The following is a 57,671-nucleotide window of genomic DNA, read 5'->3' as shown; positions in this document are numbered from 1 at the left end:
GCAGTCGCTGGGCCTGCAGTTTGGCGTCTCGCTGACCGCCGATCAGATTGCCGCGCTCGACCACAGCCTGCTGTGGTGGGAGAAAGCCACCGTCAACGGCGAAACGGTGATGGTGCCGAAACTCTACCTGTCGCCGAAGGACGTCACCGTCAACAACGGCAGCGTGATCGCGGGCAACAACGTCACCCTGAAGGGCGGCAGCATCACCAACGGCGGCAGCTCGCTGCTGGCGAAAAACAGCCTGACGCTCGACAGCCAGAACAGCATCAGCAACCTCAGCAACGGCCTGATGAAAGCGGGCGGCGACCTGAACCTGAGCGCCATCGGCGATATCAATAACATCAGCTCCACCATCAGCGGAAAAACGGTCGCGCTGGAGAGCCTGGACGGCAGCATCAACAACCTGACGCAGGTTGAGCAGATTGATATCAACGCCGGAGGGAAGTACGGCAACATCGGCCTGAAGGACACCCTGCTGGGGAACACGGCGTCCATTACCGCGCAGGATGGCCTGTCGCTTGAGGCGGGTAAAAACATCACCGTCACCGGGGCGAACCTGTCCTCCGGCGGCGATATGCTGCTGAACGCGTGGGGCGATATTGCCGTCAACGCGAATCAGATCAACGACGCATTCAGCTCCAGCCGGGAGAAAACCAGCCGTTCCTCCGTCACGTATCAGGGAAGTAACGTCAGTGCGGGCGGCAACCTGCTGGTGAATGCCGGGCACAACCTTGACGTGACCGCCAGCGACCTGAAGGCGGGCGGCAGCGCGGGGCTGAGCGCGGGCAACGACCTGAACCTGAACGCGGAGCAAACAAGCGAAAGCAGCCGGAAAGGGAAAAGCGAATCCCACAGCACCGGGCTCGACCGCACCACGATTTCCGCAGGCGATAACCTGGTCCTGAAGGCCGGGCAGGATATCAACGCCCGGGCCGCCGCGCTGGCGGCGGAGAAAAGCGTCGGGCTGCAGGCGGGTCGCGACGTGAATCTGGCTGCGGAAGAGACCATACAGGGCGACAGTTATAAATCAGGCCGTAAAAAAGTGATTAACGAGTCGGTTCGCCAGTCGGGAACCGACATCACTGCGGGCGGGAATGTGACTGTTATCGCCGGACGGGATGTAACGGCACAGGCTGCAGATGTCTATGCCGCAGGCAATACAGCCGTGGCCGCCGGGCGGGATATCACCCTTTCCACTGCGACGGAAAGTGACTATACGTACCGGGAGGAGAAAAAGACGTCCGGTGGGTTCCTCAGCAAGAAAACCACTCACACCATCCACGAAGAGACGCATACGCGTGAGAAAGGTACGCAGCTTTCCGGTGACAACGTTGCTCTCCGGGCTGGTAACAACCTGACGGTGCAGGGCTCATCAGTTGCCGCTGAGCGCGATGTGGCCCTGAAGGCTGGAAATGATCTGACCGTGGAGGCAGCAACCAACACCGACACGTACTACGACATGAAAAAGACGAAGAAATCCGGCGTTTTCTCCAGCGGGTCGGGATTGGGTATCACCATCGGGTCGCAGTCTTCAAAAAGCACCCGACAGGGGGCAAATACAACGCAGAGCGATGCCCGCAGCACGGTGGGCACTGCTGGCGGTAATGTCATCATCAGCGCCGGAAATGACGTCCAGTTGAGCGCGGCAGATGTGGTTGCCGGAAGAGCGAAGGATGATTCCTCCCGCAAAACCGGCCATATCGATATCACTGGCGACAGCATTGCCATCCTTCCTGGACGGGATACGACCACTGAGTCCATGAAGCAGGAGTCCAAATCGTCTGGCGTCACGGTCAGTGTGAAAGCGCCATTTGAAGACACTGTGCGTAACGTGCGCGATATCGTTCGTGGTAAGGGCAACAGTGGCAACAGCACCGTCGATAAAGTGAAGGGGCTGGGGGCGGAAGGCGGTGCGCTCGCGCTTGACGGACCAGGCCAGATGATGGCCATTTCCGCAGGAAGCACCCGGTCTTCCTCTGAGTCGCACTACGAGGGCGAGTTTAACAGCGGCAGCCATCTTGCCGCCGCAGGCAATATCCAGATGACTGCCACCGGTAAACAGGGAGGCAGCAATAGCGGCAATATCCTGATTGCCGGAAGCCAGGCTAAGGCCGGTGAAACGGTGATCCTCGATGCGAAACGCGACGTTGATATCACCACCTCCACAGACAGCGAGAAATACGGCAACAGCACTAAAAATAGCGGCTGGAATCTCTCGAGCGCCCTGAGCGCCGGAAGTGCTGTTCGCGCCATTTCGGGTGGGGGTTCCCACGGCAATCAGCTCCTGCCGGGCGGGATGAGCAAGGCGGAGAGCAACAGTAGCGGCACCCGGACCACACAAAACGCGTCGGTCATTCAGGGCTCAGATATTTACGTTAACAGTCGTGACGGCAGCGTGAATATCAGCGGCAGCCTGATGACCGCCACGGACGATCTTCTGCTGTCAGCCACAAATGGAGATATCTCCGTTTCTGCCGGACGCGATACATCGCGCAGTGAGAGCAGCGGCAGCAGCAAATTGCTGGGGACTCTGGGAGGCGATGGTTACAGCGCCACGGCAGGCTACCGCCATGAAAAAAACAGCAGTCGGGAAGATAGCAGCCTCGAAAACGGATTGCGCAGCCAGCTAAGCAGCAAAAACGGTAACGTTGTCGCGCAGGCCGGTAACGATCTCTCCCTGTCAGGTACGGATATCCGTGCTGGTAAATCGGTCTCACTCAGTGGCGAAAATGTCCTCATGGGGGTGAGCCGGGATACCCGTGACGGTGAAAACCACAGCAGCAGCGCCCAGTATGGTGTGACGGCATCTGCTGGCGGCTGGGCTGTTGAGGCTGCTAAAGCCGCAGAGACGGCTGCCCGCAGCGCAGAAAACGGCGATGATCCACGGCTGACCGCCATCAGAACAGGCCAGTCGGCGGCAACCGCGGCGCAGGGCGCTATGTCGGACTCGTCGCTCATCAAGGCTAAAGTGTCTTTAACGGCGGGGACGTCATCTCAGGACAGTCGTTACCACAGTACCGACACGCAGGGCACTACCATTAATGCCGGCGAGAATGTCTCTGTTCGTGCCGGAAATGACATTGCCGGTATGGGGGTACAGATCGCGGGTAAACACGTGGCGCTGGATGCGGGGCGGGATATTCTGCTGTCTGCCTCCCAGAACACAACCCACTCTGAGAGTAAAAACAGCGGCAGCCAGTTCAGCGTCGGTGTCGGTGTGAGCCTGATTGGTGCGCAAAACGGCATCTCGGTGGAACTGGGAGCGTCACAGCATAAGGGCAAGGAAAACAGCCAGTCGCAGCGCAATACGAACAGCGTTGTCCATGCTGATGAACAGCTTACGGTGAACAGCGGACGCGACACCACCCTGAAAGGTGCGGAGCTGGAAGGTAACCGTGTGGTGGTCAACACCGGGCGCGATCTCACCATCAGCAGCGTGCAGGATACGGCCAGTTATGACAGCAAGCAGTCTTCGTCAGGCGCGTCCCTCAGCCTGTGCATACCGCCGCTGTGTTATGGTGCGTCTTCCGGTAGCGTCAGTGCATCGGGTGAGAATATCACCCAGAATGGTAAGAGCGTCGCTGAACAGAGCGGGATATTCGCAGGCAAGGGCGGCTTTGCTGTCACCACCGGAAATCATACCCAGCTTGACGGCGCGGTGATTGTATCCACGGCGTCTGCAGATAAAAATAGCCTCGACACGGGTACGCTGGGTTTCAGTAATCTCCACAACGAGAGCCAGACCAGCGGCAACGGCTATACGGTGGCGCTTTCCGGCAGCGCGGGCGGCAGCGGAAACGGTGAAAACCGCAACCTGGCACCGGCCATCGGTACGGGCCAGGCAGAAGAGAGCCACACCGGCACGACCTCATCAGCGGTGAGTGGCGGTAGCATTGTCATTCGCAACCCGGCGGGACAGAAACAGGATATTGCTGACCTGAGCCGTGATACGGCTGACGCCCACCACGGCGTGGACGTGAACGGTGATGTGCAGAAGGTCAGGGATAACCTGGCGGTCCAGAGCGAAGGCGCGGCCCTGGCTACCTCTGCGCTGGATGCTTACGGCAAGTATGCGGAGCAGAAAGCGCGGGAATCCAATGCGGCGCTGGGCGCGAAGCTGGCGTCAGAAGGAAAACTGCAGGGCGATACGCCGCAGGAGCAGGAAGCGTTCCTGAAGACGCAGCCCGGATATCAGAATACCGAATACGGTCCGGGGAGTGCCTTCTGGACGAAGGGCAGCGCAGCGGCAGGATTACTGGCAGGTGCGCTTGGCGGTAACCTGAAGGCAGGCGCGGCAGCGGGGGCGGCCCCTCTGCTGGCGACCCTGGTCAAGGAGCAGAAAGACCCGACAGCCCGTGCCGCGCTGCACGGTATTGTGGCTGCGGCGCTGACGCAGCTGAGTGGCGGGAGCACTGCGGATGGCCTGAAGGCCGGTGCTATAGGGGCCATTACGGCCTCGGCGATGACCGACCATCTGGTCAGTGCGCTGTATGGAGATAAAAAATCCAGTGACCTGACGCCAGAGGAGAAACGGCTGGTCAGTAGTCTCGTGAGTATCGCGGGTGGTCTGGCGGGCGCTGCGGTGACGGATGGTAGCGTCTCCATGGCGGCGATGGCGTCGGAAACGGCGAAGGTGGAGGTTGAGAATAACTCGCTGAGTGTCGTTATACAGGGCGGTAAACTGGCTGCACAGGGATGTCTGAAAATTTCTGCTTGCCGTGATCGCCTGGTTGCCAGTGGTCTGGGTGCTTTACTGGGGATTGGTGCATCCACATCAGCAATGGATACATTGTCACAAGATGAGCAGTTGCATCTGATCTATGTGGCCTCGCTCAATGATCCTTCCCAGCTCAGTCAGTTAAATGATGCTCAGAAAGCGGCCTATGAGTCCCTGACAGGTAAGACGATCACCAGTACTGGTGGTACGCAGGTCATCAACCCGGGACCATCAAACACTGGTGGAGACCAGACTGTAACCGGAAATACGCCCTCCAACACAGGGAATGATAGTGTAGCAACCGGAGGGATAAATCATACTGGTAATACCAACGGTGATGGAGCGTCAAACAATAATGGCTGGACGACAACTACGCCGGTTCCGGATTCTCCTTCAATGGATGATCTTTTCTATCAGAACGAGAAGATCCCCGGCCTTGAAAATGTTCGCCCTGAAAATCCCGGTTATCCAGCCAATCAGAGTGTTATTGAAAAAATGAACGAACCTAAGTTTATTGCCTGGATAGGCAATACAGATTGTACGGATTGCTCAGATATCGCACCTAAGCTTCTCGATGCAGCTGGCGGGCACGGGAAAATTATTGAAGCAAGGCCGACGACTCCGTACAATTTAAATGTGTATGAAAATGGAAAAATTGTACATGAACAAGCTTTCCATCAGGTTTATACCGATGGTCAGTATGTTTACGATCCAAGAGTGTCCTTAAAACCGATTCCTAAAGGAGATTGGGAAAAACATATCAAATCTATAAATCAGGGAAGTGTTACGATCTCTGATAAATTACAGGGGTTAAAATAATGTTTCCGATAGGTAAGAAAGAAACTATCTTGTTGGACTTCATTGGTTCTCTTGGAAAACTGGAGTGGTTACATTATCAGAGCCGTATCGAAGATGAATGGATAAATGACCATTTTGAAAAAATTGATCGCTCTAAGTACCCTCCTTATACCAGTTTTCGATTTGAAAAAGAGGTTCCAGAAGTTATTACCTTACTGGAAGATGCGATTCAATCATATAAAGGTAAAGTTGAGTGGTGTATGACCCATCATCCGAAAGAGTATGGTACTGGTGTTAATCATCGTATTTTGCCTACATTTGTTAAGAATCTCAGAGTCAGTGAAGGTATGGAAGATGTTAACGAGTATATTGAAAACCATTATCCTGATTTTGGCCCAATCGCCTATGAAGATCTTGTTGGACTGACGGAGCATGTTCAATCAGTTTTCAAAAATGCTGGATATGATGCATAAATTTTCTTTATATGCTCTGTAATAACATTTTGATATGGAGCCTTAACCCGTTATGCGTACGGACGGAAAGAAGTGTCAGGTGACTATTTTAATGAGAATGCCTTAACAATAATGGCTAGCGCCACCAATCCTGGCATCTGTCATTTCTCTATCCCGTCGACCCGGTAAGCGAAGCGCCACCGGGCCATGGCAGATTAATATTGACTCATCACCCTTTCGGGAACACCCAAACATGCTTCTCAGGCAACGAAAGATGGCAGTGCTGCGGATCCCGAACCTCATGCCCATACGCGCGGATCACAAAATCATCCCCCACCGTGCGGAAAAGGTACTCCCAGCGGTCGCCGAGATACATGCTGGTGAGCAGCGGCAGCTCAAGCTGATTTTCCCCTGGCCCCTCGACCACCGCCACGCGCTCGACGCGGATCACCGCCGTCGCTTCTTCACCGCTCTGCACCCCTTCACCGGCCTGGCCCCACAGCACCCAACCTTTTCCTTCGATACGCGCTTTGCCGTCGCGCACTTCGGTGACTTTGCCGTGCAGGCGGTTGTTGCTGCCCATAAACTCGGCGGTAAAAAGCGTTTTCGGCGAGCCGTACATCTCCTGCGGCGTGCCCTGTTGCTCAATTTTGCCGTTGTTAAGCAGCAGGATACGGTCGGAAATGGACATCGCTTCGTTCTGGTCGTGCGTCACCATCAGTGCCGATAGCCCGAGCTTGATAATCAGCTCGCGCAGGAACACGCGGGCCTCTTCGCGCAGCTTAGCGTCGAGGTTAGAGAGCGGTTCATCCAGCAAAATCACCGGCGGGTTGTACACCAGCGCCCGGCCAATCGCCACGCGCTGCTGCTGCCCGCCGGAGAGCTGGTGCGGGTGACGTTTGCCAAGATGGCCCAGACCAAGCTGGTCCAGCACGTCCTGCACGCGCTGCTGGATCTCTTTGGCCGGGACTTTGCGCAGCTTGAGCGGATAGGCCACGTTCTCAAACACGGTCTTGTGCGGCCACAGGGCATAGGACTGGAACACCAGCCCAAGGTTACGCTCTTCCGCCGGGACCTCGCTGCGCGGCGTGCCGTCGTAAACTTTATTATTGCCAATGACAATGGACCCCTGCGTCGGTTTTTCCAGACCCGCAACGGCGCGCAGGAGGGTGGTTTTACCGCTGCCGGAGGGGCCTAACAGTGAGACCACTTCGCCGCGCTTCAGGTTCATGGAGACACCTTTTAAAACAGGATTGTCGCCGTAGGTTAAGTGCAGATCGTCAACCGCTAATTCAATCATGTATTTTCACTCCGAAACGAAGGGCAATGCCCAGACCTACCACGACCAGCAGGATGTTAATGAAAGAGAGCGCCGCCACGATATCGATGGCACCCGCGGCCCAGAGGGAAACCAGCATCGAGCCGATGGTCTCCGTGCCGGGTGAAAGCAGGTACACACCCGTTGAATATTCGCGCTCAAAGATCAGGAACATCAGCAGCCACGAACCGATAAGACCGTAGCGGGAGAGCGGGATGGTGACGTGGCGGGTGATCTGCCCGCGCGTCGCCCCGGTGCTGCGCGCCGCTTCCTCAAGCTCCGGCCCAACCTGCAGCAGCGTGGAAGAGATCAGCCTCAGCCCGTAAGCCATCCACACCACGGTATAGGCCAGCCAGACGCTGAAAATGGTGCTGCGCAGCGAACGCAGCCAGACGATGACGTTTTCACGCATCCAGTCGGTCCAGGCGAACCCGGAAAGCCAGCCGGATTTCAGCGAGTTATCCAGCCACATCGGCAGGAACAGGAACACCCACAGGAACGCCAGACCCGCCAGCAGGCCAGGCACGGCGCGCGGCACCAGCACGCTGTAGTCCAGAAAACGCGTGGTGTTGTCCGGTTTACGGTGCATGGCAATGCCGACAAACAGGTAGCACACCACGGCCAGCGCGCCGCCAATCACGCCAATCGCCATGGAGTTGACGATGGCGCGCAGCAGGTTGGGCTGCGCCCAGATGGTGCGGAAGGTGTTCAGAGAAAGCTCGTCCCACAGCGAAACGCCCACGCCCCAGTTGGAGATAAACGCGCGCAATACCACGCCGAGCAGCGGAACGCCGATGGTGACGGTGAGCCAGAAGGCAATCACTCCGCCAGCCACCCAGCGCCATTTACCCAGCGGCAGCGCGCGGGCCTGCGAAGCCTTGCCCTTCATGGTGACGAAGCGGTTGGCGGTGCGCATCAGGCGACGCTGGAGCATCACCAGCGGGATGGTGATGCAGATCAGCACCACGGCAACCGCCGCCATCAGGTTATAGGATGGGGTGCCCATCTTGTTCGTCAGCTTATAGAGATAGGTCGCCAGCACCATGTTGCCTTCCGGGTCGCCGAGGACCAGCATCAGGCCGAACACTTCCAGCCCGAGGAAGAACAGCAGCACGGTGGCGTACAGAATGGACGGACGCACCATCGGCAGGCTGACGGAGGTCATCACCTGCCAGGGCGACGCGCCCGCGGTGCGCGCGGCTTCTTCCACATCGGAGCCCACGCTGCGCAGCGCAGACGATATATACAGATAGGCGTGCGGGACGTGCGTCAGGCCGGCGATGACCACAATGCTCGACATGTCGTAGATATTCCACGGCACAAAGCCAATCAGCGCCTGAGCCCACTGGGAGAGAAAGCCCACCGGACCGGCGGCCACCACGTAGCCAAAGCCCAGCACCATCGGTGAAACGAAGATCGGGACCAGGATCAGCGGCTCAATCAGCCGGCGGCCGGGCAGGTCGGTACGCACCATCAGAAACGCCAGCACGCCGCCCAGCGGAATGGAGATAAAGACCAGCCCGAAAGCAAGAATAAAGCCGCTTTTCAGGGCTTTATAAAAATCAGGGTCGGTGAAAATAAATTCAAATGATTCAAAGCTCCACTCTTTTGACGGCGAAAAGAACGGGGCGGACAGGAAGCTCTGTATCACGATAAACGACAGCGGCGTATAGATAACCAGGGCGGTTATCAGCACGACGATGCCTCGCGGCAGGCTTTGCCACTTTCTGCGTAATGTATTCATGGGGTATCCCTGGTGTTGCGGCCCAGAAAAACGAACTCAGTCGATAAGGGAGCGCGGCGGCCTGCGCCGCGCTCAGACGCTTATTTACCGGCGGCGGTACGCCACTCTTTGATGTACTCCAGGCGTTTTTTCGGCTGCAGGTATTCCAGCAGCGTTTCATCAACCGGAATTGGCTTCAGCGCGTTACCGAGGATTTTGGTCAGGCCGTCGATATCATTTTTCCCTTCGATATCGTTACGAATGGAGGGAATATCCGACTGATTGGCCAGAATGTTTTGCCCTTGTTCAGACAGCACATAGTCCAGCCACAGCTTAGCGGCGTTGCTGTTTTGCGATTGCTGGCTGATGAACGACACGCGCGACAGCACCAGGGTGTAATCTTTTGGATAGGAAATGCCGAGCGAAGGATCGTTCTTCGCGCGCGCTTCCGCGTAGGAACCGAGGATGTTGAAGCCGATCAGGTTTTCACCGGAGGAGACGCGCTCCATCATGGTGCCGGTAGACGACTGCACTGATAAGCCACCTTTGGCGACGTCGGCCAGGGTTTTGAAGTAATTAGGATCGGCGTTGTGATCCTGAACCGAGAGCATAAAGCCCAGACCCGATTTTTCGATGTCGTAGGTGGTGACTTTGCCCTTGAATTTGTCCGTCTGGCTGGCAATCAGTTTCGCCAGCGCGGCGTGAGAATCCGGCACGTCGCCAGCCGGGATCAGGCGCTTGTTGTAGATAAAGACCACCGGCTCATAGGTAGTGCCATAAGCCTTATCCTTCCAGACCGCCCATTTCGGCAGCTGGCTTTGCTCCGGCGATTTATACTCCATGGCGTAGTCGGTGGCGAGCTTCAGGCCGGTGTCCATAGAGGAGCTCCAGACCACGTCGCCGCTCACGCCACCGGAGGCCTGTTCGCTGATGAAGCGGTTGTACAGCTCGGTGCTGTTCATGTCGTTGTATTCGACTTTAATGCCCGGGTAGGTTTTTTCGAAGCCCTGGATCAGCGGTCCGGCGGCCTTGATGTCGGTGGTGGAGTAAATAACAACCTTGCCCTCTTTCGTTGCGGCATCAACAACTTTTTGATATTCAGCAGGATAGCCCTGCGGCAGGGCAGAGAGTGCAGAAGCAGAGAACAGTACAGTAGCGGTAAGCAGAGAAATTCGGAACGTGTTCGACATTATAGTTAACCTTTTAGTTACATTTGAGGAACTAATTGTCAACATAGCGTATCGGGCTCCACCCACAAGAGGGTGAAGCGGGCAATGATTCCGAAGTGTGATTGTCGCCGTCGTTTCAGCAATTAACACCATAAAATCCGCGAACGTTAGCCTGTGAACGATTCTGGATTACGGTTTATCGGGCGCTTTGCGGTATAACCTTCGCGGATGACCTATATTGCCATACAGCATTTCAACGCTGATTAACCCGCTCTCCACGCAGTATTCAAGGTAGCGACGCCCCGTGGTTTTGCTGATCCCCACGTTTTCCACCACCTCTTCAACCGACATCGCGGTATCGGGATGCTCGGCGAACAGGTTTTTAATCCGTTCCAGCGTTTGGGGTTCAATGCCCTTCGTCGACGGCGTAATGGAGGCTTCCGCGGCGGGAAGATTAAACAGGCGATCCAGCGCATGCTGGTCGACCACCTTCACCTGCTGCACGGTGTGGATGAAACGCATAAACCGCTCCAGCGAGGCGTGCAGGCGCTGGAAAAAGACGGGCTTAATCAGGTAGTCAAACGCGCCGCTGCGCATGGCGTGGCTGCAGGTCTGCATATCGCTTGCGGCGGTGATGAAAATCACCGAGCATTCGTAGCTTTTCAGTAGCGGATTATCAATTAACTCCACGCCTTTACCGTCCGGGAGATAGTTGTCCAGCAGGATAAGTCGCGGCTGGTGCTGACGAATCAGGCTGCATGCCTGCTCAATCGACGCGGCGATGCCCACCACGCGCAGATGGAAATTCTGCTCGATATACTCGCGATGCAGCTCCGCCAGGTGCGGCTCATCTTCAACTATCACAACGTCAAGTGGTCGGGTCATGCTGTTGCCCATTCGGAATAAACACAGAAAAAATAGTGCCCTGCGGCGTGTTGTCGGCAATCTCAATGCTGCCGCCGGCCTTGTCGATATATCCTGCCACCAGGAACAGGCCAATACCGTGCTCGGTACCCACAATGTCGTTTTCGCTGTCCGGCTTGCTGCTGAATCCCTGGCGGAAAATGTGCGGCTTCAACGCATCGTCCACCCCGCAGCCCCGGTCAGCCACCTCGATCAGCAGCTCCTGGTTACGGTCAGAAATGTAGAGTTCTACCGGCGCGTGGACCGGCGCGTTGAGTGTCGCCTCCACGGCGTTGTCCAGCAGGTTACCAATAATGGACATCAGCTCCGTTTCACTCAGCGCGGCAGGCATCCGGGTGAGCTGGCAGGCGGGGTCAAACAGCAGCTCGATGCCTTTTTCGCGCGCGCTGACGTATTTTCCGAGCAGCAGCCCGCACAGCGCCGGGGAGACAAAATGGGCTGAGACAAAGTCCAGCACACGCTGCGCGCCTTCTGACTGCACCTGAATGTAACGGATCGCCTCGTCATAGTGTTTCATCTGCAGTAACCCGACTAGCGTGGCGGTCCAGTTCAGCTGTTCGTGGCGCATAATGCGCAGGTTATCCGCATAGCGTTTGATCTGACTGAGCTGGCTGCTGAGCGTGTTGATGTCATTTTTGTCGCGAAAGCTGTACACCCAGCCGCTTTCAACGCCCGGTTCGACCTCAATGGCTACCCGGTTGACGATCACCTCGCGCTGGTTCAGCACCGCAATCTGGTCGTGGCTGCCAGCGCTCACTGAGGAGTAGCGCTGGGATAAAAACCCCGGCGCCGTCTGCAGAATGTCCTCCAGCGGTTTCCCGATAAGTTCATTCTCACTTTGCCGAATATCCAGCATTTCGCGTGCCGCGCGGTTAATTAAAATCAGCTGCTTCTCGCCATTAACGGCAAATACCCCTTCGTACATGGCTTCTAATAGCGCGCGCTGCTGCAAAACCAGCTGAGCGATATCTTTCGGCTCCAGCCGGAACATCTGTTTTTTTAAATTGCGGGTAAACAGCCAGGAGAAAATAAAAAGCAGCAGCAGAAGCGCTGCGCCGTATAGTCCGGACTGCCAGAGAATGCGGGCGTTAATATTGGCAATATACGAGGTCAGATAGCCGACCGAGACAATACCAATCACCTGATGCTGCGCGTTGAAGATGGGTGCTTTGCTGCGTAGCGACACGCCAATTCCGCCCTGACGCACGGAAATAATGGTTTTGCCCTTTAACACCTCCGCATTATCGCCGCCGATCATCGGTAAATTAATACGCTCCGGCGATTCCGAATGATAAAGGTGCTGCTCCTCGGTATCGCCAATCACAATGTAGCTGGCATCGCTTTCGGCGCGCAGCGGCTGAATTAACCGGGCTATTCCCGGAATATCTCTGGCCGCTACCATTGTCGCCAGACCCGGCATCAGCGCGATCTGGCTGGCCTGAACCCGGGCGCGCTGGCCGAGATCGTGATGGAGCTGTCGGTCAATAAAATGGAACAGGATTGTTCCCAGCAGAACTAACAGCAGGCAGGAGAAGCACACCAGCGCTAAAAACAGCTTTACCTGAAAAGAGAGTCTGCGTTTCATTCAACCTGCGGAAGTTATGTAAAAGTGACATTTGCCGAGCCTGACATGGGCCAATAGCGGACGCAATCTGGCGAGAAAAGAGTTGTGACCTGGCTTTTCGTTTTCGGCGTTATAGCCATCATGATCCCGTAAGGCTATGCTTCATTCAGCACGATAATAATTACAGAGGCAATGTCATGGATAAAGAACTACTGGATGCGGGTTACCGGGCCTATACCGGCGAGAAAATTGACGTTTACTTCAATACCGGGATCTGCAAACACTCAGGTAACTGCGTGCGTGGGAGCGCAAAGCTGTTTAATCTGAAACGTAAGCCGTGGATCATTCCCGATGAAGTGGACGTTGAAACGGTTGTACGCGTGATTGATACCTGCCCGAGCGGTGCGCTGAAGTATCGCCAAAAATAAGCGAGGAACCATGGATATTCTGGAAGGCCATAACAAGTTTTACGTCAATGATGCGAACGGCAACCAGGTCGCGGAGATTGTCTTTGTACCGACCGGCGAGCACCTGAGCATTATCGAGCACACCGACGTGGATGAGAGCCTGAAAGGGCAGGGCGTCGGTAAACAGCTGGTGGCGAGAGTGGTGGAGAAGATGCGCGGTGAGAACCGTAAAATTATCCCGCTGTGCCCGTTCGCGAAGCATGAGTTTGATAAAATGCGGGAATATGACGATATTCGGGCGTAAATAACACCGGCGATGGCCGGTGTTTTTTTATCTTACCTGCTCAAACAGCAATACCATCGCGATCAGCACCATTATCCCTCCTGACGCCATGCTCACCCTACGCGCCGCCTGTGGCCGGGTCGCCAGTACCGCTTTCGAACCATACCCCACCAGCAGATAGACCAGCGTACAGGTAATAAGGTGCATCACGCCAAGCGCGGACATCTGCATCGCTATCGACCAGCTTCCGGTCGGGTCGGTAAACTGCGGAAGCAGCGCCAGGAAAAGTAAAAACACTTTCGGGTTAAGGCCGCTAATGCAGAGTCCTTTCACCGCCCACTGTCTCCAGTTTCCCGCATGGTGGGTGGCCTTTTCCGGTGCGGCCGGGTGACGCAACAGTCCGATGCCAAGCCAGAGGAGATACACGGCCCCCGCAACGGTCAGCCCGGTTAACGCCATCGGGTGTTGAGCAATCACTACGCCCACGCCAGCCACCACAATCAGCGTAGCTAACAGATGCCCGGACATTAACCCCATCACCGCCGGTACCACGCGTCGCCCGTTAATCCCGGCGCTAATGGCGTAGGCCCAGTCGGCGCCCGGCGTCATGATGAGCAGAAAAGAAACCACCCAAAAGCCGGCCACAATACTCATTTCCATCGTCGTGAAAACTCCCGCAGTGCGTCAAACGTTGAGAAAAAGAATATCGCTAACCCTGCGAAATAGGCTTTCAATGTTATGCTCATAACACCGTGAAAATGAGAAAATCTTCCACATGGATAGCATCGATCGAAAAATTCTTGCTGAGCTACAGTCTGATGGCCGTTTATCCCTGACCGAGCTGGCAGAAAGAGTGAATCTGAGCCTCTCGCCGTGCCATCGTCGCGTGCGGGCGCTGGAGCAAAGCGGGGCCATAACGGGATACCGTGCCAGCCTCGACCCCGCCAAAATGGGATTCAACTTTCTGGCGATAGTGTTTGCGACGCTGAAGGAGGGTGACAGAAAGGCGGTTAGCGCGTTTGAAGCGGCGGTGGAGGAAATCCCGCAGATCGTGCTGGCACAGCGTCTGTTTGGCGATCCCGATTATCTGATGCACGTCGTGACCCGCGACCTGTCCGCTTTCCAGAAACTCTACGACGAGAAGCTCTCCGCCATGCCCGGCGTGCAGCACCTTCGCTCTACGCTTGTGATGAAAACGGTCGTGCAGGACAGACCTTTTCCGCTGTAAATGGCCTACCCGGCAGCGCGCCGGGCAGGAAAGGGGATTAGCCGACAAACATCACCGACACGCACAGCACGCCGACGATCAGCGTCAGCAGGTTGCCAATGGAGCGGTACTGTTTCAGTGACGGGATCAGATACGTCGACAGCGTCGGCATGATAAACAGGATCATGGCGATAAGCGGGCCGCTGATGGCGTAAATCATCGAAATGGCGTTCGGGTTAATGCAGCAGACGGCAAAGGTGATTAACGACACCCCCATAATGGAAATCGCGCGGTTAAAGGCGCGGCTCTTTTTCACGCCCACCTGATTGAGCGACGACTTCACGATCTCCGTCGCCCCTTCAATCACCCCAAAATAGGTGCCGAGGAACGATTTCGACATCGCAATAATCGCCACGATAATCCCGGAAATGCCCAGCCACGCCGGAGAAGAAGGCATCATCGACAGCGCGGACAGGATCGTTACCCCTTGCTCTTTGGCGGCCACAATGTACGACGGCGGAATTGAGAGCAGGCAGCTGAAGACAAAAAACAGCACGCTCAGGCAGATGATTAGGTACGCCACCTTCATGATTTTCTTACATTTATCCATGGCGCCGTCGGCAAACTTCTCGCGACGGTCAACGGCAAACGTTGAGATAATCGGGGTATGGCTGAAAGCAAACACCATCACCGGAATCGAAATCCATACCTGATGCAGCGTATGGCGATCGACGGCCATCTGGCTGGTCAACAGCGAGGGTTGCCAGCTTCCGGTCAGATAGAGCGAGACAAACAGGAAATAGGCAATCAGCGGAAACACCAGGAAGCCCATCACTTTTATCGTGATATGGCGTCCCATCAGGAAGATCAGATTCAGAACCAGCACCACCCCTAGGCTGACCAGCACGCGAACGGCGGTATCCACCGTCAGGTGTTTCGCCAGCTGCTCCGTGAGCGAGTTGGTGATGGCCACCGCATAAATCTGCACCACCACAAAGAAGGCGATGAAATAGAGCGTGGTGATCAGATTGCCAATCTTCCTGCCGTAATAGTGCGAGACGGCGCCGGTGATCCCTTCGTTGCCTTTTGTTTTCGACGACAGGATAAATTGCGCCAGCGCCCGGTGCGGCCAGTAGGTTAAGGGATAGGCCACGAGGGCGGTAATAAACAGGACGATAGCGCCTGCGGAGCCCAGCTGAATGGGCAAGAACAGCGTTCCTGCGCCCACGGCCGTGCCATAGAGAGCGAAACTCCATAGAGTCTCATCTTTTGACCAAATTTTCGACATTAGAGCAACGTATCAACTATCAAACCATCGGAATGGCGTGCAATTTACCATAGTTATGCCTGAAGAGCGCAGTTGCTTCGACGGAGTTTGGCCGGAACGGGCGTCCGGCCAGAGGCGGTTTAGCCTGCCAGGGCTCGCCGTTGCTGGCGACGCTTAAGAAATTTCTCGCGCAGGCAATCGTATGCCCAGTTATAGAACATGGTGTAGGGCAGGAAGAACAGGAAGAAACCTATTTCCAGCGTGAATGCCTGAAGCAGGGTAACGCCCAGCACAGCGGCGACAATCGACACGCCAATCACAATAAACCCGCATTCGAACCCCAGCGCATGCAGCGCACGCACTTTTGCGGTACGTTTGACGCGCTGAACGGGCCAGAAACGGTCGAAGCCGAAGTTATAAAGAATGTTCCACAGCATGGCGGTGGTGGCCAGGATAATGGTCAACCCCCCCATCTCCACCACGGAACGCTGCATGAGCCACGCCGCCGTAGGGGCGAGGATCGCCGTCGCAATCCCTTCGAAACAGACAGCATGAAAGATCCGCTCCGGCAGTTTACGTTGGAGTGCATCCTGATGTTGCATAGTCATAGACCTCATTAATTCGCCGGTATGGGCGTTGATGCAGCCTATTTTTATCGCTAAAGCTGATATATTAAAGATAGTATCCATCGCTAAAGTAGATAGGTTATGCGCTATTCACCCGAAGCCCTCAAGGCGTTTGTCGAGACCGTTGCGGCGGGCTCTTTCTCTGCTGCCGCACGCCGGCTGCGTAAAAGCCAGTCGACGATCAGCACGTCGATTGCCAATCTTGAAGCCGATCTCGGTTTCGAGCTGTTTGACCGCTCGGCGCGCCAGCCGGTGTTAACGGTCCAGGGAGAACAGGTGCTGGGCTACGTGCAGGCTATCCTGGCCGCCAGCACGCGGCTGGACGAACTGGCGGTGTCGCTAACGGCGCAAACGGAGGCGCGTCTGACGTTTGTCCTTTCCGATACCCTCAACCCGGACGTGCTGGAAGAGATGATGAAGCAGTTTGACGCGCATTTTCCCCATACGGAATTTGAATGTCTGATTGGCGAGGAAGAGGACGTGATCGATCTGCTGCAAAAGGAGCGAGCGCAGATTGGCCTGACGGAAGCGCGCGACAGTTACCCTACGGATATTGGCGTCACCCGCCTGCCGATGCAGACCCGCATGGCGATCTACGTCGCGACCACGCATCCGCTGGCCGGACAACATGACGTTCAGCATGACGAGCTGCACGGCTGGCGAGAGCTGCGGCTCAGCACCTATCTTGAGCGCGAGGCTGAGATCGCGCGCGGGCCCGTCTGGTCAGCACCGAATTACCTGTTACTCTTGAGTATGGCGGTACAGGGATTTGGCTGGTGCGTGCTGCCGTGCGCGCTGGTGGATGAATTTGCCGCCGCGAAATCCCTGGTACAGCTCAGTGTTCCCGGCTGGCCGCGGGCGATCGGCATCGATCTGCTGTGGAATAAACGATCCCCTCCCGGCGTTGCCGGCAGCTGGCTGCGGCAGTATCTGCAGGATGCGCGCTGATCCTTGTGATTAAACTCACTATTTTTAAACAATTAAGATAATTGCCAGTAACAATCCTCTACTATCGTCATGTCATTTAACACAGAGGTCGTGATGAAAGATGTCGTAATAGTGGGTGCGTTGCGTACAGCTATCGGCTGTTTTCAGGGAGCGCTCGCGCGTCACTCGGCGGTTGACCTGGGCAGCGTGGTGGTAAAAGCGCTGGTGGAACGCAGCGGGATCGCAGCACATGAAGTTGATGAGGTGATCCTGGGACAGGTCCTCACGGCCGGTGCCGGGCAAAACCCTGCGCGTCAGGCGGCGCTGAAAGGCGGGCTGCCCAATACCGTTTCGGCCATCACCATCAACGACGTCTGTGGTTCAGGATTAAAAGCGCTGCATCTCGCGACGCAAGCCATTCAGTGTGGTGAAGCGGACGTGATCATAGCGGGCGGGCAGGAGAATATGAGCCGCGCGCCGCACGTGTTGACCGACAGCCGGACCGGCGCACAGCTTGGCAACAGTCAGCTGCTCGACAGCCTGGTGCATGACGGGCTTTGGGATGCGTTCAATGACTATCATATGGGCGTGACGGCGGAAAACCTGGCGCGCGAGTACGGCATCAGCCGTGAGGTGCAGGATGCCTATGCGCTAAGCTCGCAGCAAAAAGCGCGTGCGGCAATTGATTCCGGTCGCTTTCGCGACGAGATTGTTCCGGTCAGCATGCAGCGTCAGAGCGGCGAGCGTATCCTCGTGGATACCGATGAACAGCCGCGCACTGACGCCAGCGCAGAAGGCCTGGCGAGGCTGAACCCCGCGTTTGAAATGCAGGGCTCGGTGACGGCGGGAAATGCTTCTTCCATTAACGATGGCGCTGCCGCCGTTATGATGATGAGCGAAAGCAAAGCCCTTGAACTCGATCTTCCGGTCCTGGCCCGCATTAAGGCGTTCGCCAGCGTAGGGGTTGATCCTGCGTTAATGGGGATCGCACCGGTCTACGCGACCCGCCGCTGCCTGGAGCGCGCGGGGTGGCAGCTTTCGGATGTGGATCTGATCGAGGTGAACGAAGCCTATGCCGCGCAGGCGATCTCCGTCGGAAAAATGCTTGAGTGGGATCCCCTGCGGGTCAACGTTAACGGCGGCGCGATCGCGCTGGGCCATCCTATCGGTGCGTCCGGCTGCCGGATCCTGGTTTCGCTGGTCCACGAAATGAAAAAGCGCAATGCCCGCAAAGGGATTGCCACACTCTGTATAGGCGGCGGGCAAGGGGTGGCGCTGGCCATCGAACGCTAACCTCTTCTCATTAAAAATGACCTCCTCCGGGAGGTTTTTTTTTCGCGTCCTTTTTCTCCCGGCGGTTGAATTGTGATCCGAACATCATTTTCGTTATAAACAAAAATAAAAATGAAACGTTGTTTTAAATACAATTGAAAAGCCCACTTTATGCCGATAGTATGTGCTCATTATGAAAAACGGAACGCTGTTTCGTTTATTTCCGCCTTCGGGCATGACCACATCTGGAGGTTACCGTGGACGTCAGAGAAAGCATCCACAGTGCGCACGCCAAAACGCTGGATACTCACGGGCTGCGCAATGCATTTTTAGTCGAGCAGGTATTCGAGGCCGACAGGTACACCATGGTTTACAGCCATATCGACCGCATCATTGTGGGCGGGATTCTGCCCGTCACGAAAAGCGTCTCCGTGGGCGGTGAGGTCGGTAAACAGCTGGGTGTGAGCTACTTCCTCGAGCGTCGCGAGCTGGGGGTGATTAACATCGGCGGGCCGGGCACCATCACCGTAGACGGAAAATGCTATGAGATTGGCCATCGCGAGGCGTTGTACGTGGGTAAAGGGGCGAAAGACGTGGTCTTTGCCAGCATCGACGGCAGCAGGCCTGCGAAGTTTTACTACAACTGCGCGCCGGCTCACTCCACCTACCCAACCAAAAAAGTGACCACCGCAGACGTCGCACCCGTGACGCTGGGCGATAACCTCACCAGCAACCGCCGCACCATCAATAAATACTTCGTGCCGGACGTGCTGGAGACCTGCCAGCTCAGCATGGGATTGACCGAGCTGGCACCGGGCAATCTGTGGAACACCATGCCGTGCCATACCCACGAGCGCCGGATGGAAGTCTACTTCTACTTCAACATGGATGAGGACGCCTGCGTATTCCACATGATGGGACAGCCGCAGGAAACGCGCCATATCGTGATGCACAACGAGCAGGCGGTGATTTCACCGAGCTGGTCCATTCACTCCGGCGTAGGGACGAAAGCCTACACCTTTATCTGGGGAATGGTGGGGGAAAACCAGGTCTTTGATGATATGGACCACGTTGCGGTCAGCGATCTGCGCTAGTCGCGGGCGGTGAAGCATAAACCTGCCTGTGAGTGACAGGCTCTGAAAGAGTAAGGAATAAACATGATTCTGGATGCATTCTCTCTGCAGGGAAAAGTGGCCGTGGTTTCCGGGTGCGACACCGGGCTGGGTCAGGGGATGGCGTTAGGCCTGGCGGAAGCGGGCTGCGATATCGTCGGAATTAATATCGTTGAACCGACTGAGACCATCGAACGCGTGACGGCCCTGGGCCGCCGTTTCCTGAGCCTGACCGCTGACCTGCGTAAAATCGATGCCATTCCTGAACTGCTGGACCGCGCAGTGGCTGAATTCGGTCATATCGACATTTTGGTGAACAACGCCGGGCTGATCCGCCGCGAAGACGCGATCAGCTTCAGCGAGCGCGACTGGGATGACGTGATGGATTTGAACATCAAGAGCGTATTTTTCATGTCCCAGGCGGCGGCGAAGCATTTTATTGCCCAGGGGAAAGGCGGCAAGATCATTAACATTGCCTCTATGCTCTCGTTCCAGGGCGGCATCCGCGTGCCGTCTTACACCGCGTCCAAAAGCGCCGTAATGGGCGTGACCCGCCTGCTGGCAAACGAATGGGCGAAACATAACATCAACGTGAATGCGATTGCGCCGGGCTACATGGCGACCAACAACACGCAGCAGCTGCGTGCTGACGAAGAGCGCAGCGCGGCGATCCTGGAGCGTATCCCTGCGGGACGCTGGGGTCTGCCGAGCGATCTGATGGGGCCGATTGTCTTCCTGGCCTCCTCCGCATCGGATTACATCAACGGTTACACCGTGGCTGTAGACGGCGGCTGGCTGGCGCGTTAATTCCACCTGTATTAAGAACCTCTGCCTGTGGGCGGAGGTTTTTTTTGCGCAATAATTGGCTTAGTCCATATCGATAAAGATGAAAAATCCATACTAAAAAATCGCAAATGACGGCAATCACACTTTTATTGCTTAAATATTAACTGATTAGTAAAAATACGTGATTATTCGCCACGAGTTGAAATTGTAATGTCCATCACAGAACCGTATGCCGTAGCGGAATAATCCATAACTTCGCGATTTCCTGCCTGACACTTTTCTTCGCTTTCTCGTAATTTCAGTTAACGAATTTTGCTGTTGAGGCAGGAAAAATATGACATCGATAAATGACTCTACCCTAATGCCCGCTGCGCTGCGCGATACTCGCCGCATGAACCAGTTTGTCTCCATTGCCGCCGCCGTGGCGGGCCTGTTATTTGGACTGGATATCGGCGTCATTGCCGGCGCACTACCGTTTATTACCGATCACTTTACCCTCAGCAGTCGCCTGCAGGAGTGGGTGGTGAGCAGCATGATGCTCGGCGCGGCCATCGGCGCGCTGTTCAACGGCTGGCTGTCGTTCCGCCTGGGGCGCAAATACAGCCTGATGGTCGGGGCGATTCTGTTCGTTGCCGGCTCCATTGGCTCGGCGTTTGCCGCTAATGTTGAAATCCTCCTGCTCTCCCGCGTGCTGCTGGGCGTGGCGGTGGGGATTGCCTCCTACACCGCGCCGCTTTATCTCTCCGAAATGGCGAGCGAAAACGTGCGCGGCAAGATGATCAGTATGTATCAGCTGATGGTCACGCTGGGTATTGTGCTGGCGTTCCTGTCTGACACCTACTTCAGCTACAGCGGCAACTGGCGCGCGATGTTGGGCGTGCTGGCCTTACCGGCGCTGGTGCTGATCGTCCTGGTGATTTTCCTGCCAAACAGCCCGCGCTGGCTGGCGCAAAAAGGGCGTCACGTGGAGGCAGAAGAGGTTCTGCGCATGCTGCGCGATACCTCGGAAAAAGCGCGCGAAGAGCTGAACGAAATCCGCGAAAGCCTGAAGCTAAAGCAGGGCGGCTGGGCGCTGTTTAAGATCAACCGCAACGTGCGCCGCGCGGTCTTCCTCGGCATGTTGCTGCAGGCAATGCAGCAGTTCACCGGCATGAACATCATCATGTATTACGCGCCGCGCATTTTCAAAATGGCCGGGTTTACCACTACGGAACAGCAGATGATCGCAACCCTGGTGGTCGGGCTGACCTTCATGTTCGCCACCTTTATTGCGGTATTCACCGTGGACAAAGCCGGGCGTAAACCGGCGCTGAAAATTGGCTTCAGCGTGATGGCGCTCGGTACGCTGATTCTGGGCTACTGCCTGATGCAGTTTGATAACGGCACGGCCTCAAGCGGGCTTTCCTGGCTTTCTGTCGGTATGACCATGATGTGTATCGCAGGTTATGCGATGAGCGCCGCGCCGGTGGTGTGGATCCTGTGCTCCGAAATTCAGCCGCTCAAATGCCGTGACTTTGGCATCACCTGTTCCACGACAACCAACTGGGTGTCGAACATGATCATCGGCGCGACGTTCCTGACGCTGCTGGACGCGATTGGCGCTGCCGGAACCTTCTGGCTCTATACGGTGCTGAACGTGGCGTTTATTGGCGTCACGTTCTGGCTGATCCCGGAAACCAAAGGCGTGACGCTGGAACATATCGAGCGTAAGCTGATGGCAGGAGAGAAACTGCGAAACATCGGCGTGTGATTGTTTTGCCTGTTCGAAGGCTTCACTCTATGCCGTAACTGGAAAAGAAAAAGGTGGCTTAGCCACAATAATAATGTGACTAAGATCACTACTAACTCTGGTAGGGAGTAGACACAGAGAGGGAACTGGCATTAGGATTTTTCTTAGATTGTTGAATTGTCGGGCCACCGCTATCAATTGAGCAAAGACGCGTTGCAGCCGGAAAAAGAAGAATCACTATGTCAGAAATGGATTTAAGAAAAAGCACGGACCTCGACTTTCCCCGTTTTGCCGCCCCGGTTGTAAGCGCAAAAGAGATAGATCTTCTGGGATTGTTTGAGGTCCTTCTGGCGGCGAAAAAACGTATCGCCGCCATTATCTTTACTTTCGCGCTGGTGGGGCTGGCCGTTTCATTTTTACTGCCGCAGAGATGGACCAGTAAAGCGGTGATCACCCCGGCAGAACAGCTGCAGTGGAACCCACTGCGCCAGATGATGGTGGCGTTACAGGTGCTTGATGTGGACGTGAAGATCACCCGTCCGCAAACTTTTGACCTGTTTATTAAAAAGTTCCAGTCACAGTCATTGCTCGAAGAGTATATGACAACCTCTCCTTACGTAACATCGAAGCTGCAAGGCACCACGGTGGATCCGCTTGAGCTGCATCGCGCGATAGTCAACATTTCAGATCGAATGAAAGCGGTGAATAACGCTCAGGGAAAAGAGGCGGATAAAACGCCTTATGTTTCCTGGACATTGAGCTTTACTGCGCCGACAGCTGACGATGCGCAAGCCGTCCTGGCGGGGTACATTGATTATATCGCGGCTATTGTAGAAAAAGAGACGGTGCAGAATATCCGCAACCTGATCGCCCTAAAAACGAACGTCGTTGAGCAGCAGCTGGAACTGGATCGAGTTCGTCTGACCAATATTCACAATACCAACCTGCAGCGACTGAATTATTCGCTGGAAGTGGCAAATGCCGCAGGCATCAAGAGGCCGGTTTACAGCAACGGGCAGGCCGTAAAAGATGACCCGGATTACTCCGTTGCGCTCGGTGCTGACGGTATCGCGCAAAAGCTGCAGATTGAAAAAAATTTGAAGGACGTGACCGAGCTGAATGCGGATTTCCAGAACAGGGAATACTACCTCGCACAGCTGAAAAAGCTCTCCTTCGCCGATGTTAAACTTGAGCCATTCAGGTACCAGCTTTCTCCCTCCATGCCGGTGAAAAAGGATGGCCCGGGCAAGGCTCTGATTGTTGTTCTGGCGGCGCTTCTGGGGGGGATGTTTGCCTGCGGTAGCGTTTTACTGCGCGAGGCGATGCTCACCCGTACTTCGCCGCCAGAGCCGATGGCGAAATAAGCTCTGCAGTTTAAAAAGGCGCTGAATACAGCGCCTTTTTTTATGTACTTCGGTTGTGTTAAAAAAGAAACAAAGAAAAGGAGGGATGATGAAAACGATCGGCCTGTTAGGTGGAATGAGCTGGGAATCGACAATCCCTTATTACCGCCTGATTAATGAAGGGGTAAAGCAGCGTCTGGGTGGTCTGCACTCCGCAAGCCTGCTGCTGCACAGCGTTGATTTCCATGAAATCGAAGCCTGCCAGTCGAGCGGGGAGTGGGATAAAGCCGGAGAGATTCTGGCCCAGGCGGCGCTGGGACTGGAGCGTGCCGGCGCCGAGGGTATCGTGCTTTGTACCAATACCATGCACAAAGTGGCGTCGCATATTGAGGACCGCTGCTCGCTGCCGTTTCTGCATATCGCGGATGCGACCGGTCGTGCGATTGCCGCATCCGGTATGCGCCGCGTAGCGCTTTTGGGCACACGCTACACTATGGAACAGGATTTCTATCGCGGGCGTTTGCACAGTGAATTTGGGATCGAGAGCCTGATCCCGGATGAAGACGATCGGGCGCGCATCAACCAGATTATCTTTGACGAGCTCTGCCTTGGCACCTTCAGCGAATCTTCCCGGGCGTATTACGTCAGCGTGATTGAAAAGCTGGCGCAGCAGGGGGCGGAAGGGGTGATCTTCGGCTGCACCGAGATTGGTCTGCTGGTGCCGGCCGAGCGAAGCCCCGTCCCGGTATTTGATACCACCGCCATTCACGCGTCAGATGCCGTGGCGTTTATGCTGTCATAACGGGTTTTGCAGGTCAGGTAAGCGAAGCGCCACCTGACGCGCGTGCTCCATTAAGTGTTCGGTGAAAGCGTCCACCAGCGCGGAAGCCGGACGGTGCAGCGGGCGGATCAGGCTCACGGTGAACGGGACGGAGACGCTAAAGCGGCGGATGACGATCCCGCTTCCGGCATAGTCCAGCGCCGTGAGCGGATTCACAACCGCGACGCCGACGCCTGCACGCACCATCGCGCAAATCGAAGCCGCACTGTGCGTTTCCACCACCATTCGCCGTTTGACCTGATGCTCGGCAAACAGCGTATCCAGCAGCTGTCTGTAACTGTCTGTCTGCGAAAGGCTAATGTAGTTTTCCCCGTGGAAATCCTCCGGCGTGAGCACTGCCTTACCGGCAAGCCGATGTCCGGCGGGCAGAACGCACACTTCATCTAACGAGATCAGCTCCGTGCGCGCCGTTCCCGCTGGCGTGGAAAGGGTTTCGGTTAGCCCTAAATCATGGCGCTGGGCCGAAAGCCACTCTTCTAGCAGAGGGGATTCCTGAGGCACGATGGTGAGGCTGACCTCCGGGTATCGGGCCAGAAAGGGCTGCAGCAGCATCGGCAAAAAGGATTGCGAAAAGACGGGCAGGCAGACGATCGACAGCTCGCCCTGGCGAAACTCGCGCAGGCTTTCCGCTGCACTCACTATTCTGTCCAGTCCGTACCAGGAGCGCTGGACTTCCTCGAACAGGCGCAACCCCTGCACCGTCGGGTGAAGCCTGCCCCGGGTACGCTCGAACAGCTTCAGCCCCAGCACTTTCTCGAAGCGCGCCAGCTCGCGGCTCACCGTCGGCTGTGAGGTATGCAGCATCTGTGCGGCTTCGGTGAGATTGCCGGTGGTCATCACGGCGTGAAAAATCTCGATGTGGCGTAAATTGACGGCGGGCATAGGGCACCTGAAAGCAGATAACTATCCATATCATTTTTGCATAGACTCGCGATAAAACGATATTTTTTATTCTCTTCGCGCTGTGGCGTAATCTTCAAAACGCATTTACCCGGAGAAGACCATGCCACGCCCGCTGAACCAGACTGAGACCGATTTGAACGCCGACAACCTGCTGCGCCTGCCTGCCGAGTTTGGCTGCCCGGTGTGGGTCTACGACGCGCAGATCGTTCGCGAGAAGATCGCCGCCCTGCATCAGTTTGACGTGGTGCGTTTTGCCCAGAAGGCGTGCTCCAATATTCATATTCTGCGCCTGATGCGTGAGCAGGGCGTGAAGGTCGACTCCGTTTCGCTTGGCGAAATCGAGCGCGCGCTGGCGGCCGGATTCGATCCGAAAGCCGACGGCGACGCGATCGTCTTCACCGCAGACGTGATCGACGATGCGACGCTTGCGCGCGTCCACGAACTGCAGATCCCGGTGAATGCCGGTTCTGTAGATATGCTGGAGCAGCTGGGTCAGGTTTCTCCCGGCCATCGCGTCTGGCTGCGCGTGAATCCAGGCTTTGGTCATGGTCACAGCCAAAAAACCAATACCGGCGGTGAAAACAGCAAGCACGGGATCTGGTATGCCGATATGCCTGCGGCGCTGGAGGTATTACAGCGCTATGGCCTGAAGCTGGTGGGAATTCATATGCACATTGGCTCTGGCGTGGATTATGGCCACCTGGAGCAGGTGTGCGGTGCGATGGTGCGCCAGGTTGTCGACTTCGGTCAGGATCTGGAGGCGATCTCAGCCGGTGGCGGCCTCTCCATTCCTTATCGCGAAGGCGAAGAGGCGATCGATACCGATCACTATTACGGTCTGTGGAGCGCCGCGCGTGACCAAATTGCCGCGCATCTTGGCCACGCGGTGAAACTGGAAATTGAGCCGGGTCGTTTCCTGGTGGCGGAAGCCGGCGTGCTGGTTTCGCAGGTGCGTAGCGTCAAAGATATGGGGTCTCGCCACTTCGTCTTGATTGATGCAGGCTTTAACGATCTGATGCGTCCGTCCATGTACGGCAGCTATCACCACATTACCGCCCTGGCCGCCGACGGCCGTGATTTAACGCAGGCGCCGCGCGTTGAGACGGTCGTTGCGGGCCCGCTGTGCGAGTCGGGTGACGTGTTTACCCAGCAGGAAGGCGGCAAAGTGGAGACTCGCGCGCTGCCAGAGGTCAAACCGGGTGATTATCTTGTGCTGCATGATACCGGTGCCTACGGGGCGTCGATGTCATCTAACTACAACAGCCGCCCGCTGCTGCCGGAAGTGCTGTTTGATAACGGCAAGGCACGGCTGATCCGTCGTCGCCAGACCATTCAGGAACTGCTGGCTTTAGAACTCATCTGATGAAAGTACGGCCCCGTTGTGACCGAATCGCGTAACACCAGCGTGCCGGTAAACGGCGGGATAGCATCGACCGGCTGGTTTTTTGCCAGCCGGATCGCCTGATCGATGGCCGTGACAATCATATTGTCGATGGGCAGATAAACCGATGAGAGCGCGGGCTCCAGCCATTTCGCGCTTGGGGCATCGTCAAAGCCGAACAGTGAAATATCCTGCGGAATTTTAAGCCCCGCCTGGTGTAACGCTTTGGATGCACCAAGGGCCATATCGTCGTTACAGGCAAACAGGGCGCTAAACGGCACTCCGTCGGCAATCAACTCCTTGCACAGCTCGTATCCCCGCGTCATTCCCGCATCGCCGTACTTTATCCGACGCTCGTCCAGACGAATGCCGTGCTTTTCCAGCGCCTTACGGTAGCCCATCAGCCGCGCTTTACCCGTGGGGGTGTGGATCGGAACGGTGATACAGGCGATCTCCCGATGGCCCTGGGCGATCAGGTAATCCACGGCCTTAAATGCGGCATCCTGCTGTTCGAAAAACACGCAGCGATCCGGCGCCTGGCTTACTTCACGGTTAATGACCACCAGCGGCGTTTTCACGGTGTTCATCAGTTTGACGATCGCTTTTTCGCTCATGTAGCGCGTGTAAAGCACGATGGCATCGCACTGGCGATCGGCCAGCATCTGCACCGCCTGTTCTTCCTGTTCCGGCGCGTCGTGACCGTCGGTGACGATCAGCTGTTTCCCGTGAGTTTCCGTCTGCCGCGACGCCTGCTGGAGAAGACGACCAAAGTAAAAGCCGTCGAAGGTCGAGACGACCAGGCCAATGCTGTTGCTGGTCTGGTTAGCCAGCGAACGCGCGAGGAAGTTCGGGCGATATCCCAGCTCTTCCATCGCAGCAAAGACCTGCTGACGCGTACTCTCTTTAACCTGACCTGTGCCGTTCAGCACGCGCGAGACGGTAGCCTTCGACACGCCCGCACGCAGTGAGACATCCAGCATTGTTGCCATTCTACATTCCTGCTTCCACGTAATGATTTGCAGTTTAACACAGACCTCACGGCGTATAAGCGATGCGGGAAGCGCAAAACTTCTGCCACGATCACGCTTTTTGGTCACGATTCGTCTGGCCTGCGTGAAGTAAAACTAAATAGTCTGACTCTGGTAAAGTAATCGCCGAACCGAGCTGGGGCGACAGGCCAGCAAATACATGAGAAAACGCAGGTGAAACGTGAAAAACATAGCCATCCTCCCGCTTTACCAGGCACCGCACTATGCGGAGCAGGTCACCGACTGGCTCTGGCAGGCCTTTGGCGAAGGGCTTTCTCGGGAATTTTTCCACAGCATTATTGAGCACAGCCAGACGCCGGGAGCATTACCGCTGACCTTTATCGCCGTAGAAGACGAACAGCTTGTTGGTACGGTAGGGCTCTGGCGCTGCGATTTGATCACCCGTCAGGATCTCTTTCCGTGGCTGGCGGCGCTCTACGTTGACGACGCGGCGCGAGGTAAGGGACTGGCAGGAAAGCTACAGCAGCACGTTATTTCCTGGGCCGCGCAGGCGGGATATGAAGAACTGCACCTCTGGTCTGCCTGCCGCGACTTCTACGAACGTTACGGCTGGCAGTATATCGGTGATGGGCTGGAATACCCCAACACGCGGGTTCACCTCTATCGCTATTCGCTCTGCGCTTCCGCAGGTGACGCAACGGAGTGACGGCGAACCAGCGTCGGGCTAAACAGATGCGTAATATCCGGCGGCTGGCGCTGTTCAGCCAGCGCTAGCGCCAGCTCGGCGGCCTGCGCTGCCATGGTGATTATCGGGTAGCGTACGGTGGTCAGACGCGGGCGCACGTAGCGAGAGACCAGCACGTCATCGAAGCCAATCAGCGAAATTTCTGCCGGTACCTCAATCCCGTTGTCATTCAGCACCCCCATTGCCCCTGCGGCCATCGAGTCGTTATAGCTGGCAACCGCCGTGAAATTTCGTCCGCGACCCAGCAGCTCGGTCATGGCCTGTTCACCGCCGCTCTCATCCGGTTCACCGTAGGCCACCAGACGGTCATTACACGGCAGGCCGTTTTCGCGCAGGGCGTCGTAGTAGCCCTGCAGGCGGTCTTCCGCATCAGAAATCGGGTGATTGGAACAGAGATAGCCAATCCGGGTATGGCCCTGTTGAATCAGATGACGGGTCGCAAGCCAGGCGCCGTAGCGGTCGTCGAGGGCCACACAGCGTTTTTCAAACCCGGGAATAATGCGGTTGATGATCACCATTCCGGGCATCTGCTTCATCAGGTGAATCAGTTCGGCATCCGGGATCATTTTGGCGTGAACTACCAGCGCGGCGCAGCGGTGGCGGATCAGCTGCTCGATGGCCTGGCGTTCTTTTTGCTCATTATGATAGCCGTTGCCGATCAGCAAAAAATTGCCTGTCTGATAAGAGACCTGTTCAACCGCTTTCACCATGGCGCCGAAAAAGGGGTCGGAAACATCACCCACTACCAGCCCAATGGTTTCTGTGGACTGCTGGGCGAGCGCGCGGGCATTAGCATTGGGATGATAATTCAGGGATTCCATGGCGGTTTGTACCGCCTGGCGCGATGCGTCACTGGCTTTTGGGGAGTCGTTAATCACGCGAGAGACGGTAGCCACCGACACACCTGCCAGACGGGCCACATCCTTTATTGTCGCCATTCATTACCTTCTTATTGGGGGTAAGCGTTTACACACCAAATAGTGTTGCGGAAAAGCGGCGCGCATTCAAGGGGAGCGGATTTCCGCGCTCCACAAACGTGACGCAGGACAACCCTGGTAGTGTAATCGTTACACGCGCATTCATGTCTGAAGAATGTCAATCTGAACCTTTGGTTACACTTTGCCTCAGGCTGTTGCGATTGGCCGATGGCGAGGGCGTTAAAGAGATTGATACAGTCAAAGTCCCAGAGGTATTGATAGGTGGAATCAACTCCGGTTGATTAACACGCTTTACACCAACCTGCGTTTTTACGCAGGTTTTTTTTTGCCTGATAGTTCAATCTGTAACAGCAACAGAGAATATTCACACCTGGTTGCACTTAGGCTCATTCCCTTGCGTTTTCCTGCTGGCGAAGCGCAGGACGAACGGCCACAATCAAGATCCCAGAGGTATTGATTGGTGAGAATTCTTAGTACGGTTTCGTACTCATCTCTTGCACCAACCTGCGCGGATGCGCAGGTTTTTTTTCGCCTCCACTTTTGCTGTCGCTCCCGTATCACTTCTCGTGTAATCTGCCACCATTTACTATCAACCCTCCACACTGGCTGGCAAAGGGAGTTGAGATGCTATTTGGGTTCTTCCGTACACTGTTCCGTATTCTTTTTCGCATCCGCGTCACTGGCGATGCCCGGGCGCTTCGCGGTGAACGCGTTCTTATCACACCAAATCATGTTTCCTTTATAGACGGCATTCTGCTGGCGCTATTTTTACCCGTGCGCCCGGTGTTTGCGGTCTATACCTCTATCAGCCAGCAGTGGTACATGCGCTGGCTCACGCCGCTGATTGATTTTGTGCCGCTCGACCCGACAAAGCCGATGATGATTAAGCATCTGGTGCGTCTGGTTGAGCAGGGGCGTCCGGTGGTTATTTTCCCGGAAGGGCGTATTTCAGTGACCGGTTCGCTGATGAAAATCTACGACGGGGCGGGGTTTGTTGCCGCGAAATCAAAAGCGACCGTGGTGCCGCTGCGCATTGAAGGCGCAGAACTGACCCATTTCAGCCGCCTGAAGGGGCTGGTGAAGCAGCGTCTGTTCCCAAAAATCACGCTGCATATTCTGCCGCCCACGTCGTTACCGATGCCGGACGCGCCGCGTGCCCGCGATCGCCGTAAAATCGCCGGGGAAATGCTGCACCAGATTATGATGGAAGCGCGCATGGCCGTGCGCCCGCGCGAAACGCTGTACGAGTCCCTGCTTTCCGCGCAGCACCGCTATGGCGCGAAGAAAAACTGCATCGAAGACATCAACTTTACCCCGGATACCTATCGCAAGCTGCTGACCAAAACCCTGTTTGTGGGCCGCATTCTGGAGAAGTACAGCAAAAAGGGCGAAAAGATTGGCCTGATGCTGCCTAACGCGGGCATCAGCGCGGCGGTGATTTTTGGTGCGGTTTCCCGGGGGCGCATCCCGGCAATGATGAACTACACGGCGGGGGTGAAAGGACTGACCAGCGCCATCACCGCTGCCCAGATTAATACCGTCTTTACCTCTCGTCAGTTCCTGGACAAAGGCAAGCTCTGGCATCTTCCCGAGCAGCTCACCCAGGTGCGCTGGGTCTTCCTGGAGGATCTGAAAGCGGACGTAACCACCGGCGACAAGCTGTGGATTTTTGCTCACCTGATGATGCCGCGTCTGGCGCAGGTCAAACAGCAGCCGGAAGATGACGCGATTATCCTCTTCACGTCGGGTTCGGAGGGCAACCCGAAAGGCGTCGTCCACAGCCACAAGAGCATTCTGGCGAACGTTGAGCAGATCAAAAGCATTGCTGACTTTACCGCGAATGATCGTTTTATGTCGGCGCTGCCGCTGTTCCACTCCTTTGGGCTGACGGTGGGGCTGTTTACGCCGCTGCTGACCGGCGCAGAAGTGTTCCTCTACCCAAGTCCGCTGCATTATCGCATTGTGCCGGAGCTGGTGTATGACCGTAACTGCACCGTCCTGTTCGGCACTTCAACGTTCCTCGGCAACTACGCGCGCTTCGCCAATCCGTATGACTTCTATCGCGTGCGGTATGTGGTGGCCGGTGCGGAAAAACTGCAGGAGAGCACGCGTCAGATCTGGCAGGACAAGTTTGGCCTGCGCATTCTCGAAGGCTATGGCGTTACCGAGTGTGCTCCCGTGGTCTCGATTAACGTACCGATGGCGGCGAAGCCGGGTACGGTGGGCCGAATTCTGCCGGGGATGGACGCGCGTCTGCTGGCCGTGCCGGGCATTGAAGACGGTGGCCGTCTGCAGCTGAAAGGGCCAAACGTGATGAACGGTTATCTGCGCGTGGAAAACCCAGGCGTGCTTGAGGTGCCGACGGCTGAAAATGTCAACGGCGAGGTTGAAACAGGCTGGTACGACACCGGTGATATTGTCCGTTTTGATGAACAAGGCTTTGTACAGATTCAGGGACGCGCGAAGCGCTTCGCCAAAATCGCCGGTGAAATGGTCTCGCTGGAAATGGTTGAGCAACTGGCGACGGCCGTCTCCGCGGATAAGATGCATGCGACGGTAGTGAAGAGCGATGCCAGCAAAGGCGAGGCGCTGGTGCTGTTTACGACCGACGCTGAGCTTAAGCGCGACAGGTTACTAAGCTATGCGCGTGAACACGGTATTCCTGAACTGGCGGTGCCGCGCGATATTCGCTACCTGAAGCAGCTCCCGGTGCTGGGTAGCGGGAAGCCCGATTTCGTGACCCTGAAAGGCATGGTTGAAGAGGCGGAACAGCAAAATGCGTGAGTCAGTACACACTAACACATCACTCAGGTCGAAAGGCATGATGGCCGTTATCGCCGCACAGTTTCTCTCTGCGTTCGGTGATAACGCGCTGCTGTTTGCCACGCTGGCGCTGCTGAAGGCCGAGTTTTACCCCGACTGGAGCCAGCCGATCCTGCAGATGGTGTTTGTGGGCGCTTACATTATCTTTGCTCCGTTCGTCGGGCAGGTGGCGGACAGTTTCCCGAAAGGCCGGGTGATGATGTTTGCCAACGGCCTCAAGCTGCTGGGTGCCGCCAGCATTTGCTTTGGCTTCAACCCGTTTATTGGCTACACGCTGGTGGGCATCGGCGCTGCCGCCTACTCCCCGGCGAAGTATGGCATTCTCGGAGAGCTGACCACGGGCGATAAGCTGGTGAAAGCCAACGGCCTGATGGAGTCGTCAACCATTGCCGCAATCCTGCTCGGATCCGTCGCGGGCGGCGTAGTGGCCGACTGGCATGTCCTGGCGGCACTGGGCATCTGCGCGGTGGTGTATGGCGGGGCGGTTGTGGCGAACCTGTTTATTCCCAAACTGCCGGTGGCTCGCCCGGGGCAATCCTGGCGCTTTAAACCGATGACCGGCAGTTTCTTTACCGCCTGTCGCGTGCTGTGGCGTAACGGTGAAACGCGTTTCTCATTGATGGGGACCAGTATGTTCTGGGGCGCGGGCGTCACGCTGCGCTTCCTGCTGGTGCTGTGGGTGCCGGTGGCGCTGGGGATTACCGACAACGCGACGCCGACCTATCTTAACGCGATGGTGGCCATCGGCATTGTGGTGGGGGCCGGCGCGGCGGCGAAGCTGGTGACGCTCGAGACGGTAGCACGCTGCATGCCTGCAGGGATCCTGATTGGCGTCGTAGTGCTTATTTTCTCGCTGCAGCATGCATTATTGCCTGCGTATGTCCTCCTGATCCTGATTGGTATTCTGGGCGGTTTCTTCGTGGTGCCGCTGAACGCGTTACTGCAGGAACGTGGTAAGCAGACCGTCGGGGCGGGGAACGCCATCGCGGTACAAAACCTGGGTGAAAACCTGGCGATGCTGTTAATGCTGGGGCTCTACTCGCTGGCGGTAAAAGTGGGTGTGCCGGTGGTGGGGATTGGCGTCGGGTTTGGCGGGCTGTTTGCGCTGGCGATAGCGGGATTGTGGGTTTGGCAGCGTCGGCGCTGATATGTGCGGCCTGATGCCCTCACCCCGGCCCTCTCCCACAGGGAGAGGGAGCAAACCCTAAAAACGGCAACCTGCGTTGCCGTTTTGCTTTTATTACGGCGCAGGATACGTATAAACCTGATGCACCGCTTCAATCTCTGCTAACACCTCTTCACTCAGGTTCAGGTGGAAACTCTCAATATTGGTTTTCAACTGTTCCATCGTTGTCGCGCCCAGCAGGGTACTGGCAACAAACGGCTGACGACGCACGAAGGCCAGCGCCATCTGTGCAGGGTCAAGACCGTGACGCTTTGCGATATCCACATAGGCTGCAACGGCTTTCTGCGTCTGCTCGCCGCTGTAGCGGGTAAAGCGGCTAAAGAGGGTATTTCTCGACCCGGCCGGTTTCGCACCGTTCAGGTATTTTCCCGTCAGCGTGCCAAAGCCGAGACAGGAATAGGCGAGCAGTTCCACTTCTTCATATTGCGTCACTTCGGCCAGACCAACCTCATAGCTACGGTTAAGCAGGCTGTACGGATTCTGGATGGTAACGATACGCGGCAGATCGTGTTTATCCGCCAGATGCAGATAGCGCATTACGCCAAAGGCCGTTTCGTTAGAGACGCCAATGTAGCGGATTTTTCCCGCGCGCTGGCACTCGGTCAGCGCTTCCAGCGTTTCCAGCAGCGTTACGGCGGGGGCGCTCTCATTCCAGCTGTAGCCGAGCTTACCAAAGCAGTTGGTTGGACGCTGCGGCCAGTGCACCTGATACAGGTCGAGATAGTCGGTTTGCAGGCGCTTCAGGCTGGCGTCCAGTGCGGCGCGGATATTTTTGCGATCGAGGATCTGATTCGGGCGGATCCCGGTATCGTTGTTGCGCGCGGGGCCACTGACTTTTGATGCAATCACCAGCTTTTCACGGTTGCCGCGTTTTGCCAGCCAGTTACCGACGTAGGTTTCGGTAAGTCCCTGCGTTTCCGGACGTGGCGGAACAGGGTACATCTCTGCGACATCAATCAGGTTAATCCCCTGGCTGACGGCGTAATCGAGTTGTGCATGGGCATCGGCTTCGCTGTTTTGTTCACCAAATGTCATCGTGCCCAACCCCAGTTGGCTTATTTCCAGAGCGCTGTGGGGGATACGGTGATAATGCATAGCCGGCTTCCTCAGTAGACTTATAGACCGCGTCAGGGCGTGCCCGACAAAGGAATATAAACATGGCAGAGGGGAAGCAAAAGGGGAAGAAAAAAATCAAAAAGGCCAGCAAGCTACTGACCTTTATCTGTTTATCGCTCGATAATTTGCGATACTTCGTCGCGATTGATCTGCATTTTATTGCCTTCCTGGTCGCGGTAGCTGACCAGACCGGTATCATCGTCGACTTCGGGTTTGCCGTCGGTCAGGATCATTCGACCATCTTTTGTCGCCATGACGTAATCGCTGCTACAGCCCGATACGGCAAACGCTAAACCGACTGCTGAAACTAACACTGCCCATTTTTTCATCGTTATCGTCCTCATCTGGCGCGTATCAAATCATAATCTAGTATTAACCCGATATGGCGACTTGAGGAAGCGGTAAAATCTTAAAAAGCAGTCGATTATGTTTGAGAGCTCGCAAAATAAGTAAAAAACTATGTTTTTAACAGGAAATGACGGGCAAGGAGTGCGCCGGTGAAATTCTTTTTGAGATAAAAACCGCGCGGTAACGTCAGTATCGGCTCACCCTTCGCGCCGATTGCCTCGGTAAGCGCTTTGCTGTTGGCCGCTTTCGGGCGCAATTGTAAAACTTCTCCGTGTCGGGCGGTGATGCGCTCTACCTGCCCAAGCACAATCATGTCCATCAGCTCCTCCCAGTCCAGACGCAGCTGTTGCTCCTCATCGTCGTTCGGGCTCCAGAGCAGCGGCGCGCCAACGCGACGGTCAGCCAGGGGGATCTGACGCTCACCTTCGACCGGTACCCACAACACGCGCTTCAGCTTGTGGCGAACGTGGCTGGTTTCCCACGTTACGCCGGTGTTGCCGGTTAATGGCGCAACGCAGACGAAGGTGGTCTCAAGGGGCTTGCCCTGGCTGTCTATAGGGATGGTTTTTAACTCCACGCCAAGCGCTGCAAAATCCTGCTCGGGTTTGCTTCCTGCGCTGGCACCCAGCCACAGCTCAAGCAGCATGCCGATCCAGCCTTTATCCCGTTTCAGATCCTTCGGGATCTGAAGCCCTGCCATTGCCGCCAGCTCGCCAAGCGAAAAGCCTGCAAGACGCCGTGCCTGCTGTAGCAACTGACCTTCGCTGGACGGCGGTGAGAGCAAGGGTGTAAGCGGATGCATGAAGGTAACCTTTTGATTAAAAAATAAACGAAGAAATTGTCCCCTGTGGATAGAGTTTAACTATTTCTGTACCAATATTCCATGTCTATGATTTATATGTTTTTTTATTGGTTTGAAATCGTTTTGCCAGACTCAGAAAACCGGTTGTTCAAATCTTGTCACTGACAATGAACAGGATCTTACACCATGTTATCCACAGAAAAATGGGATAACTGGGCATAACCCTGACTACTGTTTCAATTTACAGCCTTGACGTGCGAAGAAAATCGAATTTTCAAACAAATTGTGACTAACTTATTGGCACAATCTGTGGATAAAACCGACGCTGTTCGATCTTTCATCAGCACGACGATCCCTGATGTGACGATCGTCACGATATTCTGTTTTGTGCTCATGGGAATACATTTAACTATTTGAAAATAATTGCATTATCTAATTAAGGTGAAAAAGGGGAGACTGCATCGTTTGAGGTTGTTCATCGGTAATCAGACACTTCTTCACAACTATATCCACAGAAAAGGTGAATAAAATTCCCTTCACCACCTCTCATCTGTTTATAACTCAGCACTTATTTGTGAGTTATTCAAATGTTATTAGGTTGCAGCCCTGTAAGAGAGTGGTTTACCGCCTCCCTGTAGTGTGAAACAATCATTCATATATAAGGTTTAGTTTGGGGTAGTCCGGTGATTGATGACGATGGCTACCGCCCGAACGTAGGAATAGTAATTTGTAATCGTCAGGGCCAGGTAATGTGGGCCCGGCGATATGGTCAGCACTCCTGGCAGTTCCCGCAAGGCGGGATCAATCCGGGAGAGTCCCCAGAACAAGCGATGTACCGGGAGCTTTTTGAAGAGGTCGGTTTAAGCCGAAAAGATGTTCGCATCCTGGCTTCGACCCGCAACTGGTTGCGTTACAAGTTACCGAAACGTTTGGTGCGTTGGGACACAAAGCCGGTTTGTATCGGCCAGAAACAGAAGTGGTTTCTGTTGCAGTTGGTGGGCAACGATTCAGACATCAATATGCAAACCAGCAGTACGCCGGAGTTCGATGGCTGGCGCTGGGTGAGCTATTGGTATCCTGTTCGTCAGGTCGTGTCATTTAAACGCGATGTTTACCGTAGGGTGATGAAAGAGTTTGCAAGTGTGGTAATGCAGCTTCAGGAGATCCCGCCTAAGCCGCAGAGCGCACCTGCCTGGCGACGTAAAAGAGGTTAAGCTACGCAAATCATGCTCACCCGCTTGCGAGAAATAGTCGAGAAGGTGGCCAGTGCTCCGCGTCTGAACGAGGCGCTGAATATTCTGGTCACTGACATCTGTCTTGCGATGGAGACCGAGGTCTGTTCGGTGTATCTGGCCGACCACGATCGGCGCTGCTATTACCTGATGGCGACCCGTGGTTTGAAAAAACCACGTGGACGCACCGTCACGCTCGCATTTGATGAAGGTATCGTGGGCCTGGTTGGGCGGCTGGCTGAACCCATCAACCTTGCTGACGCGCAAAAACACCCCAGCTTTAAATACATCCCTTCCGTAAAAGAAGAGCGCTTCCGCGCTTTTCTTGGCGTGCCGATTATCCAGCGTCGTCAGCTGCTCGGCGTGCTGGTCGTCCAGCAGCGCGAGCTACGTCAGTACGATGAAAGCGAAGAGTCTTTCCTCGTCACGCTGGCCACGCAGATGGCGGCGATCCTCTCCCAGTCCCAGCTTGCCGCGCTCTTTGGTCAATATCGCCATACGCGCATTCGTGCCCTTCCGGCATCACCAGGCGTAGCGATTGCGGAAGGCTGGATGGACGCCACGCTGCCGCTGATGGAGCAGGTTTACGAAGCCTCAACGCTTGATGAAGCGCTTGAGCGAGAGCGTCTTACCGCCGCGCTGGAAGAGGCGGCGAATGAATTTCGTCGTTACAGCAAGCGCTTTGCCGCAGGCGCACAGAAAGAGACGGCGGCCATCTTCGACCTCTATTCGCACCTGCTCTCCGACGCGCGTCTGCGTCGTGAGCTGTTTGCGGAAGTAGATAAAGGCTCGGTCGCAGAGTGGGCGGTTAAGAAGGTCATCGAAAAATTTGCCGACCAATTTGCGGCATTGACTGACGGTTACCTGAAAGAACGGGCTGGCGATCTCCGCGCCCTGGGACAGCGTCTGCTGTTCCATCTTGATGACACCATTCAGGGGCCGAATGCCTGGCCAAAACGGTTTGTGCTGGTCGCCGATGAACTCTCGGCAACTACGCTGGCTGAACTGCCCCAGGACAGGCTGGCCGGTGTGGTGGTGCGCGATGGCGCCGCCAACTCGCATGCCGCCATTATGGTGCGCGCGCTGGGTATCCCAACCGTTATGGGAGCGGATATCCAGCCGTCGGTACTGCACCGCCGTACGCTGGTAGTGGACGGCTATCGCGGTGAGCTGCTGGTCGATCCTGAGCCGGTTCTGCTCCAGGAATACCAGCGCCTTATCAGCGAAGAGAATGAATTAAGCAAGCTGGCGGAGGATGACGTTAACCTGCCCGCACAGCTTAAGAGCGGTGAGCGGATCAAAGTCATGCTCAACGCCGGTTTAAGCCCTGAGCATGAAGAAAAGCTTGGCAGCCGCATCGACGGTATTGGCCTGTACCGTACTGAAATCCCGTTCATGCTGCAGAGCGGTTTCCCCTCCGAAGAGGAGCAGGTGGCGCAATATCAGGGGATGCTGCAGATGTTTAACGACAAACCTGTCACCCTGCGAACCCTCGATGTCGGCGCGGATAAACAGCTGCCCTATATGCCGATCAGCGAAGAAAACCCGTGCCTGGGCTGGCGTGGGATCCGCATTACGCTCGATCAGCCGGAGATCTTCCTGATCCAGGTGCGTGCGATGCTGCGCGCCAACGCGGCGACGGGCAATCTCAGCATCTTACTCCCGATGGTCACCAGCATTGATGAGATCGACGAGTCCAGGCGACTGATCGAACGTGCAGGCCGTGAAGTGGAAGAGATGATCGGCTATGCGATCCCGAAACCGCGGATCGGGGTGATGCTTGAAGTGCCGTCTATGGTCTTTATGCTGCCGCAGCTGGCAAACCGTGTTGATTTTATCTCTGTCGGCACGAACGACCTGACGCAATATATTCTGGCCGTCGACCGTAACAATACCCGCGTCGCCAGTATCTACGACAGCCTGCATCCGGCGATCATTCGCGCGTTAGCGATGATTGCCCGTGAAGCGGAACAGTACGGCATTGATTTACGACTGTGCGGTGAAATGGCCGGGGATTCAATGTGCGTTGCGATCCTGATTGGTCTGGGATACCGCCATCTGTCGATGAACGGTCGCGCTGTCGCCCGCGTGAAGTACCTGCTGCGGCATATCGACATCAACGATGCCCGCGAGCTGGCTGAACGCAGCCTTGATGCGCAGTTGGCCGCTGAGGTTCGTCATCAGGTCGCGGCGTTTATGGAACGGCGCGGTATGGGCGGCCTGATCCGCGGCGGCCGCTAATCATCTTTCTGCCTCTCCCTCCGGGGGAGGGCTCCAGCGCGCATAAAACCCTATACACATCTTTTACATCTCTGGCGCATCCTCCGCGCCCGCCTTGTGCTATGATTCGCAACTTTGGAGCCTCTGCTTACGGCAGAATCGCATTTCTACCGCTGTCCACTTTCAGCGGAATAACAACATCTTGTGGTGACAGATGAACAGTGGTTATCTGCATTTTCCGGAATTTGATCCGGTCATTTTCTCAGTAGGACCTGTTTCGCTTCACTGGTACGGTCTGATGTACCTGGTGGGCTTCATTTTTGCCATGTGGCTCGCTGGCCGTCGCGCCAGTCGTCCGGGCAGCGGCTGGACGAAAAACGAAGTTGAAAACCTGCTCTATGCGGGCTTCCTCGGCGTGTTCCTCGGTGGCCGCATTGGGTACGTGCTGTTCTATAACTTCCCGGTATTCCTGAACGATCCGCTCTATCTGTTCCGCGTGTGGGACGGCGGCATGTCCTTCCACGGCGGCCTGATTGGGGTGATCCTGGTGATGGTGATTTTTGCCAAACGCACCAAACGCAACTTCTTCCAGGTTTCAGATTTTATCGCACCGCTGATCCCGTTTGGTCTCGGCGCTGGCCGTCTGGGTAACTTTATCAACGGTGAGCTGTGGGGTCGCGTCGACCCGAGCGTGCCGTACACGATGCTCTTCCCGGGCTCCCGCGCAGAAGATATCGCGCTGCTGCCATCACACCCGGAGTGGCAGTCCATTTTCGATACCTACGGCGTTCTGCCGCGCCATATGTCTCAGCTGTACGAGCTGGCGCTGGAAGGCGTTGTGCTGTTTATCATCCTCAACCTGTTTATCCGCAAACCGCGTCCGATGGGCGCTGTCTCCGGCCTGTTCCTGATTGGCTACGGCGCATTCCGTATTATCGTCGAGTTCTTCCGTCAGCCAGACGCACAGTTTACCGGCGAGTGGGTACAGTACATCAGCATGGGGCAGATCCTCTCCATTCCGATGATTGTCGCGGGTGCCATTATGATGATTTGGGCGTATCGTCGTCGTCCACAGCAACAAATTTCCTGAGGAACCATGAAACAGTATCTTGAATTGATGAAAAAAGTGCTCGACGAGGGCACGCCGAAAAACGACCGCACCGGCACCGGTACGCTCTCTATTTTTGGCCACCAGATGCGCTTCAACCTGCAAGAAGGCTTCCCACTGGTGACGACAAAGCGCTGCCATCTGCGCTCGATCATTCATGAACTGCTCTGGTTCCTGCAAGGCGATACCAACGTTGCGTATCTGCACGAAAATAACGTCTCAATCTGGGACGAATGGGCAGATGAAAATGGCAACCTGGGCCCGGTTTACGGCAAGCAGTGGCGCGCCTGGCCAACGCCTGATGGCCGCCATATTGACCAGATCACCACCGTGATGAACCAGCTGAAAAACGATCCGGACTCGCGCCGAATCATCGTTTCCGCCTGGAACGTCGGCGAGCTGGATAAAATGGCGCTGGCACCGTGCCACGCGTTCTTCCAGTTCTATGTCGCTGACGGCAAGCTATCCTGCCAGCTCTATCAGCGCTCCTGTGACGTGTTCCTCGGCCTGCCGTTTAACATTGCCAGCTATGCGCTGTTAGTCCACATGATGGCGCAGCAGTGCGACCTGGAAGTGGGTGATTTTGTCTGGACCGGTGGGGACACCCATCTTTACAGCAACCATATGGAACAGACGCATCTCCAGCTGACCCGCGAACCGCGTGCGCTGCCGAAGCTGATTATCAAACGCAAACCGGCATCAATCTTCGACTATCGCTTTGATGATTTCGAGATTGAGGGCTATGACCCGCATCCGGGCATCAAAGCGCCCGTCGCTATCTGATGCGATAAAGCGTGACACAACCGGTGCTCTTTAGCGCCGGTTTTTTTTCGCCTTTATCCCGTTTCCCGAAGCGCTATCCAGAAAGCGTGCAACGCGCTGCAACACTCCTGATTCTCCGGATAACGCCTCGTAAAACGAGGATCCGTCGCTCGTCATGTTCACCGCGCTTCGCCACACTCCCGATATGAAAAAAGAGAACGGTTTTACGCTTATCGAAACGCTGGTCGCGATTTCGCTTGTCGTTATCCTCAGCGCCTCGGGTCTGTACGGCTGGGACAGCTGGCAGCGGCAGCAGCGGCTGTGGCAAACCGCCAGTCAGGTACGAGATTACCTGCTGTTTCTACGCAATCATGCCAACCGCTACAACCGCGACCATCAAATTACCCATCAGCGGGTAGGAGGCATGGATTGTCTGCTGAGCTCTGCCGCGCAAGGCTGTGAGAAGGGCAATCCCTTTGTGCTGATTCCGCTCTGGCCTGAGGTCGCGATCGGCGAGGTAACGCCGTCGCTCGCGTTCTATGGATTAAAGGATACGGCTTGGGCTGGGCGGATACGCGTTCAAAGCCGCGCAGGAGAATGGCTGATTATTGTCTCAAATGGAGGACGCATCAGGATGTGTAAGGTCTCTGCGGGAGGTTCATGTCGATGAAGCAGCGAGGTTTCTCACTGACCGAAGTTCTGATTGCCACGGCGATTAGCAGCCTCCTGCTGATAAGCGCATCGCGTTTTTTACCCGGCTTGCAGCGGGCGGTCTTAGCGCAATCCGGCCAGAGACAACTGGAGGAAGAAGTCTGGCACCATCTGTTCGCCCTGGGCAAACAGCTCCAGCGTGCGGGATACTGCGCGGGAAACTGTCAGGGACAGGCGCTGGTGACAGCCAGGCAAGGAAGTTGCGTCATTGTGCGGTGGGATGCCAACAGTAACGGCAGCTGGGATAACAGCGCATCAGAAAATGACAGCACCGGTTTTCGTCTGGAGTCTGGCGCGCTGGAAACCCAGCGGGGGGCGACGTCGTGTGAAGGAAAAGGATGGGAAAAGCTCACGGACCCGGACAGGCTTACTATCGCGCATTTTGTGGTGAGGACAGTGGAACATGCCGGTTTTGCGCCCGAGGTGAATATCGAACTGGCGGCGATTCGTAAAGGCGAGCAGGGGGAGCCCTGGCAGGCGTTGTATACGGTCACGGGGTACAACCTGTGAATCGTCAACGCGGAATGTCTTCGCTGGCGCTGGTTCTGCTTTTACTGGTGCTCGGTACCCTTATCCTCACGGGTCTCAATCAGCAGCTCACAACCTTTAGCGCGCTCGTTGGCGGGGAGAAAAGCTCGCTTCAGCAGCAGGCGGCGGTGCAGTCCGCGCTTGAGTGGGGACGGGTTCAGAGCTGGTCGTCAGAGCCACAGGTTCAGTGCAAGAAGACTCCTGCGTGGCGAGCGTGTTTGCGCCAGCTGAGTGGGGCGCGTGTGCTGCTGATTGCCGGAGACAGCGACCTGCTGCTCTGGCGCTCAGGAGAGATTGTCGACGGGAACGTTCGCTTTTCGCCTCACGGCTGGAGTGATTTTTGTCCCCTTAAGGAGAGCGCGTTATGCCAGCTGCCGTGAACAGAGAAAAAGGGTTTAGCATGGTTGAGGTACTGCTGGCGATGATGCTGCTGGTGATCGTCGTGACGGCTTTGTCCGGTTATCATCGGGCGCTGGCGGCTCGGTTTACCCTGTTTAACCAGTATCGACAGCTCTGGCATCATGCCTGGAATCAGTCTCAGCTCTCAACAAATGTTCTCCCGGCTGGCTGGCAGGCCAGTCGGGGGCAGACAACGCACGCAGGATGTGTCAGCATCACGGTCACACTTATTTCTCCTCTGGGGCGGCGCGGTGAGATAACGCGCCTGCATTGCCCGGTTAGCCAGTAGTCGGGAGCGTCTATGTTAAGGGTCTACCACTCAAATCGTCTGGATGTGCTGGAAGCGCTGATGGAATTTATCGTTGAGCGCGAGCGGCTTGACGATCCTTTTGAGCCTGAAATGGTGCTGGTGCAGAGCACCGGTATGGCACAGTGGCTGCAAATGTCGCTTTCCCGTAAATTTGGCATAGCCGCAAATATTGATTTCCCGCTGCCCGCGAGCTTTATCTGGGAGATGTTTGTGCGCGTGTTGCCGGACATCCCGGAGCAGAGCGCCTTCAACAAGCAAGGCATGAGCTGGAAGCTCATGGCCCTGCTGCCGGAAATGCTGCAGCACGATGAATTCGCCATGCTGCGCCACTACCTCAATGACGATACCGATAAGCGCAAGCTGTTCCAGCTGGCGTCGCGCACCGCCGATCTCTACGACCAATACCTTGTTTACCGTTCTGACTGGTTAATTCGTTGGGAAGCGGGCGAGTTGGTTGAAGGGCTACCGGAGGCGCAAATATGGCAGGCACCGCTGTGGAAAGCACTGGTAGAGCATACGGAGAAACTTGGGCAGCCTCAGTGGCACCGTGCCAACCTGTACGATCGGTTTATCTCCATACTCGAGAATGCGTCGGAGCGCCCGGGCCGACTGCCGTCACGCGTTTTTATCTGCGGGATATCCGCATTACCGCCTGTTTATCTGAAGGCGTTGAACGCGCTGGGTAAACATATTGATATTCATATTTTGTTCACCAACCCTTGCCGACAGTATTGGGGGGATATCCTCGACGAACGTTGGCTTGCGCGGCTGGTGACTCGCCAACGAAAGCGCCTTTTTGAAGAACGTTCCGTCCCGCTGTTTAAAGATGGCTCGACTGCCGGGCAGCTTTTTGATGAAGACGGCATCCAGAACCTGCCCAATCCACTGCTTGCCTCGTGGGGGAAGCTGGGGCGTGACTACATTCACATGCTTTCAGACATCACCTCATCAGGTGAAGGCGACGTAGATGCCTTTGTCGATATTACCCCGGATAGCCTGCTGCATCATATTCAGCTGGATATCCTCGATCTGGAAAACCGTGCCGTGATGGGCGTGACGGCGAACGAGTTCGAACGCAGCGACAGCAAGCGGAAGCTGGATGCTGACGATCGCAGCGTCACGATCCATGTTTGCCATAGCCCTCAGCGTGAGGTCGAAGTGCTTCACGACCAGCTGCTGGCGATGCTGCAGGACGATCCCGAACTCACCCCGCGCGATATCGTGGTGATGGTGGCGGATATCGACAGCTACAGTCCCTTCATTCAGGCCGTTTTTGGCAGTGCGACGGGCGAGCGATATCTGCCTTACGCTATCTCTGACCGTCGTGCCCGTCAGTCGCATCCAGCATTGCAGGCCTTTATCACTCTGCTTTCACTGCCGGATAGCCGCTTTATCTCCGAAGATGTCCTGGCGTTACTGGATGTTCCCGTGCTGGCTGCACGCTTCAACATCAATGAAGAGGGGCTGCGCTACCTTCGCCAGTGGGTGAATGAATCTGGCGTACGCTGGGGGATCGATGACGATAACGTTCAGGAGTTCGAACTTCCTCCAACCGGGCAGCACACGTGGCGTTTTGGCCTGACGCGTATGCTGCTGGGCTACGCCATGGAGAGCAGCCAGGGCGAGTGGAATGAGGTGCTGCCTTACGATGAGTCCAGCGGGTTAATTGCTGAACTGGTGGGGCATTTAGCATCACTCCTGATGCAGCTTAACCGCTGGCGACACGAGCTGATGCAGCCGCGTCCGCTTGAAGCGTGGCTCCCGGTTTGCAGGGCATTGCTTAATGATTTCTTCCTGCCAGACAGTGACACCGAAGCGGCAATGGCACTGATTGAAACGCAGTGGCAGGCGATCGTCGATGAAGGCGTGAATTCCCATTATCAGGAGGCAATCCCACTGTCGCTGTTGAGGGATGAGCTAACGCAGCGGCTTGACCAGGAGCGAATCAGCCAGCGTTTCCTGGCAGGCCCCATCAATATCTGCACCCTGATGCCAATGCGTTCTATCCCGTTTAAAGTGGTCTGTCTGCTTGGCATGAACGACGGCGTTTATCCGCGCGCGCTGGCGCCGCTGGGGTTCGATTTGATGAGCGCAGATCCAAAGCGGGGCGACCGTAGCCGCCGCGATGATGACCGCTACCTCTTCCTTGAGGCGCTCATTTCCGCCCAGAGTAAGCTCTATATCAGCTATATCGGCCGTTCCATTCAGGACAACAGCGAGCGTTTTCCCTCCGTTCTGGTGCAGGAGCTGGTGGACTATATCGGCCAGAGTCACTATCTGACGGGGGATGAAGAGCGCAACTGCGATGAAAGCGAGATGAGGGTGAAAGCCCATATCACCTGTTTCCACAGCCGCATGCCGTTTGACCCGGTGAACTACACGCCCAGCGAGCGCCAGAGCTATGCGCAGGAGTGGCTACCGGCGGCGAAAAAGGAGGGGAGTGCGCATACCGATTTCATTCAGGAGCTTGACCCGCGCCCTGTCGACACCCTGACCTTCGAACAGCTTCAGCGGTTTTGGGCGCATCCGGTGCGCGCCTTCTTCCAGCAGCGATTGCAGGTCAACTTCCGTTCTGAAGAGAGTGAAATTCCTGATGCAGAGCCCTTTACGCTGGAAGGGCTGGAGCGCTACCAGTTAAACCTGCAGCTGTTGAATGCGCTGGTTGAAGAGGAAGATGCGGACAAACTTTACCGCCGCTACCGTGCTGCAGGACAGCTGCCCTATGGGGCATTCGGGGAAATTGTCTGGGAGGCGCAGTGTCAGGAGATGACCGCCCTGGCAGAGCGCGTAAGAGCGTGCCGACAGCCAGGGAAAAGCATTGAAATCGATCTCAACTGCAATGGCGTACAGCTTACGGGCTGGTTAACCCAGGTTCAGCCGGACGGGCTGCTGCGCTGGCGGCCTTCTATGCTGAGCGTTTCACAGGGTTTGCAACTCTGGCTGGAACATCTTGTCTACAGTGCGGATGGTCATAAAGGTGAAAGTCGGATTTTCGTGCGCAAAGAGGGCGAATGGCGCTTCCCGCCGATGGAGTCTGAGCAGGCGTTACGGTATCTGTCTTTGTACATTGAGGGCTACCGTCAGGGAATGAACAAACCGCTCCTGGTACTGCCGGAAAGTGGCGGGGCCTGGATAAAAGCCTGTTATGACGCACAGAATGATGCGATGTTAACGGATGAGGCGTCACTGCAGAAAGCGCGCAGTAAATTTATGCAGGCCTACGAAGGAAACATGATGGTGCGGGGCGAAGGTGAAGATGTCTGGTATCAGCGCTTATGGCGAACGCTTGAGCCAGAGTACTTTGAGGCCATCACGGAAGAGGCGCAGCGCTACCTGCTGCCGTTGTTTAAATTTAATCAGTCTTGAGCGCTGTATAAAAATTGCGCAGCATGGGGTGTTCAATTATGATGCACTTCTTATCACGGACTGATGTACCCAATAAAGAGATGTTGGCGTGTCCAGCACGCAATGTATTAATGATGTAGCCGTGATAAAGAGGTAGCACCTTGTTTAAAGCGTTTGTTTTGTTTTTCGCCCTCTGGGTACCTGTCACTCAGGCAGACTCCGGTTGGCAACCCGTTCAGGAAACTATTCGTAAAAGCGAAAAAGATACCCGTCAATATCAGGCTATTCGTCTTGATAACGGCATGACCGTACTGCTGGTTTCGGATCCGCAGGCGGTGAAGTCCCTCTCGGCATTAGTGGTGCCGGTTGGATCGCTGGAAGATCCTGACGCGCATCCTGGGCTTGCACACTATCTGGAACATATGACGCTGATGGGGTCAAAAAAATACCCGCAGCCGGATAGCCTGTCCGAATTTTTGAAAATGCATGGCGGGAGCCACAATGCCAGTACGGCACCGTACCGCACGGCCTTTTATCTTGAAGTCGAAAATGATGCGCTGGAAGGCGCGGTCGATCGCCTTGCTGATTCCATCGCCGCCCCCCTGCTGGATAAAAAATATGCCGACCGTGAACGCAATGCCGTCAATGCTGAGTTGACCCTTGCCCGCACGCGAGACGGTATGCGCATGGCCCAGGTCAGCGCCGAAACCATCAACCCTGCGCACCCGGGTTCGCGCTTCTCCGGCGGTAACATTGAGACGTTAAGCGACAAACCGAACAGCCCGGTGCTTGATGCCCTGCACGCGTTTCGCGATAAATACTACTCCGCCAACCTGATGAAAGCGGTCATCTACAGCAATAAACCGTTGCCAGAACTGGCAGGCATGGCGGCTAAAACGTTTGGCCGGGTGCCGAATAAAAATATCGACCTGCCGCAGATAGACGTACCGGTGGTCACGGATGCGCAAAAGGGCATAGTGATCCACTACGTGCCTGCGCTGCCGCGCAAAGTGCTGCGCGTGGAATTCCGCATCGATAACAACACCGCACAGTTTCGCAGTAAAACCGATGAGCTGGTGACCTACCTGATAGGTAACCGTAGTCCGGGTACGCTTTCTGACTGGCTGCAAAAACAGGGGCTGGTGGAAGGTATTCGCGCCGACTCCGATCCGGTTGTGAACGGCAATAGCGGCGTGCTGGCGATCTCCGCCACCCTGACCGATAAAGGGCTGGCAAACCGTGACGAAGTGGTGGCGGCGATCTTCAGCTACCTCTCTTTACTGCGTGAGAAAGGCGTCGATAAGCGCTACTTTGATGAACTCGCCCACGTGCTGGATCTCGATTTCCGTTACCCGTCCATTACCCGCGACATGGATTACGTTGAGTGGCTGGCGGATACCATGATCCGCGTGCCGGTGGAGCACACCCTCGATGCGGTGAATATTGCCGACCAGTATAATGCCGGGGCGGTAAAGGCCCGCCTGGCGATGATGACGCCGGAGAATGCCCGCATCTGGTACATCAGCCCGAACGAACCGCATAACAAGACGGCGTATTTTGTCGATGCTCCTTATCAGGTGGACAAAATCAGCGCGCAGACCTTCGCCGACTGGCAGAAGAAGGCCGGGGAGATTGCGTTGAAGCTGCCGGAGCTGAACCCCTATATTCCGGATGACTTCTCGCTGACCAAAACGACTAAAGATTACCCGCACCCGGCGCTCATCGTTGATGAACCGACGCTGCGCGTGGTTTACACCCCCAGCCGCTACTTCGCAAGCGAGCCAAAGGCCGATGTCAGCGTGGTGCTGCGTAACCCGAAAGCGATGAACAGCGCTAAAAATCAAGTGATGTTCGCGCTCAATGACTATCTCGCCGGGATTGCGCTCGATCAGCTCAGCAACCAGGCGGCCGTGGGCGGGATCAGCTTCTCCACCAACGCCAACAACGGTTTGATGCTCAATGCAAACGGCTATACCCAGAGTTTGCCTCAGCTGTTCCAGGCACTGCTGGAGGGCTATTTCAGCTATACGCCGACGGAAGAGCAGCTTGAACAGGCTAAATCGTGGTATGCGCAGATGATGGATTCTGCGGAGAAGGGCAAAGCTTACGATATGGCGCTTATGCCGGCGCAAATGCTGTCGCAAGTTCCTTATTTCCAGCGAGAGGATCGCCGCGCGCTGTTGCCTTCGATCACCTTAAAAGACGTGCTGGTTTACCGTGATGCGCTGAAAACCAACACGCGTCCGGAGTTCCTGATCGTCGGCAACATGAGTGAGGATCAGGCCAAAACCCTGGCAGAGAATGTACGCACTCAGCTCGGTTCGAAAGGCGACGAGTGGTGCCGCAACCAGGACGTGCTGGTTGAGAAAAAACAGAATGTGATTTTTGAAAAGGCGGGTAACAGCACGGATTCCGCGCTGGCCGCGGTATTTGTGCCAACGGGCTACGATGAATTCGCCAGCTCAGCGCAGAGTGCCGTTCTGGGGCAAATTATTCAGCCGTGGTTCTACAACCAGTTACGCACAGAGGAGCAGCTTGGCTACGCTGTGTTTGCCTTCTCCATGAACGTAGGCCGACAGTGGGGGCTGGGTTTCCTGCTGCAAAGCAGCGATAAACAGCCGGCGTATCTCTGGAAGCGTTACCAGGCCTTCTTCCCGCAGGTGGAAGCGAAACTGCGCGCCATGAAGCCGGAAGAGTTTGCGCAGATCCAGCAGGCCGTCATCGCACAGGTGATGCAGCCGCCGCAGACGCTGGGTGAAGAAGCCTCGCAGCTGAGCAAAGATTTCGATCGCGGTAATCTGAAATTTGATTCGCGTGATAAAGTAGTGGCCGAGATAAAACAGCTGACGCCGCAGAAGGTTGCAGACTTCTTCCATCAGGCGGTCATTAAGCCGCAGGGAATCACTATCCTGTCTCAGGTTTCCGGTAGCCAGAACGGGAAAACGGAATACGTGAACCCGAAAGGCTGGAAAGTCTGGAAGAGCGTCAGCGCGCTGCAGCAATCTATGCCCTGGAGTAAGAAAGAATGACCGATACCGCTGAGTCCCTTGATCCCTTACGTTTACCTCTGCAGGGTGAACGATTGATTGAAGCCTCAGCGGGAACGGGAAAAACCTTCACCATTGCCGCTCTGTACCTGCGTCTGCTGCTGGGGCTTGGCGGCAACGCCGCTTTTCCACGTCCTTTGAGCGTGGAGGAACTGCTGGTGGTGACCTTCACCGAGGCTGCCACCGCTGAGCTGCGGGGCCGTATTCGCAGCAATATCCACGAGCTGCGCATCGCCTGTCTGCGTCAGAGCACGGATAACCCTCTCTACGCGAGCCTTCTGGAAGAAATTGCCGATAAGCAACAGGCAGCCCAGTGGCTATTGCTCGCTGAACGGCAGATGGATGAAGCGTCCGTCTTCACCATTCATGGTTTTTGCCAGCGTATGCTGAGCCTGAATGCGTTTGAATCCGGCATGCTGTTTGAACAGCAGCTTATTGAAGATGAATCCGTGCTTCGCTATCAGGCCTGCGCGGATTTCTGGCGTCGCCACTGCTACCCGTTACAGCGCGATATCGCCGAAGCGGTACATGCGCTGTGGAAGGGCCCGGAGGCGCTGCTGCGCGCTATCGATCGTTATCTGCAGGGTGAAGCACCGGTCATCAAATCCCCGCCGCCTGCGGATGAAACCCTGGCCTCACGCCATGAAAAAATCATCGCGAGAATTGCCGATATCAAGCAAAAATGGATTGAGTCCGTTGGCGAGATTGACGCAATCATCGAAAATTCCGGGATTGATCGACGCAAGTTTAACCGTGGCAATCAGGGGAAATGGATCGACAAGATCAGCGCCTGGGCGCAGGAGGAGACGCGAGGCTACCAGCTCCCGGATGCGCTGGAGAAATTCTCCCAACGTTTCCTGGCTGAGCGGACCAAAGCCGACGGCATTGTGCCTGAGCATCCTCTGTTTGTGGCGATTGAAACCCTGCTGGCTGAGCCCTTAACGCTCAACGATCTGATGATTACCCGCGCCATGACGGAAATTCGCGACGCCGTCGCGCGTGAGAAACGCCGCCGGGGTGAACTGGGGTTTGACGATATGCTGAGCCGCCTCGATGCGGCGCTGTGCAGTGAAAATGGCGAAGCGCTTGCCGCCGCGATCCGCACACGGTTCCCGGTGGCGATGATTGACGAATTTCAGGATACCGACCCTCAGCAATACCGCATTTTCCGCCGTATCTGGCGCCAGCAGCCCGGCACCGCTCTGTTGTTAATCGGCGATCCGAAACAGGCCATTTATGCCTTCCGCGGTGCGGATATTTTCACCTACATGAAAGCCCGTAGCGAAGTTGACGCGCACTACACGCTTGATACTAACTGGCGCTCCTCTCCCGGCATGGTGGAAAGCGTCAACGCGCTCTTCAGCCGCATGGATACGGCGTTTATGTTCCGGGAGATCCCGTTTCAGTCGGTAAAGTTCGCCGAGAAAAATGCCTCGTTGCGCTTCGAGTTCAACGGCGAGACGCAGCCTGCCATGAACTTCTGGCTACTGGACGGGGAAGGCTGCGGCGTTGCCGACTATCAAAATGCCATGGCCCAGCACAGTGCCGCACAAATCCGCGACTGGCTCAGTGCGGGCGCGCACGGTAAAGCGCTGCTGTGGAAGGGGGATAAACCAACCCCGGTAAAGGCATCCGATATCACGGTGCTGGTGCGCAGCCGTCAGGAGGCCGCGCTCATCCGCGACGCTCTGACGTTACTGAATATTCCCTCCGTCTATCTCTCGAACCGCGATAGCGTCTTTGAAACGCTGGAAGCGCAGGAGATGCTATGGCTGCTGCAGGCCGTGCTGGCTCCGGAGCGGGAAAGCACGCTGCGTAGCGCATTAGCGAGCGCGATGCTCGGGCTGAACGCGCGGGATATTGATGCGCTGAACAATGACGAAGCCGCGTGGGATTCTGTCGTAGAAGAGTTTGTTCGCTACCGCGAAAAATGGCAGAAGCGTGGAGTCATGGCGATGGTGCGCGAGCTCATGGCGCAGCGCCACATTGCGGAGAATATGCTGGCGACAGCAGGCGGCGAGCGCCGTTTGACCGATATTTTACATATCAGCGAACTGCTGCAGGAAGCCGGTACGCAGCTGGAGAGCGAACACGCTCTGGTACGCTGGCTGGCGCAGCAGATTGCCGATCCGAACAGTAATTCGTCCAGCCAGCAGATGCGACTAGAGAGTGATAAACATCTGGTGCAGATCGTCACCATTCACAAGTCGAAAGGCCTGGAATATCCGCTGGTCTGGCTGCCGTTTATCGCCAATTATCGCGTGCAGGATCAGGCCTTTTACCACGATCGCGAGTCTTTTGAGGCGGTGCTCGATCTCAGCAACGCGGAGTCCAGCGTTGAGCTGGCCGAAGCCGAGCGTCTGGCGGAAGACCTGCGCCTGCTTTACGTGGCGCTGACCCGTTCGGTCTGGCACTGCAGCCTGGGCGTTGCGCCTCTGTTCCGTCGCCGTGGCGAAAAGAGCGGGGAGAGTGATTTTCATCTGAGCGCGCTGGGGCGGCTTATTCAGCACGGCGAACCCAAAGACGCGGCGGGCCTGCGCCAGTGCATCGAATCGCTTTGCACGGAGCATGTTGCCCTGCATATTCCGTCGCAGCCCGACAACAGCCGCTGGCAGATGCCGGAGCTGCGTGAGTCAGCGCTCCATGCCCGCCAGGTTGTACGTACCATTGCCGACGACTGGCGCGTCACCAGCTACTCCGGTTTACAGCAGCACGGGCAGAGTATTGCGCAGGATCTGATGCCAAAACTGGACGTGGACGCCGCAGGAGCCGGTAGCGTACCCGCTGAGCCGGTGCTCACGCCGCACCAGTTCCCGCGCGGCGCCTCGCCGGGCACGTTTTTGCACAGCCTGTTTGAAGAGCTGGATTTTACCCAGCCGGTTTCCGAAGAATGGGTGCTGAAAATGTTACAGAGTGGCGGCTACGACGCGCAGTGGCAGCCGGTTCTCACCGACTGGATCCGCGCGGTACTGCACGCGCCGCTCACGACGCAGGGGATCTCGCTGAACCAGTTGACCGCCAAAGACAAGCAGGTGGAGATGGAGTTTTATCTCCCCATCGCCAGCCCGCTCAGGGCCGAGGCGCTTGATGCGCTGATCCGCGAGTACGATCCGTTATCCGCCGGGTGCCCGCCGCTGAACTTCCGCCAGGTGCAGGGGATGCTCAAAGGCTTTATCGACCTGGTTTTCCGCCACGAAGGGCGCTACTACCTGCTGGATTACAAATCGAACTGGCTGGGTGAAAGCAGCGAAGCCTACACCCAGGACGCGATGGCATCGGCAATGCAAATGCATCGCTACGATCTGCAGTATCAGCTTTACACCCTTGCGCTGCACCGTTACCTCCGCCATCGCATGGCCGATTACCGCTACGAAGATCATTTTGGCGGCGTCATTTACCTGTTCCTGCGCGGAGTGGATGGTAACGACCCGCGTTCCGGCGTCTTTAGTACGCGTCCGGCTGCGGAACTGATTGAAAAAATGGATAATCTGTTTGCTGCAAGCACGAAGGAGGTGGCATGACGATGCAGGCGCTACTGCTGGACGCGGTTGAACAACGGTTACTGCGTCACCTGGATGTGCAGTTCGCCATGATGGTGGCAGGCGAGGAGCCTGCCGTCATGCTGGCCGCGGCCATTCTGAGTAAAGACGCGGGGGAAGGGCACGTATGTCTGCCGCTGTCGCGTCTGGCGGTGGATGAGAAAATGCCTCCGGCTTTACAGGCGTGTTTCGCGCTGCTGGGGGACGCAGTGGACTGGCAGGAGATATTACTCGGCTCGCCTGCCGTGAGCGGAGCCGATACCGGGACGCCAATGATCCTTGTCGGCGAGCGTTTGTATCTTAACCGGCTGTGGCGTAACGAACTGACGGTAGCGCGCTTCTTCAGCGAGACCAACGCCCCGCTTCCCTGCGATGAAGCGCAGCTCCGGCAAACGCTGGATACGCTGTTTACCTCTGACGACGCGACAGACTGGCAAAAAGTGGCGGCAGCCGTGGCCTTAACGCGACGGATCTCGGTGATTTCTGGCGGCCCGGGCACCGGGAAAACGACCACTGTGGCAAAACTGCTTGCCGCGCTGATTCAGCTATCGGGTGAGAAAAAGTGCCGTATTCGCCTGGCGGCCCCCACCGGTAAAGCGGCGGCACGTCTCACGGAGTCGTTAGGCGGCGCGCTGCAAAAACTGCCGCTAACCGGGGAGCAGCTTGCGCTTTTCCCCAATGAAGCGAGCACGCTGCACCGTTTGCTTGGCGCACAGCCGGGTAGCCAGCGTCTGCGCTATCATGCCGGTAACCCACTGCACCTTGACGTGCTGGTCGTGGATGAAGCGTCGATGATTGACCTGACGATGATGTCGCGTTTGATCGATGCGCTACCGCCGCACGCGCGCGTCATTTTCCTCGGCGATCGCGATCAGCTTGCCTCCGTAGAGGCGGGAGCCGTATTGGGGGATATCTGCACCTATGCCAGCCTGGGATATACCGCGGAACGCGCGCAGGAGCTGGCCCGTCTCACCGGATGTTCGCTCACGTCTGAAAACCATTCGCTTGCAGGGGCGCTGCGCGACAGCCTGTGTCTGCTGCAAAAAAGCTACCGTTTCGGCAGCGACTCTGGCATCGGCCAGCTTGCGGCGGCGGTGAACCGGGGCGACCGGCGCACCACCACAGCGGTATTTGACGGTACCTTTACGGATATTGAGAAAAAATCGCTGCAAAGTGGGGAAGAGTATCAGGCGATGCTGGACGACGCCCTGCAGGGGTATCAGCACTTTCTGACGGGCGTACAACAGCAAAGTACGCCGGAGCAGGTCATTGCTGCGTTTGGCGAATACCAGCTGCTCTGTGCGCTGAGGGAAGGCCCCTTTGGCGTCCGGGGTTTGAACGACAGGCTGGAACAGCTGCTGGCGCAAAAACGCAAAATTAACCTTACCCAGCACTCGCGCTGGTATGAAGGGCGACCGGTGATGATCTCCCGCAACGACAGCGCGCTGGGATTGTTTAACGGGGATATCGGGATTGCGCTCGATTGTGGTCAGGGCCTGCGCGTCTGGTTCCAGATGCCGGACGGGAGCGTGAAGTCCTTCCAGCCCAGCCGTTTGCCCGAGCATGAAACCGCCTGGGCGATGACGGTGCATAAATCCCAGGGCTCCGAGTTTAACCATGCGGCGCTGATCCTGCCCACGCAGCTTTCACCCGTCGTTACCCGCGAGCTGATCTATACCGCCATTACGCGCGCGCGTCAGCGTCTTTCGCTCTATACCGATGAGCGGGTGCTGGTGCAGGCGATCGCCACCCGAACGGAACGCCGAAGCGGGCTGGGCGCGATATTTGAGTCACTCTGAACAACGCCAGATATCCAGGCCGGGTACGCGCAGCGCGACCCGGCAAGCGTTGTATTATCCCAGGTCAGCCATCAGCACTTTTGAACGACGCTGATAGTTGTACATCTCTTTCTTCGTTTCCGGCAGAGAATCGATATCCACCGGCGTGAATCCGCGCTCCTGGAACCAGTGAATGCTGCGCGTCGTCAGGACGAACAGTTTGCTCAGTCCCATCTGGCGCGCCTGTGCCGCCACGCGTTCAAGCAGCATTTCGCCGCGTGAAGAGCTACGGTAATCAGGATGCACCGCCACGCAGGCCATTTCACCGATCTTCTCTTCCGGGAACGGATAGAGCGCGGCGCAGGCAATGGTCAGGTTATCGCGCTGAATAATGGTGAATTTGTCGATCTCCATCTCCAGCTGTTCGCGTGAGCGGCGTACCAGAATGCCCTGCTGTTCCAGCGGGCGGATCAGCTCCAGAATGCCGCCGATGTCATTGATGGTGGCGCGGCGGATCTGCTCCGCACTCTCCATCACAATCTGCGTACCAATACCGTCGCGGGAGAACAGCTCCTGCAACAGGGCCCCGTCTTCCTGATAGCTAATCAGGTGGCTGCGGCGCACGCCGCTGCGGCAGGCCTTCACGGCGCCACGCAGGAAGCGGACGGTGCCGGAGTGGTAATCGCCTTCGGCTTCCAGCGCCTCCACGCGAGCCTGGGCTTCATTCGGGAAGAGTTCCGGTACGATTGTTCCTTCAGCGTCCACGACGCCCTGGGAGGAGCAGAACCCAATCATTTTTTCCGCCTTCAGCTTGATCGCCAGCTGCGTGGCGATCTCTTCGGACGTCAGGTTAAAGCTTTCGCCGGTCACGGAAACAGCGACCGGGCCCATCAGCACGATGGCACCGCTGTCCAGCTGGCGGTGAATAGCTTCTTCATCAATACGACGGATACGGCCGCTGTGGCAGTAATCCACGCCATCGTCCACGCCGAGCGGCTGGGCAATGATAAAGTTGCCGCTCACGACGTTGATATGCGCGCCCTGCAGCGGCGTATTGTTCAGGCTCATGGAGAGACGCGCGGTAATATCCAGCTGCAGCAGACCCGCCGCCTGTTTCACCAGCTCCAGGGTTTTGGCATCGGTGACGCGGGTATGTTTATGGTAAATCGGCTCGTGGTGGTGAGCGGCCAGGTTGGCGTCGATCTGCGGACGCGCGCCATAAACCACCACCAGGCGGATCCCGAGGCTGTGCAGCAGGCCAATGTCATTGACGATGCTGGAAAAATTTTCATGCTCAATGGCTTCGCCGCCAAGCATGATGACAAACGTTTTTCCCCGATGGGCGTTGATATAGGGAACAGAATGGCGGAATCCCTGGACCAGTTCGGTTCTACGTTCCTTCACCATGGCACAACCCTTAATGAATGTTTATTCGTAATTTCTGTATTTTTATTCGATTGTGGTCGCGTGTGCAAGTGCAAATTTTCCGCGACCCACAGAAATTGGTAAGTAATCCGTGCGTTAGCGTATGATTGTTTACCCTTTTATAGATGACAGTTTATGCGTCATTCGTTAAAGTTTTCGGTCAATTTGGACATTTTGTATATCAGTCAGTGTTCTTGCTCGGGAGAAGCATGTCGGGATCCAATTCAGCAATAAGCCGCCGCCGTTTGTTAAAAGGGGCCGGGGCAATGTGGTTGCTTAGCGTCAGTCAGGTCGGTCTTGCCGCCACGAGTCAGGTGGTGGCGGTGCGCGTCTGGCCGTCGTCGACCTATACGCGCGTGACGGTTGAATCCAATCGCGTGCTGAAATATAAGCAATTTGCCCTCAGCAACCCTGAACGCGTGGTGGTGGATCTCGAAGGCGTTAACCTCAACTCCGTGCTGAAAGGGATGGCGGCGCAGATCCGCGGCGACGATCCGTTTATTAAATCGGCGCGCGTCGGGCAGTTTGATCCGCAAACCGTGCGCATGGTGTTTGAGCTTAAACAGAACGTTAAGCCGCAGCTGTTCGCCCTGGCGCCCGTCGCGACCTTTAAAGAGCGTCTGGTGATGGATCTCTACCCGGCCAACGCAACGGATATCCAGGATCCGCTTCTCGCTCTGCTGGAGGACTACAACAAGGGCGATCTTCAGCGTCAGGTGCCGCCTGCGCAAAGCGGTCCGCAACCCGGAAAAGCAGGGCGCGATCGTCCGATTGTGATCATGCTCGATCCCGGCCACGGCGGCGAAGACTCCGGCGCGGTGGGGAAATACCGCACGCGTGAAAAAGACGTGGTGCTGCAAATTGCCCGCCGCCTGAAGGCGTTGATTGATAAAGAAGGCAATATGCGCGCCTATATGACGCGCAATGAAGATATCTTTATCCCGCTGAAGGTCAGGGTGGCGAAAGCGCAGAAGCAGCGCGCCGATTTGTTCGTGTCGATCCATGCGGATGCCTTTACCAGCCGCCAGCCAAGCGGCTCGTCGGTGTTTGCGCTCTCAACCAAAGGCGCGACCAGTACCGCAGCAAGATTCCTGGCTGACAGCCAGAACGCCTCTGACCTGATTGGTGGCGTGAGCAAAAGCGGCGACCGCTACGTCGACCACACTATGTTCGATATGGTGCAGTCGCTGACCATTAACGACAGCCTGAAGTTTGGTAAAGCGGTGCTGGGCAAGCTGGGCAACATCAATAAGCTGCATAAAAACAGCGTTGAACAGGCCGGGTTTGCGGTACTCAAGGCACCGGATATCCCGTCCATTCTGGTCGAAACCGCCTTTATCAGTAACGTCGAAGAGGAGCGTAAGCTCAAGACGGCAAAATTCCAGCAGGACGTTGCGGAGTCGATTCTGGCGGGGATACGGGCGTATTTCTCTGACGGGGCGACGCTGGCGCGACGCGGATAACGCTTTCAGCCGGGTAAACGCCCGGCAAATTCACAAACGACAGATACAAAAAAACACCCTTGAGGGTGTTTATTGTTTTCAGAAGTGTTGGTTGCGGGGGCCGGATTT

The 57,671-nt window shown here is 56.2% G+C and carries 44 protein-coding genes (1 of these 44 running past the window's edge); 29 read left to right on the top strand and 15 right to left on the bottom strand.

Translation table 11 applies throughout. The features are described from left to right. Both IM317_RS07545 and IM317_RS07540 read left to right on the top strand, forming a co-directional pair. On the top strand, positions 1–5,536 hold the 3' portion of the coding sequence (locus IM317_RS07545) for a hemagglutinin repeat-containing protein (RefSeq protein ID WP_305038653.1). The gene continues 1,505 nt to the left of window position 1, outside the view; the window shows 5,536 of its 7,041 coding nt (coding positions 1,506–7,041); its start codon lies off the left edge, out of view; the stop codon is at positions 5,534–5,536. Continuing rightward, positions 5,536–5,988, top strand: a complete 453-nt coding sequence (locus IM317_RS07540) for a hypothetical protein (protein ID WP_033146464.1) — start codon at positions 5,536–5,538, stop codon at positions 5,986–5,988. Before IM317_RS07545 ends, IM317_RS07540 begins: the two co-directional genes overlap by 1 nt. A 208-nt stretch (positions 5,989–6,196) precedes the next feature. Here IM317_RS07540 and IM317_RS07535 read toward each other — a convergent pair whose 3' ends face one another. The 5 genes from IM317_RS07535 to IM317_RS07515 form a co-directional block, all read right to left on the bottom strand. Beyond that, entirely contained in the window at positions 6,197–7,267 is a 1,071-nt protein-coding gene (locus tag IM317_RS07535; protein WP_023333294.1) for an ABC transporter ATP-binding protein, read from the bottom strand. After that, positions 7,260–9,029 (bottom strand): iron ABC transporter permease, encoded by a 1,770-nt coding sequence (locus tag IM317_RS07530; RefSeq protein WP_023309073.1) that lies wholly within the window; start codon positions 9,027–9,029, stop codon positions 7,260–7,262. Before IM317_RS07530 ends, IM317_RS07535 begins: the two co-directional genes overlap by 8 nt. 80 nt (positions 9,030–9,109) lie before the next feature. Then, a complete protein-coding gene (locus IM317_RS07525; RefSeq protein ID WP_033146463.1) occupies positions 9,110–10,198 on the bottom strand; it encodes an ABC transporter substrate-binding protein in 1,089 nt (362 codons plus the stop codon). Between the two features lie 168 nt (positions 10,199–10,366). Then, positions 10,367–11,062 (bottom strand): response regulator, encoded by a 696-nt coding sequence (locus IM317_RS07520; RefSeq protein ID WP_075202213.1) that lies wholly within the window; start codon positions 11,060–11,062, stop codon positions 10,367–10,369. Next, the gene (locus tag IM317_RS07515) at positions 11,046–12,686 is read right to left on the bottom strand and encodes a sensor histidine kinase (protein ID WP_033146461.1); all 1,641 of its coding nucleotides are present in this window, start codon (positions 12,684–12,686) and stop codon (positions 11,046–11,048) included. Before IM317_RS07515 ends, IM317_RS07520 begins: the two co-directional genes overlap by 17 nt. A gap of 176 nt (positions 12,687–12,862) precedes the next feature. Between IM317_RS07515 and yjdI the strand changes: the two genes are divergently transcribed. Continuing rightward, the gene (gene yjdI / locus IM317_RS07510) at positions 12,863–13,093 is read left to right on the top strand and encodes a 4Fe-4S mono-cluster protein YjdI (RefSeq protein WP_008499689.1); all 231 of its coding nucleotides are present in this window, start codon (positions 12,863–12,865) and stop codon (positions 13,091–13,093) included. Between the two features lie 10 nt (positions 13,094–13,103). Continuing rightward, entirely contained in the window at positions 13,104–13,376 is a 273-nt protein-coding gene (locus IM317_RS07505; protein ID WP_033146460.1) for a GNAT family N-acetyltransferase, read from the top strand. Positions 13,377–13,403: 27 nt separating this feature from the next. Here the strand turns inward: IM317_RS07505 and IM317_RS07500 are convergent, their stop codons facing one another. Next, positions 13,404–14,015 carry a LysE family translocator gene (locus IM317_RS07500; RefSeq protein ID WP_033146459.1) on the bottom strand — a complete coding sequence of 204 codons (612 nt, stop codon included), beginning with the start codon at positions 14,013–14,015 and terminating at the stop codon, positions 13,404–13,406. A gap of 115 nt (positions 14,016–14,130) precedes the next feature. On the opposite strand from IM317_RS07500, the gene IM317_RS07495 reads away from it, so the two are divergent. Next, positions 14,131–14,583, top strand: a complete 453-nt coding sequence (locus tag IM317_RS07495; protein WP_029742214.1) for an Lrp/AsnC family transcriptional regulator — start codon at positions 14,131–14,133, stop codon at positions 14,581–14,583. A 37-nt stretch (positions 14,584–14,620) separates the two neighbouring features. Here IM317_RS07495 and IM317_RS07490 read toward each other — a convergent pair whose 3' ends face one another. Then, positions 14,621–15,850, bottom strand: coding sequence for an amino acid permease (locus tag IM317_RS07490; RefSeq protein WP_033146458.1), 1,230 nt, complete (start codon positions 15,848–15,850; stop codon positions 14,621–14,623). Positions 15,851–15,969: 119 nt separating this feature from the next. Beyond that, a complete protein-coding gene (locus tag IM317_RS07485) occupies positions 15,970–16,431 on the bottom strand; it encodes a multidrug/biocide efflux PACE transporter (protein WP_032660189.1) in 462 nt (153 codons plus the stop codon). A gap of 105 nt (positions 16,432–16,536) precedes the next feature. Here IM317_RS07485 and IM317_RS07480 point away from each other — a divergent pair, with 105 nt between their 5' ends. From IM317_RS07480 to IM317_RS07450, 7 genes are all read left to right on the top strand, one after another. Further along, positions 16,537–17,403 (top strand): LysR family transcriptional regulator, encoded by an 867-nt coding sequence (locus IM317_RS07480; protein WP_033146457.1) that lies wholly within the window; start codon positions 16,537–16,539, stop codon positions 17,401–17,403. Between the two features lie 93 nt (positions 17,404–17,496). Then, positions 17,497–18,675, top strand: a complete 1,179-nt coding sequence (locus IM317_RS07475; RefSeq protein ID WP_033146456.1) for an acetyl-CoA C-acetyltransferase — start codon at positions 17,497–17,499, stop codon at positions 18,673–18,675. Between the two features lie 236 nt (positions 18,676–18,911). Next, positions 18,912–19,748: a 5-dehydro-4-deoxy-D-glucuronate isomerase gene (gene kduI / locus IM317_RS07470; RefSeq protein WP_033146455.1), complete on the top strand. Its 837-nt coding sequence runs from the start codon at positions 18,912–18,914 to the stop codon at positions 19,746–19,748. 63 nt (positions 19,749–19,811) lie between these two features. After that, positions 19,812–20,573, top strand: a complete 762-nt coding sequence (gene kduD / locus IM317_RS07465) for a 2-dehydro-3-deoxy-D-gluconate 5-dehydrogenase KduD (protein ID WP_033146454.1) — start codon at positions 19,812–19,814, stop codon at positions 20,571–20,573. Positions 20,574–20,886: 313 nt separating this feature from the next. After that, positions 20,887–22,302, top strand: a complete 1,416-nt coding sequence (locus IM317_RS07460) for a sugar porter family MFS transporter (RefSeq protein ID WP_032660200.1) — start codon at positions 20,887–20,889, stop codon at positions 22,300–22,302. A 218-nt stretch (positions 22,303–22,520) separates the two neighbouring features. After that, positions 22,521–23,645, top strand: a complete 1,125-nt coding sequence (gene wzz(fepE), locus IM317_RS07455) for an LPS O-antigen length regulator Wzz(fepE) (protein WP_033146453.1) — start codon at positions 22,521–22,523, stop codon at positions 23,643–23,645. Between the two features lie 88 nt (positions 23,646–23,733). Next, positions 23,734–24,426 carry an aspartate/glutamate racemase gene (locus tag IM317_RS07450; RefSeq protein ID WP_033146452.1) on the top strand — a complete coding sequence of 231 codons (693 nt, stop codon included), beginning with the start codon at positions 23,734–23,736 and terminating at the stop codon, positions 24,424–24,426. On the opposite strand, the gene IM317_RS07445 is transcribed toward IM317_RS07450, so the two are convergent. Beyond that, complete coding sequence (locus tag IM317_RS07445; protein WP_033146451.1) at positions 24,421–25,347, bottom strand: LysR family transcriptional regulator; 927 nt, start codon at positions 25,345–25,347, stop codon at positions 24,421–24,423. The genes IM317_RS07450 and IM317_RS07445 overlap by 6 nt on opposite strands. 121 nt (positions 25,348–25,468) lie before the next feature. Here IM317_RS07445 and lysA point away from each other — a divergent pair, with 121 nt between their 5' ends. Continuing rightward, positions 25,469–26,731: a diaminopimelate decarboxylase gene (lysA, locus tag IM317_RS07440; RefSeq protein WP_033146450.1), complete on the top strand. Its 1,263-nt coding sequence runs from the start codon at positions 25,469–25,471 to the stop codon at positions 26,729–26,731. On the opposite strand, the gene IM317_RS07435 is transcribed toward lysA, so the two are convergent. Beyond that, the gene (locus IM317_RS07435; protein WP_033146449.1) at positions 26,701–27,738 is read right to left on the bottom strand and encodes a LacI family DNA-binding transcriptional regulator; all 1,038 of its coding nucleotides are present in this window, start codon (positions 27,736–27,738) and stop codon (positions 26,701–26,703) included. The two genes, lysA and IM317_RS07435, sit on opposite strands and share 31 nt — an antisense overlap. A 229-nt stretch (positions 27,739–27,967) precedes the next feature. Here IM317_RS07435 and IM317_RS07430 point away from each other — a divergent pair, with 229 nt between their 5' ends. Then, positions 27,968–28,444 (top strand): GNAT family N-acetyltransferase, encoded by a 477-nt coding sequence (locus IM317_RS07430; protein ID WP_033146583.1) that lies wholly within the window; start codon positions 27,968–27,970, stop codon positions 28,442–28,444. On the opposite strand, the gene galR is transcribed toward IM317_RS07430, so the two are convergent. Continuing rightward, positions 28,405–29,421, bottom strand: coding sequence for an HTH-type transcriptional regulator GalR (gene galR, locus IM317_RS07425; protein WP_033146448.1), 1,017 nt, complete (start codon positions 29,419–29,421; stop codon positions 28,405–28,407). The genes IM317_RS07430 and galR overlap by 40 nt on opposite strands. A 624-nt stretch (positions 29,422–30,045) precedes the next feature. Here galR and aas point away from each other — a divergent pair. Both aas and lplT read left to right on the top strand, forming a co-directional pair. Continuing rightward, complete coding sequence (aas, locus tag IM317_RS07420; RefSeq protein ID WP_033146447.1) at positions 30,046–32,205, top strand: bifunctional acyl-ACP--phospholipid O-acyltransferase/long-chain-fatty-acid--ACP ligase; 2,160 nt, start codon at positions 30,046–30,048, stop codon at positions 32,203–32,205. After that, entirely contained in the window at positions 32,198–33,391 is a 1,194-nt protein-coding gene (gene lplT, locus IM317_RS07415; protein ID WP_033146446.1) for a lysophospholipid transporter LplT, read from the top strand. The genes aas and lplT overlap by 8 nt, the downstream gene beginning before the upstream one ends. A gap of 93 nt (positions 33,392–33,484) precedes the next feature. On the opposite strand, the gene IM317_RS07410 is transcribed toward lplT, so the two are convergent. From IM317_RS07410 to mutH, 3 genes are all read right to left on the bottom strand, one after another. Next, the gene (locus IM317_RS07410) at positions 33,485–34,525 is read right to left on the bottom strand and encodes an NADP(H)-dependent aldo-keto reductase (protein WP_033146445.1); all 1,041 of its coding nucleotides are present in this window, start codon (positions 34,523–34,525) and stop codon (positions 33,485–33,487) included. Between the two features lie 131 nt (positions 34,526–34,656). Further along, complete coding sequence (locus IM317_RS07405) at positions 34,657–34,875, bottom strand: YgdI/YgdR family lipoprotein (protein ID WP_008499668.1); 219 nt, start codon at positions 34,873–34,875, stop codon at positions 34,657–34,659. Between the two features lie 128 nt (positions 34,876–35,003). Further along, complete coding sequence (gene mutH / locus IM317_RS07400; protein WP_033146444.1) at positions 35,004–35,696, bottom strand: DNA mismatch repair endonuclease MutH; 693 nt, start codon at positions 35,694–35,696, stop codon at positions 35,004–35,006. Between the two features lie 683 nt (positions 35,697–36,379). Here mutH and rppH point away from each other — a divergent pair. The 12 genes from rppH (at position 36,380) to recD (ending at position 54,696) form a co-directional block, all read left to right on the top strand. Further along, a complete protein-coding gene (rppH, locus tag IM317_RS07395) occupies positions 36,380–36,910 on the top strand; it encodes an RNA pyrophosphohydrolase (protein ID WP_013098553.1) in 531 nt (176 codons plus the stop codon). 12 nt (positions 36,911–36,922) lie between these two features. Next, on the top strand, positions 36,923–39,169 hold the full coding sequence (ptsP, locus tag IM317_RS07390; RefSeq protein ID WP_023309047.1) for a phosphoenolpyruvate--protein phosphotransferase: 2,247 nt from the start codon (positions 36,923–36,925) through the stop codon (positions 39,167–39,169). Positions 39,170–39,362: 193 nt separating this feature from the next. Beyond that, on the top strand, positions 39,363–40,238 hold the full coding sequence (gene lgt, locus IM317_RS07385) for a prolipoprotein diacylglyceryl transferase (protein ID WP_023309046.1): 876 nt from the start codon (positions 39,363–39,365) through the stop codon (positions 40,236–40,238). 6 nt (positions 40,239–40,244) lie between these two features. Beyond that, on the top strand, positions 40,245–41,039 hold the full coding sequence (gene thyA, locus IM317_RS07380; RefSeq protein ID WP_014885081.1) for a thymidylate synthase: 795 nt from the start codon (positions 40,245–40,247) through the stop codon (positions 41,037–41,039). Positions 41,040–41,223: 184 nt separating this feature from the next. After that, positions 41,224–41,688: a prepilin peptidase-dependent protein gene (locus tag IM317_RS07375; RefSeq protein ID WP_033146582.1), complete on the top strand. Its 465-nt coding sequence runs from the start codon at positions 41,224–41,226 to the stop codon at positions 41,686–41,688. Next, positions 41,679–42,239, top strand: coding sequence for a prepilin peptidase-dependent protein (locus IM317_RS07370; RefSeq protein ID WP_033146443.1), 561 nt, complete (start codon positions 41,679–41,681; stop codon positions 42,237–42,239). The genes IM317_RS07375 and IM317_RS07370 overlap by 10 nt, the downstream gene beginning before the upstream one ends. After that, positions 42,236–42,637 (top strand): DUF2509 family protein, encoded by a 402-nt coding sequence (locus IM317_RS07365; RefSeq protein WP_033146442.1) that lies wholly within the window; start codon positions 42,236–42,238, stop codon positions 42,635–42,637. The genes IM317_RS07370 and IM317_RS07365 overlap by 4 nt, the downstream gene beginning before the upstream one ends. Next, positions 42,622–42,945, top strand: coding sequence for a prepilin-type N-terminal cleavage/methylation domain-containing protein (locus IM317_RS07360; protein ID WP_023309042.1), 324 nt, complete (start codon positions 42,622–42,624; stop codon positions 42,943–42,945). Before IM317_RS07365 ends, IM317_RS07360 begins: the two co-directional genes overlap by 16 nt. 12 nt (positions 42,946–42,957) lie before the next feature. Further along, entirely contained in the window at positions 42,958–46,332 is a 3,375-nt protein-coding gene (gene recC / locus IM317_RS07355) for an exodeoxyribonuclease V subunit gamma (protein ID WP_033146441.1), read from the top strand. Positions 46,333–46,472: 140 nt separating this feature from the next. Beyond that, entirely contained in the window at positions 46,473–49,340 is a 2,868-nt protein-coding gene (gene ptrA, locus IM317_RS07350) for a pitrilysin (protein WP_033146440.1), read from the top strand. Next, positions 49,337–52,879: an exodeoxyribonuclease V subunit beta gene (recB, locus tag IM317_RS07345; protein WP_033146439.1), complete on the top strand. Its 3,543-nt coding sequence runs from the start codon at positions 49,337–49,339 to the stop codon at positions 52,877–52,879. Before ptrA ends, recB begins: the two co-directional genes overlap by 4 nt. Further along, entirely contained in the window at positions 52,876–54,696 is a 1,821-nt protein-coding gene (gene recD, locus IM317_RS07340) for an exodeoxyribonuclease V subunit alpha (RefSeq protein ID WP_033146438.1), read from the top strand. The genes recB and recD overlap by 4 nt, the downstream gene beginning before the upstream one ends. Before the next feature lie 54 nt (positions 54,697–54,750). On the opposite strand, the gene argA is transcribed toward recD, so the two are convergent. Further along, positions 54,751–56,082, bottom strand: coding sequence for an amino-acid N-acetyltransferase (gene argA, locus IM317_RS07335; RefSeq protein ID WP_023309037.1), 1,332 nt, complete (start codon positions 56,080–56,082; stop codon positions 54,751–54,753). A 227-nt stretch (positions 56,083–56,309) separates the two neighbouring features. Between argA and amiC the strand changes: the two genes are divergently transcribed. Continuing rightward, entirely contained in the window at positions 56,310–57,563 is a 1,254-nt protein-coding gene (gene amiC, locus IM317_RS07330) for an N-acetylmuramoyl-L-alanine amidase AmiC (protein ID WP_033146437.1), read from the top strand. Positions 57,564–57,671 lie beyond the last annotated feature (108 nt).

The sequence above is a fragment of the Enterobacter cloacae complex sp. S3 genome, from assembly GCF_014930495.1.
Lineage (GTDB): Bacteria > Pseudomonadota > Gammaproteobacteria > Enterobacterales > Enterobacteriaceae > Enterobacter > Enterobacter asburiae_B.
The sequence above is the reverse complement of the archived record's forward strand: the minus strand, read 5'-3'. Positions and strand labels throughout refer to the sequence as shown.

What these genes read in the sequence shown, in the direction of transcription:
- IM317_RS07540 (WP_033146464.1), top strand. Translation starts at nt 5,536, where the DNA reads ATGTTTCCGATAGGTAAGAAAGAAACTATCTTGTTGGACTTCATTGGT.
- IM317_RS07535 (WP_023333294.1), bottom strand. Translation starts at nt 7,267, where the DNA reads ATGATTGAATTAGCGGTTGACGATCTGCACTTAACCTACGGCGACAAT.
- IM317_RS07530 (WP_023309073.1), bottom strand. Translation starts at nt 9,029, where the DNA reads ATGAATACATTACGCAGAAAGTGGCAAAGCCTGCCGCGAGGCATCGTC.
- IM317_RS07525 (WP_033146463.1), bottom strand. Translation starts at nt 10,198, where the DNA reads ATGTCGAACACGTTCCGAATTTCTCTGCTTACCGCTACTGTACTGTTC.
- IM317_RS07520 (WP_075202213.1), bottom strand. Translation starts at nt 11,062, where the DNA reads ATGACCCGACCACTTGACGTTGTGATAGTTGAAGATGAGCCGCACCTG.
- IM317_RS07515 (WP_033146461.1), bottom strand. Translation starts at nt 12,686, where the DNA reads ATGAAACGCAGACTCTCTTTTCAGGTAAAGCTGTTTTTAGCGCTGGTG.
- yjdI (WP_008499689.1), top strand. Translation starts at nt 12,863, where the DNA reads ATGGATAAAGAACTACTGGATGCGGGTTACCGGGCCTATACCGGCGAG.
- IM317_RS07505 (WP_033146460.1), top strand. Translation starts at nt 13,104, where the DNA reads ATGGATATTCTGGAAGGCCATAACAAGTTTTACGTCAATGATGCGAAC.
- IM317_RS07500 (WP_033146459.1), bottom strand. Translation starts at nt 14,015, where the DNA reads ATGGAAATGAGTATTGTGGCCGGCTTTTGGGTGGTTTCTTTTCTGCTC.
- IM317_RS07495 (WP_029742214.1), top strand. Translation starts at nt 14,131, where the DNA reads ATGGATAGCATCGATCGAAAAATTCTTGCTGAGCTACAGTCTGATGGC.
- IM317_RS07490 (WP_033146458.1), bottom strand. Translation starts at nt 15,850, where the DNA reads ATGTCGAAAATTTGGTCAAAAGATGAGACTCTATGGAGTTTCGCTCTC.
- IM317_RS07485 (WP_032660189.1), bottom strand. Translation starts at nt 16,431, where the DNA reads ATGCAACATCAGGATGCACTCCAACGTAAACTGCCGGAGCGGATCTTT.
- IM317_RS07480 (WP_033146457.1), top strand. Translation starts at nt 16,537, where the DNA reads ATGCGCTATTCACCCGAAGCCCTCAAGGCGTTTGTCGAGACCGTTGCG.
- IM317_RS07475 (WP_033146456.1), top strand. Translation starts at nt 17,497, where the DNA reads ATGAAAGATGTCGTAATAGTGGGTGCGTTGCGTACAGCTATCGGCTGT.
- kduD (WP_033146454.1), top strand. Translation starts at nt 19,812, where the DNA reads ATGATTCTGGATGCATTCTCTCTGCAGGGAAAAGTGGCCGTGGTTTCC.
- IM317_RS07460 (WP_032660200.1), top strand. Translation starts at nt 20,887, where the DNA reads ATGACATCGATAAATGACTCTACCCTAATGCCCGCTGCGCTGCGCGAT.
- IM317_RS07450 (WP_033146452.1), top strand. Translation starts at nt 23,734, where the DNA reads ATGAAAACGATCGGCCTGTTAGGTGGAATGAGCTGGGAATCGACAATC.
- IM317_RS07445 (WP_033146451.1), bottom strand. Translation starts at nt 25,347, where the DNA reads ATGCCCGCCGTCAATTTACGCCACATCGAGATTTTTCACGCCGTGATG.
- lysA (WP_033146450.1), top strand. Translation starts at nt 25,469, where the DNA reads ATGCCACGCCCGCTGAACCAGACTGAGACCGATTTGAACGCCGACAAC.
- IM317_RS07435 (WP_033146449.1), bottom strand. Translation starts at nt 27,738, where the DNA reads ATGGCAACAATGCTGGATGTCTCACTGCGTGCGGGCGTGTCGAAGGCT.
- galR (WP_033146448.1), bottom strand. Translation starts at nt 29,421, where the DNA reads ATGGCGACAATAAAGGATGTGGCCCGTCTGGCAGGTGTGTCGGTGGCT.
- aas (WP_033146447.1), top strand. Translation starts at nt 30,046, where the DNA reads ATGCTATTTGGGTTCTTCCGTACACTGTTCCGTATTCTTTTTCGCATC.
- lplT (WP_033146446.1), top strand. Translation starts at nt 32,198, where the DNA reads ATGCGTGAGTCAGTACACACTAACACATCACTCAGGTCGAAAGGCATG.
- IM317_RS07410 (WP_033146445.1), bottom strand. Translation starts at nt 34,525, where the DNA reads ATGCATTATCACCGTATCCCCCACAGCGCTCTGGAAATAAGCCAACTG.
- IM317_RS07405 (WP_008499668.1), bottom strand. Translation starts at nt 34,875, where the DNA reads ATGAAAAAATGGGCAGTGTTAGTTTCAGCAGTCGGTTTAGCGTTTGCC.
- mutH (WP_033146444.1), bottom strand. Translation starts at nt 35,696, where the DNA reads ATGCATCCGCTTACACCCTTGCTCTCACCGCCGTCCAGCGAAGGTCAG.
- ptsP (WP_023309047.1), top strand. Translation starts at nt 36,923, where the DNA reads ATGCTCACCCGCTTGCGAGAAATAGTCGAGAAGGTGGCCAGTGCTCCG.
- lgt (WP_023309046.1), top strand. Translation starts at nt 39,363, where the DNA reads ATGAACAGTGGTTATCTGCATTTTCCGGAATTTGATCCGGTCATTTTC.
- thyA (WP_014885081.1), top strand. Translation starts at nt 40,245, where the DNA reads ATGAAACAGTATCTTGAATTGATGAAAAAAGTGCTCGACGAGGGCACG.
- IM317_RS07375 (WP_033146582.1), top strand. Translation starts at nt 41,224, where the DNA reads ATGAAAAAAGAGAACGGTTTTACGCTTATCGAAACGCTGGTCGCGATT.
- IM317_RS07370 (WP_033146443.1), top strand. Translation starts at nt 41,679, where the DNA reads ATGTCGATGAAGCAGCGAGGTTTCTCACTGACCGAAGTTCTGATTGCC.
- IM317_RS07360 (WP_023309042.1), top strand. Translation starts at nt 42,622, where the DNA reads ATGCCAGCTGCCGTGAACAGAGAAAAAGGGTTTAGCATGGTTGAGGTA.
- recC (WP_033146441.1), top strand. Translation starts at nt 42,958, where the DNA reads ATGTTAAGGGTCTACCACTCAAATCGTCTGGATGTGCTGGAAGCGCTG.
- recB (WP_033146439.1), top strand. Translation starts at nt 49,337, where the DNA reads ATGACCGATACCGCTGAGTCCCTTGATCCCTTACGTTTACCTCTGCAG.
- recD (WP_033146438.1), top strand. Translation starts at nt 52,876, where the DNA reads ATGACGATGCAGGCGCTACTGCTGGACGCGGTTGAACAACGGTTACTG.
- argA (WP_023309037.1), bottom strand. Translation starts at nt 56,082, where the DNA reads ATGGTGAAGGAACGTAGAACCGAACTGGTCCAGGGATTCCGCCATTCT.
- amiC (WP_033146437.1), top strand. Translation starts at nt 56,310, where the DNA reads ATGTCGGGATCCAATTCAGCAATAAGCCGCCGCCGTTTGTTAAAAGGG.